Origin of the sequence: Mesorhizobium sp. WSM3868 (assembly GCF_002294785.1) — a bacterium.
Lineage (GTDB): Bacteria > Pseudomonadota > Alphaproteobacteria > Rhizobiales > Rhizobiaceae > Mesorhizobium.
Genome location: NZ_NSGB01000025.1, coordinates 1 through 57,414, shown reverse-complemented (window position 1 = coordinate 57,414; position 57,414 = coordinate 1). Strand labels below are relative to the sequence as shown.

The window sequence follows — 57,414 nt, the reverse complement described above, 5'->3', positions numbered from 1 at the left end:
CGAGCTCCGTCACCTGGCCGGCGACGGTTTCCTCGAGCGAGCGGTTCCAGTCGGAAAGTTGCGCGGCTTGGTCCTCAAGGCGCTTGGCTTGGCTCGCGACAGTGTCGTGAAGCGCCTTCTGGCGCAACATCGAGCGCACCCGCGCCAGCAGCGCCCTGTGCTCGAAGGGCTTTGTCAGATAGTCGTCGCCACCGGCGTCCAGCCCCTCGACCACGTCGCGCGTGTCGGCTTTCGCGGTGACCAGAATGACGGGGATCGATCGCAGCGAGTGATCCTGCTTGAGCATGCGGACCACACTGATGCCGTCGAGCTTCGGCATCATGATGTCGAGCAGGATCAGATCCGGCGTGAGTTCGCGGGCTTTCGCAAGCCCCTCTTCACCATCGGCGGCGGTTACAACTTCATAGCCATTCGCTTCGAGACGCATGCGCAGGATCTCGAGGTTTTCCGGAGTATCGTCGACCGCGAGAATGCGAGGCGGATCGTGCAAGGTGTTGCCTCCCTCAAGAAAGGAAACCGCGAATCTCGGAAAGCAGCTGGCGTGGGCTGAATGGCTTGGCAATGTAACCATCGCACCCAGCAGCAAGGGCTTTCGCCTTGTCGCCCGACAACGCGTAGGAGGTGACGGCGATAATCGGAATGTGCCGGAGCGCCGGGTCGGCCTTGATGCGGCGGGCCGCTTCATACCCGTCGATCACCGGGAGCTGAATGTCCATAAGGATCAGGTCTGGCCTGTGTGCTCCGGCTGCAGCGATGCCGGCGGCGCCGTCCGCCGCCTCGATCAGTTCGTATTCGGTGGTGGCAATGAGATCGCGGATGATTTGGCGGTTGTCCTCGGTGTCTTCGACCATCAGGATTCGTTTGCTCATGCGGCCCTCACGTCCTCATTCATCCGGATCGGGACCTTCAGACGGAATGTCGACCCTGACCCGATCACGGACTCGACGTCTAAGGTTCCGCCATGCATTTCGGCGATGCGCTTCGAGATCGCCAGGCCAAGACCTGTGCCACCCTTCTGCCTGGTGCTGCTGTTGTCGACTTGCTGGAATTCTTCGAAGATAAGAGCCTGGTCTTTGGACGCAATTCCGGGACCGGTGTCTCGGACGGCGATCTCGAAGCGCCCATCGACTGCATCGGCAAGAATATCTACCGCACCCGTTTCGGTGAACTTGACGGCATTGCCTGCGAGATTGAGCAGAATCTGCGTCAAACGGCGTTCGTCCCCACGGCCGATTGGAAGGTTCTCGGCAACAGTCGCTGAAAGCTCAAGACCCTTCGCCCGTGCCAGCGGCTCGACCGCCGTAAGGGTCGATCGGACAATCTGCGCGACGGAGTAGTCCTCGATCGCCAGCGTGAGCTGGCCGGCTTCGATCTTGGACAGGTCGAGCACGTCGTTGATGAGCCCGAGGAGGTGACGGCCGTTTGCCTGCACTCGCGCGACGGTCGCCTTTGCCTTGTCCGGGAGTTCGCCATAGATGCCGTCGACCAGCAGTTCTGTGAAGCCCAGAACCGAATTGAGCGGCGTCCTGAGTTCGTGGCTCATATTCGCCAGGAATTGGGACTTGTGGCGGCTGGCTGCTTCCAGCTCCTCCCCTTTCTCCTCGATCTCGCGGAACAGCTTGGCATTCTGGATCGCGACCACCGATTGGGCTGCGAAGGTCTCCAACAGGTGAACAACTTGCTCATCGAAGGCGCCTGGCTTGTGGCGCCTGACGACCAATGCACCGACGATCTTGTTGGGCCTCAGCAGCGGAACGATCAGGATGCCGCGATATCCGGCGTCGAGGATCGTCTTTCTCACAAGGAAGGATGAGGTTTCCTTGCTGAGGTCGGGAAACTGCACCGGCATGCACCGTCCAGGCGCGTCGCCAATACCCATATCGGCCAGCCCGATCGTCTGCTGCGAGACTGCGGCGATAAGCTCATCGCTCATCCCAAAGTTTGCGCGCGGACGGAATTGCTGCCGCGTGCTGCTGAACACGTAGATGGTGCCAGCATCCGTCGCCGACAACTGGACCGCCTTGGCGACGATCGTCTTCAGCACCGTGTCGAGATCCAGCGTCGAATTGACCGCCTTGCTCACTTCGCCAAGCGCCTCGAGCTCACCGACCGACGCCGCAAGCTCGCGCGTCCGTGCCTGCACCGCCTCGAAGAGCCGCGCATTTTCGATGGCGATCACGGCCTGGTCGGCGAATGTCTCGACGAGCGCGATCTCTTTGGGACTGAACGGTTGCGGTTCAGCCCTCGTCATGACGAATACGCCAACGAGATCACCTTCCCGCAACAGCGGGGCAGCGAGGACGGTGCGGAATCCGCCTGCCTCAGCGATCAAGGCGACGCGGTAGTCCGGATCAGCGGTCACGTCTTCGATTTGCACGATCCGCCGTTCTTCGATTACGCGCCCTACGGCGGAGCCTCGGCCAGCGGCAAGCGCTGGAAGTGGATTGGCGTCGACATAGGCACGGAAGCTGGGCGGGTAGCCAAGCGTCGACACATAGCGGAATACGCCATCAAGCAACTGCACGATGCCACCCTTGTCGGCGCGACAGAGCCTGACAGCCGATTCCACCAACGTATCGAGCACGACCTGGAGATCGAAGGTAGAGCGGCTGATGACCTTCAGAACGTCTGCAGTGGCTGTCTGCTGCTGAAGGGCTTCATCGAGCTGCTGGGTGCGTGTCTCAATCTCCTGATACAGGCGCCCCAGCTGGTCGGAGGTCTGGTTGACGTTAGCGGCGAGCACTCCAAGTTCGTCGCGATTGGCGACGGCAACCCGTTGCGCGAAGTCGCCGGCCGCTATCTGGCTGAGACGCGTCTCGATCTTCTTGACCGGTTCGATCAACGACCAGGAGATGATGTAACCGAGCCCCAACGCCAGCAGGATACTGCCCACGGCAAACGAAACCACGATCAGTCTGGACGTGCCGTACGCACCCTCGGTCGTTTCGATGGCCGCCACCATGTCGGCTTCGGCCATGTTGACCAGCTGGTTCGTCAGCCGCTCGAGGCGATCAGCCGACGGTATGATTTCATCAAGCTGAACCTTGCGCGCCTCCTCGGTACGGCCCGCGCGGACAAGCTCTGCCACGTGCGTCACCCCGGCCGTCAGTTTTTCGTACTCTTGCCTGACCTGGCCAAGCACTTCCACCTCGGCTTTGGCGACGAACTCCATGCGCTCGAGGTCGTAGCCGAACTGATTGAGCTGGCGCAGCGCCGTATCCAGCATCCGGTTATCCTGTAGCAACAGGGCGGTGGAGATACCGTAGAGCTGGGTGGTCGTATCGTGCTGTACTTGGCGGTAGGCCGCGATCCTGCGCTGCAGCTTGATCAGCTCGTTGGTCTGATCGTTGACCCCACTCAGCACCTGCAACCCGACGGCACCGAGCACGATCAGCAGGCCGACGATCGACAGGAACGCGATCAAGAGCTTGGTCTGGACGCGCGCCGGCAGCCGGGCAACCCAGCCAACGAGCCAGTTCGTTATGCTATTTGGTTTCGTCCAAGAGGCCGAGAAGGTCACTCCGGAACTCCTCCAAGTCGAACCGGACGCCAAGATATTGTACTCGCAAGATGCCATTCGGGTCTACGAGCGAGGTCAACAAGGTATGGTCGACATCACCATTCGCCGCCTGCTTCGCGAAGACCCCATATTTCCGTCCAACCTCATGGACAGTCGCCGGATCGCCGGTAAGAAACGACCAGCCCTTCAGATCGGCGCCAAAATTCTGCGCATATTGCTTCAAAACATCGGGCGTATCGCGCTTCGGGTCGACGGTGATCGAAATGAAGGCGATCTTGGGTCCGAACGCACTACCCAACTTTTCCTGCACGCTGGCCATCTGGGCGGTCAGCATGGGACAGACGTCGGTACATTGCGTATAGATGAATGCAATGGCGATCACCCTGCCGCGAAAGTCGTGCAGCGAGACGCTCGCCCGGTCCTGCGATGTCAGCGTAAAGTCTGGAGCCGGTCCGATTGCCGGCAATCGCTCATCGTGCTGCGCATCATGCGCCTGCGCTGGCCCGGCCATCAGCGCCAACAGCAAGATACGGGCTGCCAACCCGCTCACGTCTTGAGCTCACGCTTCAGCTGCTCCAGAAATCGCCAGTCTGTTCCCTCGGCGATGATCTGCTGTGGGCTCGACTTGATCATGCCCGTCTCCTGCATGCGCAACGCGTAGAAGCGCATCGAGGCTTCGGCATCGTAGTCCCGCCATACGTCGTACCGCGTGTCGCTCAGCGTTTGCAGGGCGATTTCGTAGCTGGGGACGAAACCTCGATCGACCATTTGCGCTGCACTCCATGCGGGGTCCGAAATGCATAGGTCGGCGCCCTTGAGGATGGCCCTGAGCACGCGCTTGGTCGCCACCGGGTATCTGTTCACGTAGTCCGCAGCGGCCGAGGTCATGCAGCAGAAGTGCTGCGACCAAGGGCGATCGAGGGTCGTGTTGAGGATCGTGTGGCCGATTTTCTTGGCGCGCAGTTGCTGCGTCTCCGGAGGCGTGAAGAGATATGCATCGAACTTTCCGTCGGCGAAGGCTTCCACCGGCTTGCTTTCCTCGACCCATTCGATGTCGTTGACGGGATCCAGGCCAATATAGGCGGCCATCAGGGCGACCAGCACGCGCGACGGCGCATGGATGTCATGCATGCCTACCCGTTTGCCCTTGAGATCCGGGATGCCTTGGATGCTGTCGTTGGCGATCAGCTCGAGGCACCCGGAATGCAGACCGCCAAGCACCCTGATTGGCACGCCCGCGTCGATCGACGCGACATGGACCGGCGCGTAGTTCATGCTGAAATCCGTGTCGCCGCGTGCAATCCACACCGCCTGATCGACTTTTTCGTCGCCCTGCACGTAGCGGACGTCGGTGAAGCCCTCCGCTTTGAGGAACTCTCCGGCCAGGTACATCCCTGCCCAGCAGTAGGCACCATCGATCCACCGCGGCAAGCGAACGGAGGTCGTTTCAGTCGTTGTGCCGATGAGAGCTGAAGCGCCTGCTGCCGCAGCTCCGGCCATGAAGTGGCGACGGTTCTGGATGATTTGCATGGGGTTCTCCCTCGCGTGGAAAATGGGCAGGCGCTGGCCGCCCAGTCAGGTCCTCAGCTCGTGCTTCAGTTCGTTGAAGAAACGCCAGTCGGTGCCTTGGGCCAACAGCTTCTGGGGGGTGCTCTTCAGCATCCCGACCTCGTGGAGACGCAGGGCGTAGAAACGCAGGGTGTCCTCAGCGCTATACTCACGCCAACCGTAGGGGATCGCCTTCATGACCTGGAGGGCATGGTCATAGCGCTTCGTATAGCCTTGCTGCACCAAGAACTGGGCGGACTGCTCGGGCTCGCTGGTGCAGAAATCCGCCGCTTTCAAGATGGCGCGGAGGGCGCGTTTGGTGGCCACCGGATGCGTACGGACGAAGTCCCGCTCCCCAGCCAGCATGCAGCAGAAGTATTGCGACCAGGGCCGGTCCACGGTGCTGCTGATCACCACATGGCCGATCTGCTGCTCCCGCATCTCCTGCGGTTCGGGGGGAAAGCCTAGATAGGCATCGATCTTCCCCTCACTCAGGAGCCGGATGGACTCGGGTCCCGGATGCGTGACGAAATGTATGTCCTTATGGAGGTCCAGACCCACATACGCCGTCATTGTGGCGAGAAAGACGTATCGGCTGGAATCTAGCGCTGGCACGGCCACGGTCTTCCCCTTGAGATCGCGGATCGACTGGATGCGATCGGTCCCGAACAGCTCAAAGCAGCCGACGTGGAGGCCAGCCAGAATGACGATGGAATCCCCCGCCTCCAGGCGGAGAAGGAGCGGGGCGGCGAAATGCGCACTGAGGTCGGCTTCACCGGAGGCGAGGGCCGGCGCGATGTCTGCCGTCCCCTCTCTTTGGAGGTAGTGCACCTCGGTGAACCCTTCGCTGCGCAACAGTTCTTCGGCTACATATTGGGGGGCCTGACAGATGCTGGGAATCCGGACGAGCCGGATTCGCGTCGTCTCAGGCGGTGGCTCCGCTGCGGCGCGCCTGGGGTGCCAGCCCAGAAGCCCCGCCGTCCCCGCCAGCGTAATCCCACGCAGGAACCTCCGTCGGCTGAACCGTCCGGGATCTACCGTATGCATGGGAACCTCCCTTCCAGATGCTGGCCAGTGCGACACCGAGAACACTGACCCGTGGATGCTGTGTTGTGCACAGTCGGCCGTACCTGCATGGCGGGCTCTGGGCTTGCCGCTTGCTCACATCTTCAGCTCTCGCTCCAGCGGCGGTTCCGCATGGAGTGACCTCGGAAGGACGACGACACCGGCAGCGCCTGCCAGGGCAGCACCGGCTAGGAATCGTCGGCGGGTTTGCGTGATCTGCTGCATCGGAACGCTCCCATTCCGAATTGCGAAGGGCAATTCTGGCCGGAACCGAGCAAAAGAGGTTTCGACAGAGGCAGGTGGTCTTGTGGGCGCGACGAGTGGTGTGGATGCTAGCGCCCAGTCCGGTGCGGGAGTCTTGCGCTCTCAGTCGCCGGCTCATTTATTAGCAACCGACGATATGTCACGATACGCCCAATTTGCGTCGGCTGCGAGCCCAAAACTTGCTCGCGCCTCTTGCCCCAGAACCGCTGCCCATTTTTGGGCGACATGCATTTGTTAGCGACACCGTCAGGCCGCCATTTCCACCGGAAGGCCAGCGGCTTTCCATTCCGGCATGCCGTCCTCGAGGCGGCGCACGGAATGGCCAAGCGAGCGCAGCGCGGCCACCGCCTCGAACGACATCACGCACCAGGGGCCGCGGCAGTAGGCGACGATTTCCCGTCCGGGGTCGGCACCCTGGGACCAGGCCTTGACTTCTCCGAGGGGAACATTGACCGCGCCGGGCACGTGGCCAAGCGCGAACTCGTCCGGCGGGCGCACGTCGATCAGCGTCACCAGCCCGTCGCGCATCAGCGCCTGAAGCTCGCCGCGCGTGACCGGCTGTATGTCGTCACGTGCCTCGAAACAGTCGCGCACAATGCGATCGACCTCAGCAAGCTGCCGCTCGGCAATGCCGCGCACCGCGGCAAAGGCCGACAGCACGCTCGCATCGCGCAGGGAATAGCGCACGTATTTGCCGTCGCGTTCGGCCGAGACGATGCCGGCGCGGCGCAGCGCCTGCAGATGCTGGGAGATGTTGGCGATCGGCTGGCCGAGCTTCGCAGCAAGCGCCTCGACGCTGCGCGAGCCTTGCGCCAAATGCTCGATCAGTTCCAGGCGCAACGGATTGCCGAGCGCCTTGGCGACGATCGCGAACTGTTCGTACAGCGCCAGCTTCGGATTGCGGATTGACATCGACCTTTCTGCGACCCATCGTCATTCAATGTAATTATTGAATGATGGTTTCGACCTGCCGTCAAGCCAAGCGGCTCGCAGTTGCCTTGGGAGAAAAGCGATGATCCTCAGACAGCTCCTGCACACCGACCCGGTCGCCGCCTCCTATTTGTTCGGCTGCGGCGGCAAGGCGTCTGCTGCCGTGGTCGATCCGGTCGGCGAGATCGCGCCCTATATCGAGGCGGCGCGCGCGACAGGCATGCGCATCCTCTATGTCGTCGACACGCATATCCACGCCGACCATATCTCGGCAGGCCGTGCGCTCGCCGAAGCGACGGGCGCCGAATACGTGCTGTTCGAAGGCGCCGAGGCGGGCTTCCCGTTCCGTCCCGTCAAGGATGGCGAGGTGCTGGAGCTCGGCAATGTGACGGCGACCGTCATGCACACGCCCGGCCACACGCCGGAGCATCTGAGCCTTTTAGTCACCGACCGAACGCGATCGACCGAACCCTGGTTCGTACTCACCGGTCACACGCTGATGGTTGGCGATCTCGGTCGCACCGAGCTTGCTTCGAGCGCCGAGGACGGAGCCCGCGCGCTCTATGCCAGCGTGCGCCGGCTGAAGGAATTGCCCGATCACATCGAGGTGCTGCCGGGCGCCTATTCCGGCTCGGTGTGCGGCCGCTCGCTCAGCGGCAAGCCGACATCGACCATCGGCTTTGAGCGGCGCTTCAACAAGGCCTTCCGCATCGAGGACGTTGACCAGTTCATCGCCGCCATGACCGCCGACATCCCTCCCCCGCCGCCGGACGCGGCCCGGACCCGCGCCGCCAACGCCGGATCGCGATCGTGAGCGCAACGGCGCCTGCCGTCGCGCTCGGCCTCAAGGCCAACTGGAAACAGTTCGCGCTGCTGGTGCTGATCAACGCCTTTGTCGGCGGCATGGTCGGCATCGAGCGAACCGTCGTGCCGCTGATCGGCGCGGAGGAATTCCACGTTGCTTCCACGACGCTCGTCACCTCCTTCATCGTGAGCTTCGGCGTGGTTAAGGCCTGCGCCAATCTCGTCTCCGGCCAGCTTGCCGACACATGGGGTCGCAAGCGCGTGCTGATCCTCGGCTGGCTGTTCGGCCTCCCGGTGCCCTTTATGATCATCTGGGCGCCGAGTTGGGGGTGGATCATTGCCGCCAACGCGCTGCTCGGCATCAACCAGGGACTTGCATGGTCGATGACCGTCATCATGAAGGTCGATCTGGTCGGGCCGAAATCGCGCGGGCTCGCCGTCGGCCTCAACGAGTTCGCCGGCTACCTCGCCGTCGGCGTCACCGCATTTTTCACCGGCTATCTGGCCAGCCGCTACGGGCTGCGCCCGGTGCCGATCTATCTCGGCATCGGCTATGCGATCCTGGGTGCCGCGCTGTCGATCCTTCTGGTGCGCGACACGCGCGAGCATGTGCGGCTGGAACTGGCCAACCATCAGAAAGCTGTCTCCCCGCTCGCCTTCCGCGAGATCTTCATGCTGACCTCTTTCCGCGACCGCAATTTGTTCGCGGCCTCGCAGGCGGGCCTGGTCAACAATCTGAACGACGGCATGAGCTGGGGGCTGTTTCCGCTCTTCTTCGTCGCCAACGGGCTCGGCGTCGAGCGCATCGGCATCCTCAAGGCGGTCTATCCCGCCGTCTGGGGCGTCTTACAGGTCGCAACCGGGCCATTGAGCGACCGTTGGGGCCGCAAGGGCCTGATCGTCGCCGGCATGTGGGTGCAGGCTGCCGGACTTCTGCTCACCGCCATGACGCGGGACTTCGGCTGGTGGCTGCTGGCAAGCCTCTTGCTCGGCCTTGGCACGGCGATGGTCTATCCAAGCCTGATCGCGGCGGTATCGGACGCATCGCATCCCTCCTGGCGGGCGCGCTCGCTCAGCGTCTATCGCTTCTGGCGCGATCTCGGCTACGCAATTGGAGCGCTGTCGGCGGGCCTCATCGCCGACTTCTTCGGCTTCGCCGCGGCGATCGCGGCGATCGCGGCGCTGACCTTCCTCTCGGGTGTAATCGTGGCGGTGGCGATGCGAGAGACCAGCCGCTGACCCGGCTCCGAGCTCCAGCCCGACAGCGCCGCGTTTACGATATCCGAAGCTTCATGCTGCTAGAGACGCGCCTATCCGGTACTATGGCGCTGGGTGCCTTTGCGGGGTTTTTCATGAACAATTCGACGCGCATGCCGTGGGTGGACACGGCAAAAGGTCTTTCGATCATCCTGGTGGTGATGATGTATTCCGCCTACAACACCGGCGAATATACCGGCGGCGTCGGCTTCCTGCATTATGTCATCGGCTTCGCGACCCCGTTCCGGATGCCGGAATTCTTCCTGATCTCGGGGCTCTTCCTGTCGCAGGTGATCGACCGGCCTTGGCGGCGCTATATCGACCGGCGCGTCGTCCACTACCTCTATTTCTATGTCCTGTGGGCGGTCATCTCGATCGGGCTGAAGATCGGCATCTTCAGCCGCGATCCCGCCGGCATGCTGCACGACCTCGCCGTGGCTGTCGTCCAGCCCTATGGCGTGCTGTGGTTCATCTACATGCTGGCCGTGTTCGGCTTCGTGGCGCGCATCCTGCGCGAGCTAGGCGTGCCGCACTGGATCGTCATGTCGGCTGCCGCCGCGCTGCAGATGTGGGCACCGCATTCGGACAGCTATGCGCTCACGCAATTCGCCGCCTATTTCGTGTTCTTCTACCTCGGCTTCGTCATGGCGCCGCTGGTGTTCCGGCTGGTCGCGTGGACGCAAGCTCGTCCAGCGATCGCCGTTGCCGGCCTGATCGTGTGGGCCACCGTCAACGGCCTGCTCGTCTATTCGCCGGGCTACGCTGTCGAGCCGGTCGGCATGCAGATGGGCCTGGCGGCATGGCCGCCGCTGCATCTTGCGCTGGCCGTCGCAGGCGCGGTGGCGCTCTGCGTCGCCGGCGGGTTCCTGTCGAAATTCGCCGCGATGGAATGGCTGCGCTGGCTCGGCGAGCATTCGCTGGTCGTCTATGTCGCCTTCACCATCCCGATGTCGATCTTCCGCGGGATCATGCTGGCAAGCGGCCTTCTGACCGATACCGGCATGCTTAGCCTCGCGGTACTGCTCGTCTCGGCCGTCAGCCCGGTCATTCTCTACTTCATCGTCAAGCGCACCGGCTTCGGAACCTTCCTGTTCGAGCGACCGGCCTGGGCGCATGTCGACAGGCCGACTGCCGGCCAGATCTCAAACCAGGGCGTTGCCCGGCCAGCGCGCGAGGCGGCTTGATGCAGAAGCGCGCCTAGCTTCCGATTATCATCGCCTGTAGCTGCTTCCGGTCCTCTTGGGACCATTGGCTCGGGTCTTCACCATGCGCGGACCGGGCATGAAGCTCAACGTGCTTCATCACCTCTTCCGCGTTTTCTGCCGTGAAGCTCCCGGGACAGGCTTCCATTCCCGGATAGTCCTTGCACCGATACGTATACGCCATCGCTGCCTCCCTTTTTAGGAACGCCTAATGGAGCGATGGGGCGCGACCTTTGTCAATGGACTGGTCTTAGACCGAAGACCACCGCCGTGCCAAGCCTGGCTGGAGCCGGCTATTTGCCGACTGTCGTGTCCTTGTCATGGTTGTACCCAGGACGGCGCACGGCCTTGATCTTGCCGCTGCTGCCGCCTCCGCAGAAGAAGCAGCCGCGGCCATCGGATTCCAGTCCCGACACGCCGGAGGGCATCGCCAGCTCCTGCAGCACATCGCCCGTCTGGGGGTCGATGCACAGGAGATCACCCTCCTCCCCTTCCCAGGTGGCATGCCAGAGCTCGCCGTCGACCCAGGTGACGCCGGTGACGACACGCTTCGACTCGATGGTGCGGATCACCTTGCCCGTTTCAGGATCGATCTGATGGATCTTGTGGGCCCTGTATTCGCCGACCCAGAGCGACCCCTCGGCCCAGGTCAGCCCGGAGTCACCGCCGTTGCCGGGGGCGGGAATGGTGGCGACGACCTTGCCTGTCTTCGGGTCGACCTTGTGGATGCGGTCCTCGCCGATCTGGTAGAGATGCTCGCCGTCGAAGGCGGTCCCGGCATCGGAGGCAACGTCGATCGACTGCACGATCGCGCCGCTCTCCGGGTCAAGCGCCTTCAGCTTGTCGCCGGTGGCGAACCAGACCTTCTTGCCGTCATAGGTGACGCCGTTGATGCGCTCGGCGTCCGGAAAGGGGCCGTATTCGCGCAGGATCTCGGCAGCGGCTCGTTTCATTTTCGATCTCCATTCGAACAATGGCCGCAGACTAGTCGCTCGGCAGCGGACCCGGGAGTAACAAGACAGTCGGGAATCCGGTCACCGGCGGCGTCATCCAGCGGCGCGCCCTGCCGCGGCCGACCGCCTGCACCTTGTTGTCGGCCGAAAGCGCTTCCAGCGCCCGCTGCACGGTGCGCGGGCTGGCACCGAGCGCGATCGCCAGCGCCGAGCTCGACCAGGACTCGCCGTCGGCGAGGAAGGCGAGCACTGCGCCATGCTCCTCCTCAACAGGCGGCGCCAGCACCACGACCTCGGCTGCGGTCAACGGCGTTAACGCAAAACCGGCGGCCGTCGCGTTGATTTCCGCCAGCGCGTTCATTTCAGCGCGCAGCCGGCCCATCTCGACCCTGAGCCGCGCACGATGCGATTCATCGGCGTGCCTGGCGCGGAAGGCGCGCTTCAGCAGCACCTCCCGCGACGCATCCGCGGGCCAGGCCTCAGCCAGCGTGCGCGCCAGCGCAAACAGCACCGGCCGCGTCGCCAGCGAGACCACCGTGTCGGCTATGCGCACGACATTGCGGCAGGCATCGACGACGAGGGCGCCTGAGGTGAGCAGCGCCTCGACCTCGTCGAGCTGCAGCGGCGTCTCCAAGCCCTTCGACACGAGCCGCGCGACGGGCGTGTTCAGCACCAGCGATGCGCTTTCGACCTCCGCCTTCAGCGCCGGGATATTGGCTTCGTAGGCTGCGAGCGCGGCCCGGCCGAGCGCGGCGCGCGCGGCCTTCGTCCGCAGGCGCCTGACCGCGATGCCCGCGGCCGCGAGCTCATGCGCGACGCGCGCGACCGGCGGCAACGGCGCCGGGTCGAAGCCGGCAAGCAGCCGCTCGGCTTCGTCGAGCCGGCCGATCAGGATGAGGCGGCGCGCTTCGAGGCTGCCGGCATAGGCGGCGTTGACCCGATCGCCATGCGCTTGAAGTGTCGTGCGGGCGGCTCGCAACGCTTTGTCCGGCCAGCCGAGATCGCGCGAGACCAGCGCGATCTCGGCCTCGGCGACGACGCAGCGGGCGCGCGCAACCGCCTCTTTCGGGCTGAAGGCGCGGGCGGCGCTCTTCAGCAGCGCCTTGGCCTTGGCGAAGTCGCCGAGCTGCGCCATCGCGATGCCGCGCAGCGCCAGCGCCGGGGCGTCGTCGCGCAGCGCGACGCGTTTCAGGGCGCCCAGCGGATCACCGGTCGCGAGCGCGCGGCCGGCGGCATTGATCAGCGAGTCCATGCAACGCCCGCCCCAATGCACCCTTCCGGGTCTGCCGGATCAAATCGCGTCACACTTGTAACTCTCACCATCGCGCCGTCCGGCTCTAAGTTTCCCTCGTCACCCCAACCAAACGCAAGAACGGGACAAGAGCAATGACCCAACACATGAAGACACCATCGGTCGTTTCGCCGGAAGCCTGGGAAGGCGCGTATGAAGAAATGCTGGTGAAGGAAAAGGCGCTCACTCGCGCCCGCGACGCGCTGGCTGCGGAACGCCGCCGCATGCCGTGGATGCCTGTCGAGAAGGACTATGTCTTCGAAGGCCCGAACGGCAAGGCAAGCCTGCTCGACCTCTTCGAAGGCCGCCGGCAGTTGGTCATCTACCGCGCCTTCTTCGAGCCCGGCGTCTATGGCTGGCCGGAGCACGCCTGCCGCGGCTGCTCGCTCGGCGCCGACATGGTCGGCAACCTCGCCCATCTCAACGCCCGCGACACCACGCTTGCCTATGCGTCCCGCGCGCCGCAGGCCGACATTCAGCGGCTGAAGCAGCGGATGGACTGGAAGATGTCCTGGTACACCATCACCGACAGCTGGGACAAGGATTTCGGCGTCGACGAATGGCACGGCCACAACGTGTTCATCCATGACGGCAACCGCATCTTCCGCACCTATTTCGTCAACAACCGCGGCGACGAGGCGTTCGGCACGGTGTGGAGCTATCTCGACGTCACTCCGCTCGGCCGCCAGGAGGTGTGGGAGGATTCGCCCGAGGGCTATCCGCAGACACAGACCTACAAGTGGTGGAACTGGCACGACAACTATGAGGAAGGCGCCGCGCCCGACCAGCGATGGGTCGAGGTGTCGGATGCCGGCGAAGCGGCGTTTCGCAACAAGAACGCCTGAGCGCCGAAGCGACTCTGGCGGCGTCGCCCGCGCCGCCAGAGCCGAACTTTCCTGAAAGCAGTTGGAAGGTAGAGATCATGAGCATCGACAATCCCGCCCCTCGCCCGGCAGGCCTGAGCGGATTCGGCCTGGCCGACTGGTTATGTCTCGCGGCGGCACCGACCTTTGCCGTCATGACGTTGCTCACTGCCGCCGATAGCGGACCGGACGCGATGTGCATGTCCGGGCCCGGAGCCTCCGTGCTCAGCGGCATGGCGCCGATGTATTTCCTGATGGCTGCCTTCCACCTCGCGCCCTGGCTGCGGCTGCTCGCCAGAGGGGCGGCGGATTCGGCGTTTCAACCTGCCGACGAGCTGCCGGACCTAAGCGCGGAGCGGATGGCTGAGAGCAGGGATGCCGGCGTGTAGGGCTTTACCAGCCAGCCCAGCGGCTCCGCTGGCGCTGCCCGGGCGCGGACGTCGGAATCGGAATGCGCCGTCGCAAAAACCGACCGCAAACCGTAAATTCGAAACAACTCCAGGGCAGTTTGAATTCCATCCATGGCGCCGGACAGCCGGATATCCATCACAACCAGATCAGGCCGGTCCGCAGCTGCGCTATCGAGCGCTTCCTCGCCCGAGCCAACGACTACGACCTCGAAACCGGCCGCGGTCAGAGTGCTCTCCATCTCGAGGGAGATGAGAAAATCATCCTCGACGACCAAGATCCGCGTGGGCAATGCGGCGGCCACAGGTTCGGCCGACGCGGCTTTCGTTGGGATTGGCCGACGGCGTCCGTGTGGGGCAGCAAGCTCGGTCATCGAGAGCCATCCAGGAACTGAAGAAGAGCCGGCGAGAGCTTCATGAGAACCGAATGCTGCAGCGCGTCTTCGGTTCCTTGGTAACGACAAGCTTGCCGTGCAGCTGCCGCGCCAAGCCCTGAACCAGCTTCAATCCGGACGAACGGTCGCGGACCGAAGCCAGGTCAAAGCCGGGACCGCTGTCTTCGACGAATACCTGGAAGCCGTCCGCATCGCGCCGAAGCCCGACCCGGATTGTGCCGACTCCGTCGAGAGTTCCATATTTTATGGCGTTGGTCAGAAGCTCGTTCAGGATCAGCGCCAGCGGCATTGCAACGTCATTCGAAAGCTTTGCATCATCAGCCTCGAACTCAACCGCGACTTCCTTCGGGAAGGTCTGCTTTATTGTCCCGCAAACCGCAAGCAAGAAACCCTTCGCGTTGAACTGCGTCGAATCGACCGTCTCGTACAGGACCTGCTGAGCAGCGGCCATGGCCGCGACGCGGTTGCCGGCTTCACGCAAAATTTCTCGCGCTTGCGGGTTCGCTGCCCGTTGACCCGCCAAGCTCAGCAGTGACTGCAGCATCTGCATGTTGTTCTTCACACGATGATTCAGCTCATTGAAGAGCAGCCGCTGCTGTGTTTCGGCCTGTTTGCGTTCGCTGATATCGACCAGCATGTTGATGCCGCCGACGATCTTGCCATCTTCATCGCGCAGCGGCGTCGGATACGGGATGAAGGGAATGCGCACGCCGTCCGGGCGCTCGGCGACGGCTTCAGCGTTGCGTATCGGACGCCCCTCCTTCAGGGCGACCGCCATCGGGCACTGGTCGTGAGGAAGCGGGGTTCCGTCCGGCCAGAACAGTTTCCACGTCACGCACCACTTATCCTTGCCGATCTGCGGAACGCGCCCGGAAAGCTCGACGGCCGCCTCGTTGAAAAAGGTTATCGTGCCGTCGGCATCCGTCGTGTAGATCGCGGCCGGAATTGCCGCCAGCAGGTCGCGCAGCTGACGCTCGCTCGCCCGCAGCTTGGCTTCAGCCATCTTTTGGTCGGTAATGTCGCGCGCAATCTTCGAGGCGCCGATGATGCGGCCCTGGCTGTTGCGGATGGGCGAAATCGTGAGGGAAATATCGACGAGACTGCCGTCCTTGCGGCGACGCACCGTTTCGAAGTGATCGACGTTTTCGCCGCTGCTGATGCGCCTGATGATCTCCGGCTCCTCGCCCAGCCGGTCATCGGGGATGATCATCGTGATGTGCCTGCCGATCGCCTCGTCGGCCGTGAAGCCGAACAGGCGCTCCGCGCTGGCATTCCATGAGGCGATAATGCCGTTGAGGTCCTTGCTGATGATCGCGTCGTGAGAGGATTCGACAATGGCCACGAGCTGATTTGCGGCGCGCTCCGTCGTCTGGCGGGCGGTCTCGAGCCGCACGCGGTCGACCGCGAAGCCGAGTTGTCCGGCCACCGTCAGCGCAAAACGAAGCTCGGACTCCACGAAATCGTGCGGATGATCGTAATAGGTCATGAACTTGCCGAGCAACTGACCGCGCACCGAGATTGGAATGAAAGCCAGCGCTGCAATGCCTTCGTCCCGCACAGCCGCCTTGAGGTCGTCCGGCAACCCGCTTTGCTCGACGTCTGCAATAGCGATTGGTTCGGGATCGCGTGTGTCGCGCGACCAGGGGGAATGGCCTTCTACGGCCGTTCTGTAAGCTTGCGACAGGCCTCGCGAGGCGGCAAATCTGAGCAAGCCGGTGTTGTCGAAGAAGAGTATGGACGCCCGGTCCGCACCCAATGCGCGAATGATGGTGCTGAGGGCTATATCGTGGATCTCGCCGAGGTTCGCCGCGCGCTGAAGGCTGTCCGTGAATTCGTAAAGCGCCGCCTGCTGCTCCAGATGCCGGACCAGCGCGGCCTCCGCCTTCTTGCGCGCGGTGATATCCTGCTGGACGCGCACCGCATACAAGAAGCGGCCTTCGGAGTCCCTTACGCTCGAGGACGTGACCGCGACCCAGACTCTTGCCCCGTCCTTGCGGATGAAGCGCTTCTCGTGCCGGTAGCTGTCGATCTCGCCTCGCACCTGACGCTCGAACTGACGCAGGTCCGCATCGACATTCTCCGCCAGAGTGGCATCGAACACCGACCTACCGACAAGTTCATCGGCCGAATAGCCGAGCAGGTCGGCCAGGTAGCCGTTGACGCGCCCGAGTTCGCCCTTCGCATTGACTTCAGCGATGCCAATCGCCGCATGCTGGTAAGTCGCAGCGAGCCGCTGTTCCTGTTGCCCAATGATCTCATCGCTCAGACGCCGGTCCGTGACATCATGGAAACAGTTGATGGCTCCGACGACCCGACCGTCCTCGTCTTCGATCGGCTCGATGTGGACCATCACCCATATCGCCGTCCCGTCGGGGCGCTCGAGCTTGCCTTCAACCCCCCTGACGGGAATGCCGGTTCGCAGCACCGCGGCCATCGGGGTTTGGGCGCGCGCGATCTCGCGTCCATCGAGATAGAGCCTGTGGGATCCGCAATAAAGTTCGGAATCCGAGCCAAGCAAGGGCGTTCGCCCCCACAAGTCGGCAGCGCGCTTGTTGAACCAAAGCAATCGCCCTTGCGCGTCGCAAGCGTAGATCGCAATGGGCAGCGTCTCGATGAAGTCGGGCGGAATTTGCAGGGCGACGGCGTCCTCCGGGGTACGGATAAACCCCTCGGTTCCTTGAAGGCTTTCGATGCGCATCTCCCATTCCCGCTCGGCAACGAAAAGCCAAACGCATCGGATCGCCGAATGTTCCCGCGTGAGCTCCGACACTTCGGCATCGAGGCGGGTGCGGACATAACAGCGATTTCGCCGTGCCTCTGGAAGAGCTGCATGCGAGTCCGCATCGCCTTGACCTGGCGGATTGCCTTCCGCGCCGGCTCGCACAATAGTCGGGCCGATGTTCCAGGCGATAGCGAGTCACTGGTCGACGCTCATCCTTCTCCTGTCGTTGGCGATGGCGGCGGTCGGCATCGTCCATGCCATCATGACGAAGGAAGACGTGCGCGCCGCCACGGGGTGGGTCGGCGTGATGCTTCTGTCGCCCTTCCTCGGCGCGATCATCTACGCCATCGCCGGCATCAACCGCATCCGCCGCGCGACGATCAGCGCCATGCGGCCCAGCGCCGGTTCGGCGGATGAGGGGCACAATCGCGACGTCGCCGTCGAAGCCTTGATCGAGGCCCAATTCGGCCAGCGCTTCGTCGGATTGAAGACACTGGGCGACAGGGTGGCGCGGCGTCCGCTGACTTCGGGAAACACCATCGCCGTGCTCGAGACCGGCGACGAGGCCTATACGGCGATGTGCCGGGCGATCGACGGCGCGCAAAAGAGCGTGCTTCTCGAAACTTACATCTTCGACAACGACGCCGTCGGACAGATGTTCGTGCAGTCGCTCTCCGCCGCGGTCAAACGCGGCGTCGCCGTGCGCGTGCTGATCGACGCCGTTGGCGTGCGTTATTCGGTACCCAGCATCCTGAAGCAGCTCAGGGAGGCCAACGTCGCCGTCGATCTCTTCAACGGCAACATCGTCATGGGCTTGAGACTTCCTTATGCGAATCTCAGAACCCACAGGAAGGTCCTGGTCATCGACGCGACGGTGGCGTTTACCGGAGGCATGAACATCCGCAAGGGGTTCTCGGCCGAATTCGCCGGTTCCGACAGCTCCAGGGACACGCATTTCGAGGTCACCGGGCCGGTGGTGGTCGACCTGTTCTCAGTCGCCGCCGAGGACTGGCGCTTCGCCAGCAACGAGGCGCTGAAGGGCGACGCCTGGCAGGTCGAGCGAACCACCCCGCCGCCCGGCCAGCCGATGCTGGTCAGAGCCGTGGCGACAGGACCGGATGCCGCGAACGAAACCAACCACAAGCTGCTGATGGGAGCGTTTTCGGTCGCCCGCAAATCGATCCGCATCATGTCGCCCTATTTCCTGCCGGACCGCGAGCTGATCAGCGCGCTGACCACGGCCGGCGCGCGCGGTGTCCAGATCGACATCGTGGTGCCCGCGGTGAACAATCTTTTCCTCGTCGACCGCGCCATGACGGCACAGTTCGACCAGGTGCTGAAGCATTATTGCCGGGTGTGGCGCCACCAAGGCCCCTTCGATCATTCGAAACTTATGGCAATCGACGGCGCATGGGCTTATGTCGGCTCGTCCAATCTCGACGCCCGGTCGCTCAGGCTGAATTTCGAGATCGACATGGAGGTCCTGGATGCCAACTTCGCCCGGGCGATCGAGGCGCGTATCGACGCGGCGATCGCGTCGGCGAAACCGGTGACACTCGAGATGCTGCGGGCCAGAGCCTTCGTCATTCGTGTCCTCGACCGATTGCTGTGGCTGGGATCGCCCTATCTGTAGGCAAGGAAGACGAGCAGCAGGAACCATGGAGAGAAACGGACGCACCCTCCCCGAAACCGTGCTCCTGTCGATCCGCGGCAGAAAGATGCGGAAAGCGAAAGCCACGGCGCCCAAACGGGTCGGCGGCGCCGAGATGGTGGTCGCCTCCTACAACGTCCACAAATGCATCGGCACCGACCGCAAGTTCGACCCCGAGCGGACCGCGCGCGTCATCCGCGAGATCAGCCCCGATGTGATCGCGCTGCAGGAGGCCGACAACCGCTTCGGCGACCGCGCCGGACTGCTCGACCTCAACCGCCTCGAAATCGAAACGGGGCTGGTGCCGGTGCCGGTCACCGGAAACGGCAAGGCACATGGCTGGCGCGGCAACGTGCTTCTGTTCAAGCGGGGCACGGTGCGCGACGTGCACCAGATCAAGCTGCCCGGCCTGGAGCCGCGCGGGGCGCTGGTCGCCGAGATCGACCTCGACGAGAACCGGACGCTGCGCGTGATCGCCGCGCATCTCGGCCTGTTGCGCCGCTCGCGCTCGGAACAGGCCCGCGTCGTGCTCGATATCATGAGCAGCGCCGACGAAAGGCCGACGCTCCTGCTCGGCGACCTCAACGAATGGCGGCTGGGCAACCGCTCCGCGCTCAACACGCTGCACACCACCTTCGGCCCCTCGCTGCCCGCTGTGCCCACCTTTCCGTCCGGCCTGCCGGTGCTGGCGCTCGACCGGATCATGGGCAACCGCAACGGCATGGTGTCGGCGGTGGAAGCGCATGACACGCCGCTGTCGCGCGTGGCGTCCGACCACCTGCCGCTGACCGCCTTCGTGCATCTGTAGATCGAGCGATCGCCCTACCCTTCCCTGAGCCAGACCAGCATCTCGCCGGGGTCGCGGTTGTCCCAGGCGAAGTAAGGAATTGCCTTGAGCGTCGTCTCTTCGGTTTCCGGCGGCTCGGGGCGGTAGAGATGGCCGCCCCAGTTCTTCGCCTCGGCCCGGCTGCCGATCGCCGAAAGCGTGACGATACCGCCGAGCAGGTTCGGCTCTTTGTGCGCCTCCAGCCTGGCCGTGCGCGGCAGCGCAATGCGGTGCAGTCCGCCGCCATTGTCGGTCTCTTCGACGCAGTAGAGCAGCGGGCCGCGCGACAGCGCGACGCGGCCGATGTCCTGCCGCACTTCCGGATTGGCGAAGAGGCGGGCCATCGACATTTCGAGGTCGAGCTCGACGCGGTCGCCCTTTTGCCATTCGCGGCGGATCGCGGCATAGCCGTCGACCGTGACCGCATCGAGATCGAGCATGTTGCCGTTCAGCTTCAGCGCCGCGTTGCGGCACCATGCGGGTATGCGCAGGTAAAGCGTGAATTCAACCGGTGTCTGTGCCTCGATCTCGATCGAGACCGCGCCGTCCCAAGGATAATTGCTGGTCTGGACCAGGCTGACAGGCCGGCCGGCGATCTCGAAGCGTGCGGTGGAGTCGCCATAGAGGTGCACGGCCAGCGCATCGTCGGCGAGGCCGTAGAAATAGCTGCCGATCGAAGCCACCATGCGGCCGATATTGGGCGGGCAGCAGGGGCAGCGGTGCCATTTCCAGCGGTGGTGGCCGCCGCGGCTCTCCAGCGGGTTCTCGTAGAAGAACAGCGAGCCGTCGAGCGACAGGCCCGAGATCGAGCCGTTGTAGAGCGCCCGCTCCATCATGTCGGCATAACGGCGGTTCGGGCCCATGCCCAGCATGCGGCTCGCCCAGAACACCAGGCCGACCGAGGCGCAGGTCTCGGCATAGGCGGTTTCGTTGGGCAGGTCGTAGTCGCTGGTGAAACCCTCATTGTGAGCCGACGGCCCGAGGCCGCCGGTGACATAGAGGCTCTTGGTGGTCAGATCGTCCCACAGCCTGTCGAGCGCCGCGCGCAAGCTGTCGTCGCCATATTCGGTGGCAATGTCGGCCATGCCGGAGAAGAGGTACATCGCCCGCACAGCGTGGCCGACGACCTTGTCCTGCTCGCGCACCGGCTTGTGCGACTGATTGTATTCGTATGTCTTGAAATGATAGGCCTTCGGGTCGGCGCCGCGGGCGCGCGCCTCCTCGTCGAAATAATGCGGCTGCTGGCCGCGCTGGTCGATGAAGTACTTCGCCAGATCCATGTACTTCTTCTCACCCGTCGCCCGCGCGAGCTTCACCAGCGCCAGCTCGATCTCCTCATGGCCGCAATAGCCCTTTTTCTTGCCGGGCTCCGGGCCGAACATCGAGGCGATGTGGTCGGCGTAGCGGCTCATGATGTCGAGCAGCTTGCGCTTGCCCGTCGCCTGAAAGTAGGCGACGGCGCCCTCGATCAGATGGCCGGCGCAGTAGAGCTCGTGGCAGTCGCGCAGGTTGGTCCAGCGGAGACCCGGCTGGATGCGCTGGTACCAGCTCGAGAGATAACCGTCCTCCTGCTGCAGCTTGCCGTACATGTCGATGACGGCATCGATCTTTTTCTCCAGCTCCGGATTGCGGCGCCGGTAAAGCGAATAGGCGGCGGTCTCGATGGTCTTGCCCCAGTCGGAATCCCAGAACATCTGGGTCGTCACCGTCGAGCCGGTGAACTCGGCGCCCTGCGCGTCGGCCTCGTCGGGTGACGGCGAATGGAACGGAATGACGACGCCCGGCGACGGCCGGTCGGGATCGATCTGCTCAAGCATGCGCGCCTCGACGCAGCGGTCGTAGAGGATGCCGGCGGTCTTGGCGGCGACGGCGTCGACCCGGTCACCCCAGAAGCCGCGGACATCGACCTGCGGCACGGGCAGCGGCCGGAAGGCAAGCTTCGGCTTCGCGGTCGCGGCTGCCTGGGCTGCGGTGGCGGATTGTGCTGCGGTCATAACGTCACTCCATTCGAATGCGGGAAATCATTTGACGGCCCCGGCCATCAGGCCGCGGATGTAGAAGCGCTGCAGCGCCAGGAACAGGATCAGGCAGGGCACCATCATCACCGTGACGCCCGCCTGCACCGCGCCCCAATCGATGGCGCCGAAGCGGCCGGACTGAAGCGCGGTCATCATCACCGGCAGGGTGAATTTCGACTGGTCGGTCATCAGCACCAGCGCGGCCAGGAACTCGTTCCAGGCGCCGAGGAAGGCGAAGAGCGCAATGGTGACGACGCCCGGCCAGACCAGCGGCAGCATCACCTTGACCAGCATGGTGACATTGTTGGCGCCATCCATGCGCGCCGCCTCCTCGATCTCGCGCGGCACGGCGTCGAAGGCGTTGCGCATCATGAAGATCGAGAACGGCAGCTGCAGCGTGACATAGACGCAGACCAGGCCGGTCAGCGTGTTGTGCAGACCGAGTTTCGTCAGCACCAGGAAGATCGGCGTCAGGATCGACTGGAACGGGATCATGATCGTCGACAGGATGAGGATGAAGAAGAAGTCCCGGAACGGGAAGCGGAAACGCGAAAAGCCGTAGCCGGCGAGCACGCTGACCAGCACGGAGAGCAACACCGTCATCACCGAGACATAGATGCTGTTCTGCGCCGAGGCCCAAAGCCCGTCGCCGAAGGTGTTCAGCGTCTGATAGTTCTCGACCGAGAAGCCGGTGGTCGGCCAGGGCGGCAGCGGCGGCTGGCGCGCTTCCTGCGCCGGCTTGAAGGTGGAGAGCACCGTCCACACGATCGGCGCCAAAAACAGCACCGAGGCGATGATGCCGGTGGAATGCCTGGCCAGGCTGAAGGCCGCCTTGCGGTGCTGCGACATCGCCTCGGCCATCAGTCGAGCCCCTCGGGCTTGCGCAGCAGCCAGAGCTGGATGAGGCTGAGCGCCACCAGGATGACCAGCAGCACCATGGAGAGTGCCGCGCCGTAGCCGAGCTTGAACGAGACGAAGGACTGGTTGAAGATCCAGTAGACCGCCGTCAGCGTCTGGTTGCGCGGGCCGCCGCGCAGGATGATGTAGAACTGGTCGAAGGCGAGGATCGAGCCCGCGACCGACAGGATCAGCGCCAGCGCCAGCGTGCGGCGCATCAGCGGCAGGGTGATCGCCCTGAAGCGGGCGAACGGTCCGGCGCCATCGATGACGGCGGCCTCCTGCAGGTCCTGCGGGATCGACTGCAGGCCGGTCATCAGGATGATCATGGTAAAGCCGGCCACCTTCCAGACCACCATGGCGATGATCGACCAGAACGCCGGCTGGAAGGTGGCGAGAAGATTGACCTTCCTCTCGGTCAGGCCGAGGTCGTAGGCGGCCGGGCTGAACAGGCCGGAATCGACGTTCAACAGCCACGACCAGAGCAGGCTTGCGGAAGCAAAGCCGACCACCGCCGGCATGAAGAAGGCGGTGCGGTAAAGATTGGTGAGCGGGCGCGGACGTTCGATGAAGATCGCCAGCGGGAAGGCGACGGCGAAGATCGCGATGGTGACGATCAGCGTGTAGTAGAAGGTGAATTTGAGCGCGTTCCAGAACCGGGTGTCGCGCAGGATGGCGACATAGTTATCGAGGCCGATGAAAGCGTGCTCGCCCATCAGCGGCCAGTTGTGCAGCGACATCCACGCCGTCATGCCGAGCGGGATGACGAAGAACACGGTGACGAAGGCGACGGCCGGCAGGACATAGAGCAGGCCCACCCATTGCCGGCGGCTGACGCCGATGCGTCTGGCGCGGGCGGGCGCGGAGGTTGCGGTGAGGGTGGTCATGGCTTGGCTCCCCCTTCTCCCCTTGTGGGGTGAGCAGCCGGTTCACCGAAGGTGAATTCATCGTGCCAGTGGCACGATGAAAGGCCGGCGAACGCCGGGACGCTGCGAAGCAGCGGGGACCCGGCCGGGGGTGGATCGGCCACCGCCCGGCCCTTCGCAGGCTCAGGGCGTTCGAAGCTCGAAAAGCCAAGCAATTGGCTTTTCGTCCGCTGCGCGGACCGCTTCTCACCCCACGGGGGGAGAAGAGGGAGCGAACCTCGCGGCGCCTCAACTTGGCGATGATGATGAGTGAGCTTTCTCAACGCGACAATCCTGCCATTTAGCGCGGCGTCCCCCTCCCCCTTGAGGGGAGGGTCCGGCCGAAGGCCGGGGGTGGGATCCGCTGTGAAGTGCGCCCTACGGGGAGATAGCGTCGGCGTACTTCGCGGGCGACCCCACCCGGACTTGCGGTCCGACCTCCCCTCGAGGGGAGGTTTAGGGCCGCGCTTTACTTGTTCGGCGCCTGGTCGATGATCGACTGCATGGTCTCCTGGGCATTGGCGATGGCGCCGTCGACATCGTCGCCGAAGAAGACCTCGTTGACCATCTGCGTCCACGGCCCGTTGGCGGAGTTGATCAGGTCGTTGAACACCACCGAATAGGGCGTGCGGCCCTTGGCCATCGCCTCGGCCGCCACCTGGTAGCGCGGATCGAGGTCCTTCAGCGCTTCCTTGGCGATGTCGCCGCGCACCGGAAGGCTACCATATTTGGCGAGGATGGTCTGGCCCTCGAGCGAGTAGGCGAAGTCCAAAAACTCCTTCACCACGGCGATCTTCTTGGTACCCTTGGTGACGACGAAATTGTCGCCGCCGGCGAAGGACGACCAGCCGCCATCCTTGCCCGGCAGGAAGGTGATGCCGTAGTCGATATCAGGATATTGCGTGTTGAGCGCGCCGATGGCGAAGGCGCCGGACGGCGAAAGGCCGATCTTGCCGCCGGCAAAGGCGGCGAAGAAGTTGGCGCCGGTGTCGGTCTGCGCGCCCTCGGGCACCAGCCCCTTCTTGACCATCGAACGGTAGAGGTCGATCGCGCCGCGCAGCTGCGGGCTGTCGAGCGTCGCCTTGGAGCCGTCCTCGGAGAGGATGTCGCCGCCCGAGGCCCAGACCAGCGGCGTGAAGGTGAAGATGTTGCAGCCGCCGCAATTGCCGGAGAAGTAGAAGCCCTTGATGTCGCCGCCGAGCGCATTGACCTTCTCGGCGTCGGCCTCGATCTCGGCCCAGGTCTTCGGCCCTTTTTCCGGGTCGAGCCCGGCCTGCTTGAACAGCTTCTTGTTCCAGATCAGCACCGAAGAATCGGCCGAGAACGGCAGGCCGTAGATACGGCCCTTATAGGTGCCGGTCTTCACATGCGCCGGCGAGAGGCTCGAAAAATAGGGCAAGGATTTCGCCCAGTCGGTGATGTCTTCCAGCTGGCCGGCGGCGGCGAAGGACGGCGTGTAGATCAGGTCGAGCGACAGCGCATCGGGCGCGGTGCCGCCGGCGGCGGCGGCGCCATATTTCGGGATGATCTCGGCGTTCGGGATGATGTCGAGCTTGATCTGGTCCTTATGCGCCTTGTTGAAGGCGTCGACGATGCGCGGCATGAAATTCGAGCCGTCGGCGCGCACCCAGATGTTGGCGGTCTCGGCGGACGCCGCCTGCAGGCCGCCGCCGATCACGGCCACGGCCAAGGCCAGCTTGGCAAATATGGTTTTCACGGTATTCCTCCTCATGGTTCTCCTCCCAGTTTGGCCGTTGCGCGACGGCCGTTTCGTTCGATGCCTCAGCCGCCCGGCGGACGGCCGCATGACTGACGCACCACCAGCCGGCACGGCAGTTTCCTGATGCCCGGCGCGGCCGGCTGGCCGCCCACGAGCGAAAGCAGAGCAAGCCCGGCCTCGCGCCCGAGCGTCGAAAGATTCATGTCGACCGAGGTCAGCGGCGGGCGCGTCGCCTCGGCCACGATCTCCCAATTGTCGAAGCCGATGACGCCGACATCGTCGGGCACGCGGATGCCGCGCTCGCGCAGCGCGTCGATGACGCCCCGGGCGATCTGGTCGTTGCCGCAAAAGACGGCATCCGGCCAGCCTTCCCTGCCCCGACCGTTGCCGAACAGATTCGCCACCGCATCGTGGCCCCAGGCTTCCGACCAGGCGCCGAGCAGCGGCTCGCCGATCGGCAGGCCGTGCGCCTCGAGCACCTCCCGGTAGGCCTCAGCCCGCGCATGCACCACCGCGAAGCCCGCCGGCCCGGTGACATGGGCGACGCGGCGGCGCCCGAGCCGCAAAAAATGCTCGACCGCCAGCCGCGCGCCGCCGGCATCGTCGGAAACCAGGCCGACCGCGCCGGGATCCGGCTGGGTGAAGGCATAGACGACGGGGATGCGCAGATTGGACAGATCGATCGGCAGATGGCGGTCGATGCGCTTTCCGGTGGCGATGATGCCGTCGACGCGCTTGTCGAGCATGGCCTCGACATGGAGCTGGCCGAGCCGCGGGTCGTCCTCGACATTGCACAGGAACACCGAGACGCCATTGTCGACCAGCGCATCCGAAACGCCGGCCATCAGCGGCAGCGAGAAGCGGCCATAGGTATCGTTGGTGAGCAGGCCGACGGTGAAGGAGCGCTTGCGCAGCAGGCTCTGCGCCAGATGGTTCGGCCGGAAGCCGAGACGCTGCGCCACCTCACGAATGCGCTCGCGCGTCTCGGCGGTCATGCGCCCCTGCCCGTTCAGCGCCTTCGACGCCGTCGCGACGCTGACGCCGGCCGCAGCCGCCACCTCGCGCAGCGTGACTGGCGGCTTGGCGGAAACTAGCGCTGGCTCGGCGTCGGCGGACATGGTTCGAGGCGCACCCCTAAGTTGGGAAAAGGTTTTCCCTTATCGCCCTGCGCGAAGATGACGGGTGAGGTCAGCAGGCGCGAGGCGATTTGGGAAAAGGTTTTCTCAGCGGGAGATTAGGGGAAGGTGGGGAGGTTGGCAAGGGGAAAGGACTCGACGCGGCTGCTCGCCCAATCGTTGACGTGCGTGGGCTATCATAAGTTCCAGTCTCGATGAACCGGAAGGGCCCGCAAGCAGACTTGTCGGTTTCCCAGAAGTAGCTAGCGTAAACCTGCACGACCGATATGTGGCGCAACTCGGCGGAGAAGCGATTTTGCGGTTTTACCAGTTGGTCGCGATGTATTTTGGTTGGAGATATTCGAGCAGGCCGTGATGCCCTCCCTCGCGGCCGAGCCCGCTTTGCTTCATCCCCCCGAAGGGCGCTGCCGGGTCCGAAACCAGGCCACGATTGACGCCGACCATTCCACTTTCGATGCGTTCGGCGACCCTCAGGGCGCGTCTGAGATCACTACTGTAGACGTAGGATATGAGGCCATACTCCGTGTCGTTCGCCAGCCGGACAGCCTCGTCTTCCGTATCGAAGGGCGTGACCGCTGCGACCGGCCCAAAGATCTCTTCCTTCGCGATGTCGGAATCGGGAGAAACGTCAGCTAGGACTGTCGGAGGATAGAAGAAGCCCTCGCCAGGCCGCGGTTTGCCGCCCGTTTCGATACGCGCCCCACGGGCAACGGCATCCTTCAGCAAGCGATCAACCTTCTCCACGGCCGTCGCGGTAATAAGGGGCCCGAGCTGGGTCGTCGCTTGAAGACCCGGCCCCACTGAAAGCGACGACATTTCCTGGGTAAGCCGGCGGACAAAAGCGTCGTAAATGCCGCGCTGCACATAGAAGCGATTCGCCGCAGTGCAGGCTTCTCCGCCGTTGCGCATCTTGGCGACCATGGCGCCGGCCACGGCATCGTCCAGATCCGCATCATCGAACACGATGAAAGGAGCGTTGCCGCCGAGTTCCATGGAACAGCTGATGACCCGGTTGGCGGCCTCACGCAACAGGATGCGCCCAACGGCCGTCGAACCCGTGAATGACAGTTTGCGCACCCGACTGTCGTGCAGCATCGCGCTCACCACAGGCCCCGCGGCCGTGGTCGTCACGATGTTGACGGCACCTTCGGGCAAACCGGCTTCCATGAGGATCGCACCGATCGCCAACGCGGTCAGTGGAGTCTCAGCCGCCGGCTTCAGTACGCACGTGCAACCCGCCGCGAGCGCCGGGGCGATCTTGCGGGTCGCCATGGCCGCCGGGAAATTCCAGGGTGTGACGAGAACGGCGATGCCAATCGGCTGGTATTGAACCACGATTCGGTTTGCACCGCCCGGCGCGTGGCCGATGTCGCCGAGAGTACGCACCCCCTCCTCGGCGTACCATCGGAAGAACTCCGCGGCATACGTTACCTCTGCGCGAGCGTCTGGGAGGGCCTTGCCGTTCTCCAGAGATATCAGTTGCGCCAGCCATTCGGCACGATCGAGCATGAGCCGATGGCAGCGCATCAGCATGTCCGATCGCCGGCGTGAGGGGGTTTGCCTCCACATAGTCGCAGAAGCCTCCGCAGCATCGATCGCCCGGATTGCGTCGGCGACTGCGCCGTCTGCGACAGACGCGATCGTGAGCCCGTTGGATGGATCGGCGACATCAAACCGATTGCCGCCGGTTGCACTTGTCCATTTGCCGCCCACCAGCAGATCCACAGGAGCGCTTGCAATGATAGCCGCAGCATCCGCGCAAAACGATTCGATATCCCTTGCTGTCTGACTCACACCCATCCTCTCGCGGCTTTAGAAAACATGCGCAACCAGTCTGTCGATTGCTTGAACCAATATGAAATTGGTATTGCAACCGGTGTCAATATAGATCAAATTGGTTGCAGAGAAATCCGCCCGTTTCTTAGTGGAGTGGCCGCATGACCGTCGTTTTGAGGGATTTCATCGAGGCGGCTGGATTGCAGCCAGGCGACCGGCTGCCACCCGAGCGCGATCTCGCGCTCAAGCTAGGTTTACCCCGCACGGCCCTCCGGCGCATGCTGGCCGAGATGGAGCAAGAGGGGCGCCTGCTTCGCCATGTCGGGCGTGGCACTTTCGTCGCCGAGCGAGGGGCAACCGCGAGCGCTCCGTATCGCGCACACGATGCCTCTCGGAAAGAACTGTGGACCTATCCCGCTGAGGTCTTCGAAGCACGATTAATCATCGAGCCGAAGGTGGCGGCGCTCGCGGCGTTGCGGGCGACCCCCTATGAAACTGAAGAGATGCACAAGGTCATCCAGCATGGCAGTACCGCCGCGACGCTGGCGGAGTTCGAGCGTTGGGACGCCGCGTTCCATCAACTGGTAGTGGTGGCGGCCCGCAATGGATTGCTGGCCTCGCTCTACGAAGGTATTCACTCGCTTCGGGCGGGGCGTCTTTGGGGGCGCATGAAAGAGCTGTCTCTGACGAAAGAGCGTATGCAGGAGTATACGGCTCATCATCGCGCGATCTTACAGGCGATCACTGACCGCGATGGTGGGCAGGCCGAACAAAGAATGCATAGCCATATCTTGACCGCGAGAGGCAACATACTCGGATCGGAGACAATGGGGTGAGTAGGCCTCATCGCCAAAATTTTGAGATTGCCGAACCGAGCAGAATGGCGCGTTCGAACGCTAATCGCTTGTCGTTCTATTCAAGGCGGGGCATCTGACACTGTTTTCAAGACGGACGCGGTGCGCGCCATCCAGACAAGATGAGGTTCCTGTACGCGGCGGGCCCGTCGCCAAGGAAGAGCAAGGTTATCGCCTCTTTGCTTCGGGCTGGCGACGGCGCATCGCACGTTTATCCCGCCATTCGTAAAGGGAATAGACAAGCGGGATGAACCATGGCTTGCCGCGGTAAAACGGCACGGCCTTCGGAGCGGGGTCGAAATCGAAGGCGGACTGCGCCTTTTCGGTTTCGCCGAGGATCTTGAAGGCGGCCTTCTTGCCCAGCCAGCGGGCCCAGACCACTCCGGAGCCGCAGAAGCCGGTGGCGTAAACCGTATCGCCCGAGGTGAAAATCCGAGGCACCATGTCGCGATGCATGGCGACCTGGCCAAACCAACTATGCGTCAGGCCGACGCCCCTCAGTTCGGGGAAAATTCGGCCAAGTTCGCTGCGCAAATGGGTGGTCGGCGCCAGCGCGTCACCCGCCGTGGTGCCGTCCCTGCCGCCGAAGAGGATGCGCGATCCGTCCGCCGAAGGGCGATAGTAATAGCTGAGCTGGCGCATATCGCCATACATCATGCGCTTCGGCATCAACCGGTCCATCACGCCTTCTGCCAATGGCTCGGTAGCGATTATGCGGCTGCGCACCGGCACAATACGGCGTCGCAGCCAAGGATCGAAGCCGTCGGTATAGGCATCCGTGCAGATCAGCACCTTCCTGGCGAGAACGTCACCGCGCGACGTTCTTACACGGACCCCGCCGGCCTCGGCGATGGTTCCCGTAACGGCTGTGTTCTCATGGATTACCGCTCCGGTTGCCATTGCCACCCGTATAATACCCGCAAGCAGCTTGGCCGGATGCAAGCCACCGGTATCCATCCGCACGAATCCACCCGTGTAGAAATCCGTCCCGATATAGGTCGGCACGTCCAACCGGCCAACGGGATGAGCCTCGATGCCCAGAAAGCGCCGCAGTAGATCGGCGGAGCGGCTGAGTTCGTCGCATTCATCAGCGTTGATCGCGCCGACGAACAGGCCGGAGAGATGGAAGTCACACTCCACCTTCTCCTCCTTCAGAAAGGCCCACAGGTCTTCCCGTGCGGCCTTTCCCTCCATCAGGATCTCGGTGGCGCGGGCCTCGCCGAATCTTCTGATCAATTCCTTGCGCCCGGGTCGAATGCTCCCGCTCGCCATGCCGCCATTACGACTGGAAGCCGCCTGCCCCAGCGACTGGCGATCGAAAAGCTGAACACTGCGACCGGGACGAGCAAGCTCGATGGCCGCCGAAAGTCCTGCATAGCCTCCCCCAACGATCGCCACGTCGCATTTGGAGGCGACCCGGCGGACTGGGAGGGGAGAGAAGGTGCAATCCTCCCACCAATAGGGCGTGGATTTGAGGGGGCCAGCGGAATCGGCGGTCATGGGAACATACCAGCTTTTGGTCGGATCGGCGGGCAAGCGCAAACCGGTCAATCACGTGAGACCCAGAGTTTGCGCGTGGTTTCGATGGCACGCCATACGCCGGTGAATCCCGGATGCATGACGAAGGCGTCGCCAGCCGCGATGCGGCGCGGCGGGCAGCCATCCTCAGTGAGTTCGGAGACACCCGAAAGGATGTAGCAGAACTCGAAAGTCTCGCCCTTAATCGAACGATAGGCGCCAGGCGTGACCTCCCAGACCCCCGCCTTCACGGCGCCGTCTGCGGTCTGGGCGATATCCCAGCTCAGAAAACGTGGATCGCCCTCCACAAGGCGGTCGGGCAGAGGCTGCCCTTCGCGTGGGCGCGGAAGAACATTCTGGTCGATGAACGTCAACTTGGACATAGGGATGTGGCCTTTCTGCGCGTTGAACGCCGTTCGAACCAAAGTTGCCGCTCCAAAAGCTTCAAGGCAGTCAGTCCGACGACATTGAGGGTGAGGTAGAAGACGGAGGTGATGATGAAGATGTCCATAATGGCGAAGGTTTCGCTCATCAGGCGTTTGGCCCAACCGGTGATTTCGAGCACAGCGATGGTCGAAGCGAGGCTGGATTCTTTGACGATGATGGCAACCTCACTGCTGTAGGATGGCAGCGCTTGTCGCAAAGCCAGCGGGAACTTGATCCGGCGCAAGATAATCCAAGGCGACATGCCGCAGGCTTCCGCCGCCTCGATCAGCCCGCGCGGCAGGGATAAAAACGCGGTTCGAAAGATTTCGGCTGTGTAGGCACCGGTGTTCAACAGGACCGCGAGAATGGCTGCGTGCAGGCCGTCGCCGATCAGCCACCAAATCACCGGGTTGGAGCGAAAGAACCCGACCTGCCCTAATCCGTAGTAGATCACGAATATCTGCACTAGCATGGGCGTGCCGCGAAAGACGGCGCAATAGGCGTCGGCCGCCGTGCAAACCAAGCGATTGCGCGAAGTGCGCGCGAGCGCCACCAGGATGCCGAATGGCAGTCCTAAGCCCACGCCGAACACCGAGATCAGAAGCGTTGTCTTTGCGCCGGTGAGAAGGAACGGAATCGCATAGGCAATAATGGTGAAATCCATTCTAACCTCCGCTGAAGCCGCGATTGATATGGCGCTCAGCCAGGCCGAACAGGGTCTGGCTGACTGCTGTCATGGCGAAGAACAGCGAGGCAGCGATGCAGTAAAAGAGAAGTGGCGAGCGCGTGATGCCCGCCGCGATAGCCGCCATACGCATGAGTTCCTGCATGCCGACGATGGAAACGAGTGAAGTATCCTTGATCGTCATCTGCCAGACATTGTTGATCCCGCCGAGAGCAAGCCTCAACGCGAGCGGCAACGTGATTCTGAAAAAGGCGACCGATCGAGGCAACGCCAAAGATTTCGCGGCTTCAAGAAGACCGTTGGGAACGGCTTCCAAAGCGCCTCGCATCACCTCGATCGAATAGGCGCAGGAAATGGTCGCGATGGCGAGGATGCCGATAATGGACGGGTAGGCACTTTCAGCCGTGTCTCGGTAGCCGAAGGCAACGGCTATCTTCTGCACCCAGTCGACAGAGCCAAAGAACAGGAGATAGATCACAAGAAGACCCGGCACGCCGCGGACGACGATGCTGTAGACATCGATCATCTGGGACAGCACCGGGACCCGCTGCCAGCGCGCTATGGCAAACGGGACGGCTGCGATCAACCCGATCATCATGCCGACCAGCCCGATGCAGATCGTCACGAAGGCGCCGCGCAGCAAAGCGAGTCCCCAGCCCTGCTCCACAACCAGCAACCAGATAGTTTCAAACATGGATGACACCCGTCGGGCCGCCGCGGGCTGCGACGGCCAGTTGTTGCGAGAGGATCACTTCTTGCACGGAATGGTGTAGTCGTCCTTGAACCACTTGAGGGAAGACTCCTTGATCTTACCTCCATCGATCATGTTGCAGAGCGCGGCATCTACCTTAGCCTTGAGTTCGGCATTCCCCTTGCGCATGCCGACACCCATGCCGTGGCCGAGGGTTTGAGGATCGCTCATCGCCGTAATCTTCACATCGATCTTCGTGAAGTTGGCGCCGTCCGGTGTAGCGAGGAAATCCATCCAGGTCGGGGAGTCGCCGAAAGCGGCATCCAGGCGGCCAGCCGCAAGATCAGCGGTCTGCTGAGTGGTGGCATCATAAGTCTTGAGATCGGCGCTGGTCGCCCGCTTGCCGATGAATTTGGCATAGGTCGTGCCTGTCACGACGCCGACACTCTTTCCCGCGAGCGCCTTTTCGATCTCCTCGAGACTCTTGAGCCCGGCAAGAGCGGAATCTTTGGGGACCACGAAATAGAGCGGCGTGGTGGCGTACGGGATGGAGTAGTCGATCTTCTTCTGGCGCTCGGCAGTGATGCCAAGGCCGGAAATGATCACGTCGAAGCGGTCGCTATCCATGGAGGGAACCAGCGAACTGAAAGCCTGCACCACGAATTTGCACTTCATCTTGAGTTCGGCGCAGATACCGTTGGCAACGTCGGCGTCGAAGCCGGTGACGTTTCCGTTGGCGTCGGCCATGCTGAACAGCGGCGCGTCCCCTTCCGTGCCGACGCGTAGGACGCCTTCCTGGGCGCGCGCGGCACCGGCTGCGGCGGCGAGCATGAAACCGGATACGAAAATCGAACGAAACGTTTGAACTGAAAGCATGAGTGTTACCCCTTTTCTTGTTCTGCTGAAGAAAACCGCGATCACGCGGCGGCTGGCATGACGCTGGAGAGAAACCGTTTCACCGCCTCCGAGGCAGGGTTGCGAAACAACTCTTCCGGCGCATCGTCCTGCTCAAGGATACCTTTGCGCAGGAATATCATTCGGCTCGACACGTCGCGCGCAAACCGCATTTCATGGGTGACGAGAAGGATGGTCGCCCCCTCTTCGGCCAGCGTGCGGATCACCTTCAGCACCTCGCCCACGAGTTCCGGATCGAGCGCGGATGTGGGCTCGTCAAAAAGCATGATCTTTGGTCGCATCGCCAGCACCCGTGCGATCGCCACGCGCTGTTGTTGACCGCCTGAAAGCTGACTGGGATAGCGGTCGCGGAATTCGGCCATCCCCACCTTGGAAAGCGCCGAAAGCGCCATATCCTCGGCCTCCCGCCTTCCTTTCCCGAGCACGTAGACGAGCGCCTCTGTCACGTTGCCGATCACGGTCCGGTGCGGCCAGAGATTGAAGTTCTGGAACACCATGCCAGTCCGCTGGCGAAAGAGCCGGATCTTCGCGCGGTTGGTGATTTCGCTCTTGCCCGGTCGATTGGTGGTGATGGAGATTGCGTCGCCCATCACCTCGATCCTCCCTGAGGTCGGCGTCTCCAGAAAATTTATGCAGCGCAACAACGTGCTCTTTCCCGAGCCAGACGCGCCGATAAGGGATATGACCTCCCCTTCCGCCATCTGGAAAGTGACGTCGTTAAGGATCCTGACCGCGCCGAAATTCTTACTGAGTTCATGGACCTTTAGAACCGGGGCCATGTCATGGCGTCTTCGGTTCCATTCAGATCGCACCTTCTCAACATGGGGCTGGCCCCGGCTGTCCATCGTCTGCGCGAGTTCGTTAAGTGTTAGGCGACTGTGACCATCGCTCCCACTTTCGTCGGTGACGGCGCCGTCTATGGCGCTCCTCCTCGAAACGGTTCGATATCCCTTGCTGTCAGTCACGTTCATCGGCTCGCTGCCTCTAGCAACTATTTGAAACCAATCTCGGGATTCTTAGGACCAATATGACATTGGTATCGCAACCGGTGTCAAGATAGATCAAATTGGTTGCGAGAAAAATCTGCAGGAACAGCTTACATTTGGCGCGTCGGATCCAATTCGCGGAATAAAGACCATCGCAGATAAGCCGCCCCTCGCCCGGCCTCAGGCGAACATAGACTCGCCTATCGCTTCCTAAACAGAATGGCCGGGCCCGCTCCGCCGGGCCGCCCACGCGTCGCCGTCGGCGCCAAGCTCGCGCCAGCGGCAACAAGGGACGGCGGCGGCCAGGTGACGGGTCTTAAGGCGGCCGAGGACACTCAGATCCGGTTCGAGCACGTCGAGCATGGCGACGCGGTCTCACGCGCCGCGAGCGCCTCATCCCAACGCCACTGTCGCGGAACGATTAGCCGCTGCTCGATGTTGATGCGACATCGGATGGCGAATCCATGGAACGGCGCGACAAGGAACAGGAGAACCTTTCCCGGCTCGAACGGGCCGCGCAGCGGACTGCCGATCCGAAGACGATCCAGCAGCAGGCGAAAAAGCCCGAGGAAAAGTTCCGCTTCAGCTTCCGCAAAGAAGACCTCTGGTGGACGGCTGGTTTCGCGGCCGTAGCCTTGCTGCTCTTTGCCGCCCAACTTGTCATCAACTGGCGCGTGGAATGGTTTGAGGCGCCTTTGCGCGTCCGCGTGCTGAACTATGTCTGGGGCGGCCTTCTCATTTTCGTCATGCTGACGATAGCGAATATCGTCGAAGTCTTTCTCATCGGCCGAATTCCCAATCGTGTCTCGCGTTTCAACCTGAAACGAATTTTTCGATTGATCGTCGTGGTCGCCGTCGTCTTCGTGGCCATCTCGGTTCTGTTCGTGAACTGGTACGCCGCCGTCGTTTCGCTCGGGCTGATCTCGCTGACACTCGGCTTCGCGCTGCAGATGCCGATCTCCAGTTTCATCGCCTGGATCTATATTCTGGCCCGGGCGCCCTATCGCGTCGGCGACCGGATCCGCATCGGCGATGCCCATGGCGACGTCATCGACGTCAGCTATCTCGACACGACGTTATGGGAATTCGGCGGCGAGCATCTTTGGACCGATCATCCGAGCGGACGCGTCATCAAGTTCCCGAACTCCACCGTGTTCGACACGCCGGTCTTCAACTATTCCTGGCCGCTGTTTCCCTATGTCTGGAACGAAATCAAGTTCCAGCTCGCCTACGAGAGCGACCTGGAATTCGTGGCGAAAACCATGCGAGAGGTCGTGGACGAGCAGATCGGCGACATCATGAGCCAGAAGGTGAAGGTCTATAAGGACATCCTGTCGAAAACGCCGGTGGACGAGCTGCAAGTGAAGGAGCATCCGGTGGTTCATTTTCGCGTCAGTGAAAATACCTGGCTCGAAGCCATCGTGCGCTACCTCGTGCCGCCGAAGGAAGCGGGGCGCACCAAGACACGCTTGATCAAGGAAATGCTGGCGCGCATGAATGCAGAACCCGATCGCGTGCTGTTTCCAAAGAGCAATTTGCGGTGAACTTCCCGGCAGGGTAGAGCGAGGTCGTTCGCATCCTTCTACGGCTTGTCAGTTCATCGGCCATACGATCGCCAGCATCGGCACGGCAACAAGGACGACAAGGAACGACAGCGGCAGCCCCAGACGCGGATAGTCGCTGAAACGATAGCCTCCCGGCCCCATGACAAGGGTGTTGCATTGGTGCCCGATCGGCGTGAGGAAGTCGCAGCCGGCGCCAATGGCGACAGCCATCAGAAATGCTTCCGGCCTGTAGCCCAGATCGGCGGCGAATTCCGAGGCGACGGGCGCCATGACTAACACGGTGGCGGCATTGTTGAGGAACGGCGTCACGGCCATGGCGGCGACGAGGATCAGCATCAGGGCGCCCGGCGCCGGAAGAATAGTCCCGAACCTGGCAAGCTCCGCGGCGACCAGTGCGGTCGCCCCCGTGGTGCGCAGCGAATCGCTCACCGGGATGAGAACGGCGAGCATCACGAGGATTGGGCCATCCAGCGATTGGTAGACGTCGCGGAGCGGGATGACCTTGAACAGCACTATCCCGACCGCGGCCGCAAAGAAAGCGACGGGAACCGGGAGCAGACCAACGGCAGTCGTGAGCATGGCAAGGGCGAGGATTGCCACGGGCACGATACCCTTGCGAACGCTGCCAAGAAGGATGGGCCTTTCCGCCAGCGGCAGGCAGCCTAGTCCGCGCAGTGTCTCGGGCATTGTGGTTGCATTGCCCTGCAACACGACGACGTCGCCGAGCCTTAGCTCGACCTTGGCGAGCCTGCGGTCGAGCCGCTGGCCGCGACGGCTGACAGCCAGGAGGTTGACGTTGAAGCGATCGTAGAGGGCAAGTCGCTGGGCCGTCCAGCCGATCAAGGGCGAGCTTTCGCCAATGACGGCCTCGATAGCGACCATCTCGCTGGTGGTGACCTCTTCATTCACCCGATCGCCCGTGACGCTGAGCTTGCCTTGCGAGACAAGGCGATCGAGCGCCGCCGGGTCGCCTTCGAGCAACAGGATGTCGTTCACCTTCAGGACGGCATCGGGCAGCGGCGTCATCCGCATCGTGCGATTGCGCAGGATCGACGTCACGACGGCATCGCCGCCGGCAAGCTTCATGACGTCGGCGACGGTTTTCCCAAGCACGGTGGAATCGCCGACAACTCGCGCCTCTGTGAGATAGTCCTTGATGTCGAGGGCTTCATTCAGCGCCCCGCCGAGCTTTTCTCGCACCGGCAACAGCCAATAAAAAGACAGCAGGAAAATCATCCCGGCGGCGGCGACGGCAGCCCCAACGGGCGCGAAGTCGAACATTGTGAACGCCGTTCCGGTCAGCTGCTCTCGCACCCGGGAGACAACGATGTTCGGGGAAGTGCCCACCTGCGTCATGAGACCGCCGAGCAACGATCCGAACGCCATGGGCATCAGAAATATCGATGGCGAGGTGCCGGACCGGCGCGCGAACTGAAAGGCGATCGGGATCATGATCGCCAGCGCGCCGATATTCTTAACAAAGGCAGACAGGCACGTCACCACGATCACCAGCAGCGCCAGTTGCGAGCGAACTCCCGACAATTTGGGAGCAAAGCGCGCGATGGCGAGTTCCATGATGCCCGATCGCGCTATGCCCGCGCTCACCAGCAGAGCGCTGCCGACAATGATCACGATATCGTCGCTGAACCCGCTGAAGGCTTTGTCAAAGGGCACAATCCCAACGGCGAGGGCGAGCAACAGTGCCGCGGCAGCGACGAGATCATAGCGATAGCGACCCCATACGAACGCTGCCATCATCACGAAGGTGACGGCGAACGACAGGATTTGCGGCATGGTCATGTCTTCGGCTGCTCCGCAAGCGGCTGATCAGAACGCCCAGACTGCTCCTTTGTTGCTTTGGTCCGACGGTCGTGGGCTGTTGGCGGAGCTGAAGGCCATCGCGCATGAGCGCGGCCCCCTCGCCCGGCCCTGCCCTCGCGCGCGGATGGAACCTGGCCTATCGCTTGCTGAAGAAGCCGGACAGAATGTTCGGGCCGGCTTCGCCGGGCCGCAGCCTGATCCCGTCCTCGAAGCAGTTCAGCGTCACGCAGTCGAAGCCGCTGTGCGCGAGCAACGCGACCAGCGAGTCGCGGTCGAAGTGGTGCAAATGCTCGTTGGGGAGACGCATACGCCAGGTTCGGAACCAGGCGTCGCCGTCGGCGCCGAGCTCGCGCCAGCGGCAGTACGGGACGGCGACGGCCAGGTGCCGGGTCTGCAGGCAGTCGAGGAAACCCAGATCCGGGATGTGTTCGAGCACGTCGAACATGGCGACCAGATCCCACGAACTGGCCAGCGCCTCGTCCCAACCGACAAAGCGGACCCCCGCGGGCAGCGGGAACTCGGCGATATCGTAGCCGGCGCAATCGGCGACCCCGGTTATCTTCGCGGCTTCGATGAACGTGCCGGTGCCGTATCCAATTTCCAGCACCGAGCGGGGAATCGCGCCGGTCAATCCCAGCACCCAGCCAAGCCGCTGATATCCGAGCTTGATGGTGCGGTCGCTCAGGTCCTCGTAATAGGAAATATATTGCTTGTCGTATTTGATCGGCGTGAAGTCGATTTGGTGGATCACGCCAAATCGGTCCACCTCGTAATTGTCCAACATCAGCGTGCTGCCCTCCGGATTCCCTTTCCTTATACGGCGGCGCTAAACGCAGCGTAACCGGCGGGGCCGGCGACGCAACCAAGCAAGGGCGGCAGATGAGCAACAAGCAGCCTACCCGCCATTCCTCTTCGCCTCGCTTTCTGTTTCAATATCTCCTCATTCGCTCGGGAGAATCTCCATCTCAACCGATCCCTTCGCCCCTCTTCGCGAACGTTTCCTCACCCGCTGCGCCAGTCAGCTCGCGCAGTTGCAGGCGGCGCGCGAGGCGACTCCTGTTCCCGGCTCCGACGTGACCAAGCTTGCCCATTCGCTCGCCGGAGCGGCCGGCACTTTCGGCTTTGCGGAGATCAGCGTGCGGGCCTCAGCGCTGGAAACGCTGCTCATCGAGCAGGCGGAAGGCGGCGATGTCCGCGCGGCGCTCGATGCCTTAATCGCGGAGATCGAACGGACCCTGGCCTGACGCCGCCAGTCCGGCTCACTTCTTGGCGGCGCCGAGGCCGGTCCTGGTCATCTCGCCCCAGCCCTGGTTGCCGCGCAAGAACTGCCAGCAGCCCTTCACGCGCCAGAAATTGTTGAGCTGGCGGTAGCCGAAATTCTCGATCACGGCGGCCGCCGTCAGCACGGCGAGATCCCTGGCGCGCGGAAAGCGCTGCAGCTCGGCCTCCTCCAGGATGAGCGAGCAGACGCTGACGCAGACGCCATAGGTGAAGATCAGCGAGGTGAAGGCCAGGAGATATTCGGCCGACAGGATGCCGAGCAGCCAGAAGGCGGGGATCAGGATATAGCCCAGCACCTCCGCCACCGGCCCCATCACGTCGACGATGAAGATGTGGCCGAAGCCGAGGAAGCCGACGCGGCCATAGCGCGGGTTCAAGAACATGGCGCGGTAGCGGAAGAAGCATTCGAGCGCGCCGCGCTGCCATCGCGTGCGCTGGCGGGCAAGCACGTTCAGCGTTTCCGGCGCCTCGGTCCAGCACACCGGCTCGGGAATGAACTGAACGCGGTATTTGCGCTTCTTGTCGCGCATGTGGCGGTGCAGCTTGATCACAAGGTCGAGGTCCTCGCCCATCGAGCCCTTGGTGAAGCCGCCCACCGCCACCACTTCGGCGCGGCGGAACATGCCGAAGGCGCCGGAGACCAGCATCAGCGTGTTGACGCTGCTCCAGGCAAGGCGGGCCATCAGGAAGGCGCGCAGATATTCGACCACCTGGAAGAGCGGCAGCAGGCGGCGCGGCAGATGCACCTCGCGCACCCTGCCGGCCTCGATCTTCGAGCCGTTGGCGATGCGGATCGTGCCGCCCACCGCGATGGTGCGCTCGGGATCGTCGATGAAGGGCTGGGCGGCGCGCATCAGCGCATCGGGCTCGAGGATGGAATCGCCGTCGATCACACAAAAGAGCGGCGCGCGGCAGACATTGATGCCGGCATTCTGCGCGTCCGCCTTGCCGCCATTCTCCTTGTCGATCACGAACAGCCGCTCGGTCATCGGCGAGGAATAGAGGCCGCGGATCGGCTTGTGCGCCAGCGCCTCCTCGTAGGGACGGTGGAACTTCACCAGCTTGAAGCCCTCGATCAGGCGCTGCAAGGTCTGGTCCTTCGAGCCGTCATTGACGACGATGACCTCGAAATTCGGATATTCGAGCGCCAGCATCGAATGGACGCTCTCCACCACATTCACTTCCTCGTTATAGGCCGGCACCAGAAGCGCGATCGGCGGCGCGACCTCGCCGTAGCGCTGCCAGAGCAGCGCCGAGCGCGCCACCGGCGGGCGCTTGGACAGCGCATAGCCGGCGAGGACGAGCTGCAGCAGATAGATTGTCGTCTGCGCCAGCCCCGCCGCGATGATGAACCAGGACAGGATGGTGGCGGCAAGGACGATCTCGTCGCTCCACTCGGCAATCATGCGGCCGGCCCCTCGGCAAGAATGAGCGAGGCGGTGCGCTGGCTGCGCGAGACCTCGCTGTCGGCGATTTGGCGCAGCAGCCGCTCGCCCGGCTGGCCAAAGGAGCGCAGCGCGTTGGCGGCGGCATAGCGCACGTTCCAGACCTCGTCGTCCAGCAGCCTGGACAGCGGCGCGGCAAGTTCGGGAAGGCCGAGGCGTCCCGCGGACTCGGCGGCGGCGGCGCGCACGCCCCAGTCGTCGTTTGCCATCGCGCTCGTCAGGATCGCCGGCGCATCGGCGTGTCCGGTGAGGCCAAGCGCGCGCAGCGCCGCGGCGACAACCTCAGGCGAGGCATCGCCGGTCAAGCCGGCGAAGAAGGCGGCAAAGCCGAAGCCGCCGGCGCGGGCGAGCGCGTCGATCGCGGCCGCCCTAATGAAGGGCACGGCGTCGACGCGCGATGCATGGATCGCAAGCTCGTTGAAGCGCGTGCGCGGAAAGCGCCTGAACAGTTCGATCAGGCGTCGCGAGCGCTGTCCCGCCACGCCGATCTTGTCCAGCGCGACGCCGAGCAGGGGCAGGCTGCCGAGATCGCAGAGCGCGATGGCGGCGGCGATCCTGACTTCGCGCGAGCGGTCCTGGTCCAGCGCCGAAAGCAGGCTTGCCGTCGCATTCTGCGACCCCAGCGCCGCCAGCATCTCGGCCGCGTGGATGCGTTCGGCCACATTGCCCCGTTCCAGCTGCCTGCCGACGAGGGCCGGCAGGCCGCATTCGTTGAAGGCGACAAGGACATCGTCACGCTCCTCGCCGCGCAGCAGCGAAACGAACTCGAAGCCGGCCTCGATCGCCACGCCCGGCGGCACCGAAAGAATGGCCGTTTTCAGCGTCTGGCGGTCGCGGTCTTCGGTGAAGGTGATCAGCGCCGTCAGAAGCTGCCGCCGCTGTCCGGCTCTGGCGGCGTCCCGGCGCTCCCGCAGCAAACGGCGCGCGATCAAAAACAGCATGATCACCAGGGAGAGCGCGCTGAGCAGTATGGAGAGATTCCAGACGTACCACATGGTCAGAACCGCGCGGTCAGCCCGAGCCCGAATATGCTTCGGTCGAATGTCGGGCGTTGTTCATGCGCGATGCTGGCGCGCAGCGTCAGCGGATCGCTGACGTCGAAGGAGATGCCGCCAAAGACGGTGCGCGTCGGCACCAGCGTGCCGTCGGAGATTTCGGGGGCGTCGGCATAGCCGCCGAAGAGATTGACATGCGGCGTCACCGCGAGGTCGGCGCGAAGCACATAGCCGTCCGCGCGCGTGCCGATATCGTCCTTGGCATGCACCCAGCGGGCGGAAAGCCCCAGGCGGCCGTCAAGGAGATAGCCCTGCAGCCAGGGCTGGATGCTGGTGACGTCGGCGTCGGCGAAATTGTCGTAGCGGGCGTCGATGTTGAGCGACAGTGGGCCGAAGACCTTCGCCGGCGCCACGACCTGCCACGAAGCGCCGGCCCCGATCGAATAGCGCGCCAGAAAGTCGGCATCCGGCGTCGCAGCGGCCAGCGCATAGGCGGAGAAGGCCGGCGAGAAGGCCTGGTCGACGCGGCCCTCGATCTGGACGTCGGTGTTGCCGAAGCGGGTGGCGAGCCGCGTGCGGCCGGAGATCGTCGTTTGGGGCGATAGCCGATAGGAAAGGCCGGCCGAACTGTCGGTCCAGTCGCCAAGCCCGTCGGTGAGATCGCTCACCTCGCTGCCGAGGTCGAGCCGCCATTTGCGCGGCGGCGGCACGGCCAGCCTTTGCTCGATATCGGCGGAACCCGGCTCGATGGCGAGCGCCTGGCCGTAAGCCTGCCGCGCGGCCTCGTCGTCGCCCTCGGCGCGGCGCACGTCGCCGAGCCCGACCAGCGCCTCGGCATTGCGCGGATCGAGCGCCAGCGCGCGCTGCAAGGATTGCCCGGCCCGCTTGTAGTCGGCCTCGAGCAAGGCGATTCTGGCATCAAGGCTGAGAGCCTCGACATTGTCCGGCGCCGAGGCCAGCACATCGTGGACCAGGGCGCGGGCGCGCGGCGCGTCGCCCTGCCAGATCGCCACGCGGACCTTGCCCAGCCGCGCGTCGAGAAGGCCGGGCCTGATCGCAAGCGCCCGGTCGAAGAACCGCCCGGCCTCGTCGAAGCGCTGGCTGGAGCCGACAACGAGGCCGAGCGCGACCAGGGTGTCGGTGTTCCTGGGCGACAGCTTGAGCGCGCGGCGATAGGCGGTCTCGGCCTCGGGCAGCTTTCCCGCCGCCCGCAACCGCCTGCCCTGCTCCAACTGGATGGCGACGGGATCGGGCCGCCGGTGGGGCGGCTTCTTCGCCGGCGCCGCGGCAGCCGGAACCGGCTTCGCCTGGCCGGCCTGCTTGGCCTTGCGGATGTTCTCTAGAAGCGCTGCCGCGTCGGCATTGCCGGGCTCTGCCTCAGCGACCTTCTCGGCGAGCGGCAGCGCCGCATCCAGATTGCCGGAGCGGAATTCGACCTGGGCCATGCCGAAGCTCGCATCGCGATAGGCCGGGGCAAGGGAAAGCGCCCTGGAAAAGGCGTCGCGCGCCGCCGGCAGATCGTTGCGGCCGAGCTCGGCGAAGCCAAGCTGCACAAGAGCGTCGGCATTGTCAGCTTTCAACGCCAGCGCGCGCCGGAAAAGATCGGCGGCCTCGTCGAAATGCTGCGCCTGCCTGGCCTTGACGCCGGATGCGTAGAGCTCGTCGACAGTCTGCGCCAGCGCCGCGCCGGGAGCGGCGGCGATCGCCAGGATCAGGCATGCGGCAAAGGCTGAGCGCCGGCCGCGCCGCATCAGCGCTTCCCGCCCTTGCGGGCGATGAGACGCGCCAGCCGGGCCAGTAGCTCCTCGGGAATGAACGGCTTCACCAGATAATCGTCGGCGCCCTTCTCAAGCGCCGAAACGATGTCCTTCTCGGCCTTGCGCGCGGTCAGCATCACCACCGGAGTCTTCGACAGCACCGGGTCGCCCTTGATGCGCGCCAGCACCTCGATGCCGTCGGCCTTGGGCATCATCGCGTCGAGCACGATGATGTCGGGGCCGTCCTGCTCCGCCTTCGCCAGCGCCTCGGCGCCGTCCACCGCTTTGATGACCTCGTATCCCTTCGCCCTCAGCCTGAATTCCATCAGCTCGAGCAACAAGGGATCATCGTCGCAGATCAGAACTCTTGCCTTCGCTCCATCCACCACCAGTCCTGCTCCGGTTCCGTCGCCCCCCGGAGTGATGACGCCGCGCGATCTTAGATAAAGCCGATTCGCGGCGGCCGCATTTCGACACAATCACTAGATGAATATTGGGCCATGGTATAGGAGCGGCAAACGCAAAACCGACTTTGCCGACAGGCATCTTTTGCGCGGCTTTCTCGCCGGCTAAACCGGGCCGGAACGCCCCGAAAGCAGCCTTCTCACCTCGCCCGCAAGCGCCAGCGGGTCGAACGGCTTGGCGATCACTCCCACGGCTCCCATGGCGAGATAACGCTCCACCTCATGCGTCTGGGTGCGCGCCGTGATGAACGCCACCGGAATCGCGGCCGTCAGCGGCGAATCGGCCAGGCGCCTCAGTGTTTCCGGCCCGTCCATGTCCGGCATCATCACGTCGAGCAGGATGAGGTCAGGGCGCCAATCGGCGGCATCGGTCAGCGCTGCGATGCCCGAGGCGCTGGACCGCACCTCGAATTCCGGCTCGAGTTCCAGCGACATCTGGGCGATTTCGCGGATGTCGTCCTCGTCATCCACATAGAGGATCCTTGCCGGCATAATCATCACTCCTTGGCACTGGAGGCGGGTCTGGCGCTATCGAGCGATGAGACCAACATGCTCCTGACCAGCCTGGCGACATCGATCTCCGACGCCTTGGTCTTGGTCATCATCGCCTGCACCCGGTCACCGAGGTTCTGATCCAACTCGGCCGCCGAGAACACGATGACTTGGGTTTCCAGCGGCAGATCGATGAGCAGATCCAGTCCCGATCCGTCGGGAAGCAGTATGTCGAGGATGACCAGGTCGAAGCGATGCTTTGCGACCGCCTTCCGGGCCTCCTGCAGCGTTTTGGCGGAAGCGATCAAGACGCCTGGACCCAAGCCAGCTGACATCACGGCAAGGACGCCCTCGTCGTCCTCGACGTGGAGGATCCTCGGCCTCCGCTCGACCTTGCTGGCGAGGATCTTGGCGAGAGCGGCGTGAAGGCGCGCCGAATCCACCGGCTTCTCCAGCCAGTCGACGATGCCGATGGCGGTTCCGTTCAGCGAGCGCCTGGCTTCGTCGGCGATGGCGGAGATGACGATGACCGAAATCTCGGAATTCACCGGTGAGACCCTGATGTCGTGGAAGAGCTTGATGCCGGATTCTCCGGCCAGCTTGATGTCGAGCGTCAGCGCCACATAGTCGCGGGAGTTCAGGAGCGCTTTTGCGGTACCGATATCGGGGGCGACATCGCTGGAGAAGCCGTCGGCGTCGAGAAGCGCCGCGATCACCGCAGCGATGTCGGACTCGTCCTCGCAAATGAGGACGCGCAGGCGTCCATCGCGCTTTCGCGACCGGCGCTCGACCAAAACCGGCTTCTCGGCCTGTCTCTGCGCTTCGGCAAGATCGACGTGAAACGAGGTCCCCTTGCCTTCCTCGCTTTCGAAGGAAACGGCGCCGCCGAGCTTCTCGACGATGGTCTTGACGATGCTCAGGCCCAGGCCGGTGCCCCCCTTCTTGCGGGTGCTGGAGGCATCGGCCTGCTCGAACTTGCCGAATATGCGGCTGCGGAACACTTCCGGGATGCCGGCGCCTTCATCGATAATGGAGATGCGCAGCATGTCGCGCTCGCGACGCTGGAGCTTCACCATGACAGTGCCGCCGGGATCGGAGAACTTGATCGCGTTCGACAGCAGGTTCGCCATCACCTGGTGCAGGCGATCGGGGTCGATATTGGCTTCGGCGCGCGGGGCATCGTCGACCAGGACGATGCGGATCCCGCTCTCGGCCATGTAATTGGAACTGGCGGCGATGGCCTGCTCCAGGACCGCACGCACGGGCATCTGCTTGATCTTGAAGGTGATGACGCCCGACTCGATCTTCTCCATGTCGAGGATGTCGTTGATGAGAAGAACCAGCCTTTCGCTGTTGTTGTGGGCGATGTTGACGAGGTTGGCGGCCTTGGGCGGCAGCTCGCCCGCGACGCCGGCTGCGATCAGGCCAAGCGAGCCACGGATGGATGTCAGCGGCGTTCGCAATTCGTGGCTGACCGTCGAAATGAAGTCGTTCTTGAGCTGGGCGTTTCGCTTCTGCTCGGTGATGTCGCGATTGTAGGTGATGACGCCGACGATCTTGCCGGCCTCGTCGCGGAACGGCGCCTTCAGCGTGTAGAGCCAGCCCTGCCTGCCGTCAGGCAGGAGCGCGGGCTGATCGATGCGCAACGTCTGCCCGGCCTCCAGCGCGCCCATTTCATCCTGTCTGAAGCGCTCGGCCACGTCCTTGGGATAGAAATCGAAATCCGTCTTGCCGATGAGGTCCTCGACGGAGGCGGCGCGCACCAGTTCGGCGGTGGCTGGATTGGCCGCGATGAAGCGCCCCTGAGTATCCTTCACGTTGAGACTATCCGGCAGCTCGTGAACCATGGCACGGAAAATCATGTTGGACATGGCGAGATCGCGCCGCCGCTGCTGCCGGTCGAGCAGCACGGCAATGATGAAGGTGCTCAGGAAGCGGAACAGGAGAGACGGCAACGTGCTCTGCTGCACAAAGCCGGTCACGACCTGCGAGGGAATGACCAGAAGCGTGATGAGCCCGGCCAGCGCGACCGACAGGCCGAGGCCGAGTATGTCGAACATGGTGCGCGAACGGACCGCGACGATGTGGTGCCAGGCCAGGCCGACGACGGCGGTGATCAGGATGCTCATGACGCCGACTTCGGCGCCCTGACCGCCCAGATGAAGACGATAGGCGATGGAGCCGGCAGCGGCGATGAACATCGCCGGCCATCCGCCGAAGAACGCGGCCGCTCCGATAAACGCGGCGCGCAGGTCGACGATGAAGCCGGAGACGGACAGGGCCGTCGCCATGGAAATGACCGCGCCCGCGCACATGACCACGCCCAAAAGCAGCGACTGTGCCCGCCGCGAGAGACGCCCGGTGAAATCCGCCACAAGGTCCCAGGCGACGATAAGGATGGAGACCAGGGCAAGATTGGCCAGGAGTGAGTGCCAGATCTCGGTCATGACTTTTCCGGCTCCGTTTTTTCCGACAAATAGCGGCAAAACCTATCCGAGGTCTAAAGAGCGGGCGGAGTAGGCTGATTCGGAGTGACACGCCGAATACGAGACAGGCACCAAGATCCCGTCGGACCGACGCGATCATACCGGAACATGTCGAGGGGCTCGGCGGCGGGTGGCTCTAAGCTAGACTACGGAAGCTCGACGGTGGCCGCAACACCCAGCCCTCGATCTCGCGGGTGACGAAGGCAGCGGCCTGGTGGTGGATGAAATGCCCGGCACCAGGCAGCGCCAGCAGCGATGTGACGTTGTCGACCTCGCGATATGTTCCGTCATATGCGCCGGCCGGAATGTAGGGATCGTCGGAGCCGAACATCACCAGAGTCGGCGCCCTGACTGGCGGCAGAGGGCCGATATCCGGCATCTTGCCCAAAGGTATATTGGCTCTGTAGTAGCTAAGCATCGCATCAGGGTGGGAGCGCTCAAGCGACTCGACGAGCAACTGCCGTTCGGCTGCGTCGGCGACCCAGCCGCCTAGCTCCTCCGGCGTCGGTATGGCGCCGCTGATCCCCTGGAAACGACGGATGTAGTTGATGGTGCCGGCGTTGGCCGGATCGTGGATGGCGCGCAAATAGTGGCGGGGGTGCGGCGCCGACAGTAGCACCAGATGGCGCACGAGCTGCGGCACGCGCATCGCCAGCCACCAGGCGATCATGCCACCCCAGTCATGGCCAATGACCGAAACCTGGGAAAGGCCCTCCGCCGCCAGCACGGCCAGGACATCCTCTACAAGGCATGGCATGAGTGCGTAGCTGGCACGTCCCTGCGGGGCATCGCTTCGCCCAAAGCCGCGCAGATCCGGCGCCAGTACCCTATACCTGCCTTCGAGTGCCTCGATCTGGCGACGCCAGCCGAGGCCATGGTCGGGAAAGCCGTGCAAAAACAGAATCGGCGGGCCGGAGCCCGCCGCAATGTAGTGCAATTTGACGTTGCCGTTGGCCGCGAACCTGGACTCGAAACCGGCTTCCAAATTCACTTGCAGCGAGCCGCCGCCGTCACATCTTGACTTCGAGGCGCAGGAACGGACCGTCGAACGTCTGGTCCTTCTGGTCCGCGTTCACGATCAGATTGTGCCACTGCTCGATCTTGTAGCCTGCCGTAAAGGTAGTGTTCGCGATGGGCGTCCAACTCAAGCCGACCGAAGCCTCGACATTGGAGACGGTCTCACTCGAGTGCTGGCTAGACAGTGTATCGGAAAATTGCACGTCGGGGTTCGTAAATGTCACATTTTGCCGAATGCGGTCGGCGCGGCGCCCCCACATGACGGACCCTGCAACCGAACCCGTCAAGCCCCACGCCTCACCGACCGGATAGTAAGCCTCCGCACCGATGCGCGGACCAATGCCCCAGTATTCCGAGGTGCCGATTTTGTCAGTGGAGAGGCCCTTGTCGGTGGGATCGGTGGGTGTTGCCGAGAAGGAGGAATGGAACTCCGTCTGGTCGGCGTGCAGCAGTCGCAGGCCACCGAAGAAACGAATGTCGGCCGTTTGCACCTTCACATGCTTGCCGAGATCGAAGTCGACCGTCTGGAAATCGAATCCGTGACTGAGAGACGCGCTGAGCACACCACCGGGGACCGCTTCGCTGCCGCCCTCCGACCAGTCCCTGCCGGTATGAAAGGCGCCGGCTAGGCGCCAATCCATGTCCGGCGAAATCTGCTTGGTCAACGCTATGGAGCCGTTGAAGCCGGCCTTGCTGGGCGGAAGACCGAGCTTGTCGGCATCATGGATGTCATTTGAAAAGTACGAGCCTTCAAAGGCGAGCTTGATGCGCGAATCGACGACCGTCTGGTCTGTCGCCTGCGCGTCATTCGCATGGGCCGCCACCACGCCGACAGAAGTCATTGACGCAGCCGAGGCCGCAACAGTCGCCAAAAATTTACCGGATGCCTGCGCCCGCACGCTTTCCCCCAAAGAATCCAAACCCAAAACCCGCGGCAAGCTAACTCATGGGAAGCATCCGCGAAAGCCACTGATATGTCTTCGTCAGGCGCTGTGACAGCTTTGCCACAGCAACCATCCCATGGACGCGGACCTGAGGCCTTGGATCCCGCTACACGTGTGAGCTGTCGGACCTGGGTCCAACCAGCCTATCGACTCGAAGCAAATGTGCTAAACGTCTTGGACGGGTATGTCAGCCGCCGAAACCGGCCATATCCGGTTGCGGATGGCGGGGGGCCAGATGAATCAATCGCAGATCGAGGACGTCCTCAACAGTCTCGTCTACGCGCTCTACGCCCAAAGCGGTCGACAGGGAGCGGGCGAGAATCGCATCGGAAACCTCCAGGTGTTCGACCATCCTGATGCGGTCGACCACATCGTCAAGTCGCCGGCGCTGTTCCGCAAGAACTTCTCGATGATCTCGGCCCTGGGCTATAGCCGTTTCAACACCAACGATGAAAATTGGGCGATTCGGCGCGAGATCACCCAGGATGCCTATCTGGCGGCTGCGAGGCCGGCCCAGCAAAACGCGGTATCCGAAATCTACACGGCCCGCCTCTTGCAAAGCGATGCGACGCCGGACGGGATCCAGAAGGCACTGTTTTCGGCCTCTCTCACCATCTTCTATCGCGCCTTCGGCCTGGTCGCGGACATCGAGCAGACGCTCATGCTGATCGACCGGGTCCGCGAAGTGCTGCGCCGGCTACAATATTTTTCCTGGGTAGCGCCTACGATTTCCGAGCGTGACGGGGCCGTGTACGACGCCCGCCAGGTGGTCGCCGATTTTGCCGCCCAGCTCGCCGCCGAGCCATACGCTGCGGCGGAGATGGCGCGCTTCGCTGAGAAGGCCAAGGCTGTCCGGGGTTTCTCGCCCGTCGAAGAGTTCGTCATGAATGTCTTTGCCGGCGTAGAGACCACCGTCGCCACGGTGCTGTGGGTGATCGATCGGTTGGGCGATAACGAGAAGGTGCAGCAGCGCATTCAGGACGAGATCGATACGGGCAAGCCGGACACGCCTTATACCGACTGCATCGTCAACGAGACGATGCGCTACTTGCCTCCGATCCCCTTCCTGGTCCGGGAGGTGGGGGCGGAGACGTCACTGGACGGCAGGCAGCTGCGGGCCGGACAGCTCATCCTGCTCTCCGTGGTGGGCGTGCACCAGCATCCCGCTTTCTGGGTCGATCCGAAATCCTTCGATGCCAGCCGCAAGGAATTCATCGAGGATACGTATGACCGTCGCGCCTTCATCCCTTTTCTCACCGGGCCACGCATGTGCGGCGGCGCACGCCTCGGTCGGCTGGAGGTCAGGGAGGCGGTGCGAGCGATGGTGCGCCAGTTCACCTTCAGCCGGGCGGACGATGTGATCCGCTTCGACTATGGACTGGCGTTGCGGCCGGCGGCCGGCTCCTCGGTCGCCGTTGCCCGGCGATGAACCAGGCCTCCCGGACCCGTGCGCTCGTCGAGGGCGAGCGGCTCTCTTTCCCACATGTCGGTGGCCGCCGCTACGTGCGCGGGCTGGACGTCGTGGCTCTGATCGAACGCCGCTACCCGGATTTCACCCGGCTCGACCTGAAGTTCCTGCGGCCGATCACCCACCATGCGGCCATCAGCTTCCGACGCGATCACGGCACGGCCGTGGCGGTCTCGCTTGCGCCGACCGAGGGCGCGCCGCTCGACCTCTACATCGTCAACCTCGACAAGGCTGAGGGGCCGTCCGGCAAGGAGCCTCGGCTCGCCCCTCACATCGCCTTGCCCGGGAGTGGCGACTACCATCGCTACCTCGTGCTTGGCCGGCGCAGCCACGCTGAAATCCTTGCAGTGGTGTTCAACCGGTATCAGGCCGCCACAGGCCGGCGCTTCGTGCTAAGGGCGCTGCATCTCGAACCGCCGCGTGCCGCAAGCATCGAACTGGTCAGCCTCAGCGAACCAACGACCGAACGCGGACTGGGCGTGTGCTCGATCACTCGCCAAGGCCGGCGCTGGTGCAGGATCGAGATGATCGAGGCGCAAGCGTCGGGGTGACGTCAACAACTTCGACGCCCGTCATGCGGCGGTGAGGAAACCGAGAATGAGCAGCGCCTGGTCGAGAGTCATCAGCGAGGGCGGGTGGCCTGCATCGACATTGTCGGCCACCCACAGATCCGGGCGAACAAGCCGGGTGCGCTCGATGGCCTGCCTGTCGATGAAATTGCTGTCGCGGCCGTACATCAGGAGGAACCGCGCCTGCACCTTGGCGACAATCTGAAACAGATCGTAGTCGCGCCCGGCCATGGAGCCGAAGCTCCCGGTCGTCGCGGGGTCATAGGCCAGGCGGAAACCATCGGGGCCGGAAATGACCTTGTTGGCGACATAGCGCGAAAACACGGCTTCCTCGACCGGCCCCATGAAGGAGCGAGTCGAGCGCACATACGCCTCGGCCTCGGCGCGAGTGGCGAACTTCGCTTCGCTGTCGCGGATGATCTCGGCGCGTATACGGTCGACATTGGCTCCGCCAAGCATGGGAACGTCGTTGAGCACCACCTTGGTCGCCCGCGAGCGGGTCATGTAGAGAAACAGCAAAAGGATCGTGCCGCCCCAGGAGGAGCCGATGAAGTGGTTTTCCTTACCGGCAAATTGGCCGAGCGCGCGTAGGCAATTGTAGTAGACATTGATGTCGTAACCCGAACCCAGGTAGGCGCTGCGGCCTCGCCCGAGCAAGTCAGGGCAGATCACCAGATAACCGTTGCGACAAAGGAGGGCTGCCAGGTAGTTGAAATCGGCTCCATTGCCGGTGAACCCGTGCAGACAAAAAACGGTGCCGCGCGGCTGGGCTGCCGGCTGCCAGATGCGCACGAACATCGACGCATAGCGGTCGCCAAGGCGGATGAGGATTTCCTGGGTCAGCGCCTCAATGGACACTACCTTGTCCATCACGCGTCCCGCTTGCGGACGGCGCGCTTCATGGAGCCGCGCGCATCGATGAAGTCGCGCTTCCAGTAGACGGATTTGTCGAGATTGAGCAGCTTCGCCTCTTTGATCAAGGGCAGGATGTGCGAGGATGAGCGCGTCACCATTATCGTAGCGGCAACGGAGTTGCCACTGGGATCGGAATTGAGCGGACCGTTGTTCGCGACCCACGCCTCAGCAATTTCGCTGCTGGTCACGATCCATCCCAAATAGGCAACGATGGCATCGTCGATCGAGCCGATCAGATGCGTCTGCTGCTCGAGCTGGTAACGAAGCGACTTCACCATCTGGCCGAATTCATAGCCGTCGAATGGCGGATAGTGAGCGATGAAGTTGCAGACAAGCCCGAGCGAGACCGGATTGAAAGGAACGCGGGTGAAGAGGAGATTGCTCATGCGGACTCAGGGGTTGGAAACGGGCGCGAGATTATGCTGAGCAGCCAAGGTAGGGCTAGTGGGGAAATGGGAATCGACCGCCGGCACCGCCGCAATGCTTGGACTGCAGCCGTCCAATGCTTGCGCTACCCCTTGACGGGCAGTTCCCTCACTTCTGCCGGAAGGCCGTATGGAGCGACGTGGTCAGCGGCCCCAGAATGTAGTCCAGCGCGGTGCGTTCCTCGGTGACGATCATGACCTGCGCCGGCATGCCGGGATAGAGCTGGATCTGCGGCGCGGCGGCGAGTTCCTGCTGATTCACCGCCACGTCGGCAACGTAATAGGGAAAGCCGGTCTTGGCATCGGTGACGCGGTCCGCCGAGACGCGGGTGACACGGCCGTGGATGACTGGCGTCGTGCGCTGCTTGTACGAGGTGAAGCGGACCTCGGCCGTCATGTCGGCGCGCAGGCTGGATATGTCCTCGACCTTGACCTGCGCTTGAACGATCAGCGAATTCCTGGTCGGCACGATATCCAAAATGGTCTGGCCGGGCGCGACGATCGCGCCGGTCGAAAAGACTGTCAAGTCCATCACCTGGCCGTCATAGGGCGCGCGCACTTCGGCGCGGTCCACCGTGGCCTGTGCGGCAAACATCTTCGGCACCAGATCAGCAAGGTTCGACTGGGTGTCGATCAGCATGGCCGAAAGTTTTGCGCGACGCTCGTGGGTGAGCTGCGCGATCTGGCTTTCGAGTTCGGCCTTGCTCTGGCGATTTCCGGCGATCTCGCCGAGCGCCTGGTCGATCAGGCCCTGCAGATCGGAGGCCGAGCGGTCGAGCTCCAGGATACGCGGCTTCGTCGTCAGTCCCGCCTTCAGCAGCTTGTTGAGGCTTGCCTTTTCGTCGATCGTCGACTTGAGCTGCGCGCGAAAGGATTCGACGCGCGCCTGCTTGCCATCGATCTGCTCGTCGAGCTCGGCGATCCGCTTCTGCAGGATCTGCCTGGCGCCGGCCATCGAGGCGCGCTGGCTCTCGAGGTCGGCAATCTGGTTGGCCATGGCGTCCTGCAGATAGGCCTGGTGCTCGGCTGTGATATCCTGCGGAAAGGCAACCGCCTCATGGCCGTCGAGCTCGGCGCGGATGCGAGCATCGGTGGCGCGCAGCAGCGCATATTGCTGGGAATAGAGGTTGAATTCCGACCGGGCGCGGGTGTCGTCGAGCAGCACCAGCACATCGCCGGCCTTGACGATGTCCCCGTCCTTGACCCGGATTTCCTTCACCGTGCCGCCGTCGAAATGCTGGACGCTCTTGCGGTTGCCCTCGACCTTCACCACCGCATCGGCAAGCACCGCGCCATTGAGCGGCGCGACCGCGGCCCAGCCGCCGAACACGCCGAAGAAGGCGGCGATGATGAGCAGGCCGATCCACACCGGTGCCCGGATCGAGTCCGCATTGGCGCCCGCATCTTCGGTGCCGGGGAGGCTGCGATAGGAAGCGGCGATATCGGTCATTGGGCCGCCACCGTGATCGGTGCCGCGCGCTGGTTGAGCAGCGCCACGATCTCGTTTCTCATGCCGAAGGCTTCGACCGCGCCATCCCGCAAGAGCAGGATCTTGTCGACATTGGCCAAAGTCGAGGGCCGGTGCGAGACGATGATCACCGTGCTGCCGCGACGCTTCAGCTCCAGCGCGCATTCGGCCAGGGCGCGATCGCCGTCGGCATCGAGATTGGAGCTCGGCTCGTCGAGCACGATGAGGTTCGGCATGCCGAAGACGGCGCGGGCAAGCGCAATGCGCTGCCGGTAGCCGCCGGACAGCACCGCCCCGCCCTCGCCGATCTGCGTCTCGTAGCCTTGCGGCAGCCGGATGATCATCTCATGCACGCCGGCGAGCCGTGCCGCCTCGATCACCTCGCGGTCGACATCGGTCTTGAAGCGGCCGATATTGGCGGCCACCGTGTCTGAAAACAGCTCGATGTCCTGCGGCAGGTAGCCGATATGGTCGCCGAGCGCCTCCCTTCCCCACTGCGTCATGTCGGCGCCATCGAGCCTGACCGTGCCGCGGCTCGGCTGCATGATGCCGGCGAGGTGACGCGCCAGCGTCGACTTGCCGGCGCCGGAAGGGCCGACGATGCCGAGCGCCTCGCCTGCCTCGAGCCGGAACGACACATCACGCAGCAGCACCTTCTGCAGGCTGGGAATGGCGAAGCTCAACTGCTCGACGGCGACCTTGCCGGTGGGCTTCGGCAGGTTGAACGAGCGTTCGCCCTGCGCGCCGCCGTCCAGCAGCCTCTCGACCCTGCCAAGGGCGGCCCGCGCCAGGATCAGGCTGCGCCAGAGGCCAACGATCTGCTCGACCGGCTGCAGCCCCCTGCCCAGCAGCAGGCTGGCCGCAAACATCGAGCCGCCGGTGATCTGCCGCTCGATCACCAGATAGGCGCCGAGGCCGAGGATCAGCGACTGCATGGTGAGGCGCAGGAAGCGGATCAGCCCGGACATGACCGCAGCCCGGTCGCTCGCCCGCCCCTGCTGGCCGAGCGCCAGGCCGCGATCGCGCCCCCAGCGCCGGACGAGGCCGTCGATCATGCCCATGGCGCGGATGACTTCCGCGTTCCTGAGGCTCATTTCGGTGAAATTGTAGTTGGCCGTGGCAAGGTCGTTGGCCTGCTTCAGCGGCGCCCGCACGATATATTCGTTGAGCACCGCCATGGTGATGAGAAGCAGCGAGGAGCCCAACGCGAAGAAGCCGAGCCAGGGATGCAGGAGGAAGATGATGCCGATATAGATCGGCGACCAGGGCAGGTCGAACAGGGCATGGATACCGCTGCCGGTGATCACCTGCCGGAAGGTGTCGAAATCGCGGATCGGCTGGCTTGGCGAGGCACCCTGCGACGGGGTCTCGACGGAAGCCGCCAGGATCCTGGCCGAAAGCAGCCGGTCGAGCCGCGCGCTGGCGCGCGTCAGGATCGCGGCGCGCACGAGGTCCAGACCGGCGAGCGCCAGGAACGCCGCAAGCAGCACCAGCGTCAGCATCACCAGCGTCGTCTCGCTGCCGCTGGTGACCACCCGGTCGTAGATCTGCAGCATGTAGAGCGGCGATGCGAGGTAAAGCAGGTTGATCGCCAGGCTGAACACCGCCGCAAACAGGAAATAGCGGCGGCAGGCGCCAAGCGCTTCCCTGACAATCCTGGGTTTGTTGTCGAGACTCAAAATACCCAGCGGCAGAACCGCCCCCTGTCCAAACTGCATGCCCGGAACGATACTACTCCGGATCCCTCACCCGGCCACGCGATCCGCTCGTAAACCTGTCGTAAACCTTAATTCGTAAGCTGAATCCTGGGGTAGCGGGATACCAGGTGAGCCGCGCGGGCGCGGCTCACCTCTTTGTTTAGAGCACGAAGTCGCTGGCCGTCAGTCCGAGGTTGACGCCGGTCAGCCTGATCTGAAAATCAGCCGTTGCGTTGCCGTCGACATCGACACGCACAATCGTGTTGCCGCCGCTTTCGGACCAGGTGATGCTGTTGGCGACGGTGTTCGCGTTCTGACCGCCGAACAGGAAGGCCTGATCGCCGCCGCTGCCGGTATTGGCATCGATCGATGACAGGTCGATCTTATCGACGCCATGGACGAAGTCGGTGATGGTGTCGTTTGCGGCGGTTGCGGGCGAATCCGCAACGGCTGAGCCATAGTAGAATGTGTCTGCTCCCAGACCACCCGTAAGCGTGTCAGTGCCGGCCCCGCCGACAAGCTTGTCAATGCCATCGCCACCGTTGAGCGTGTCATTGCCGCTTTGGCCGAACAGCGTGTCGTTGCCCGCCATGCCGAGAATGATGTCTGCGCCGCCGTTGCCGTAGAGGACGTCATCGCCACCGTTGGCTCCGTTAAGGGCGTCGCTTGAATTGCCGTTGCTGCCAGTGATGACCTGGAACGTCTCACTATACTGGTACGGTGGTCCTGCGGGGTCGCCCACCTGGGTTGCCTGCACGGTGATGGAATAGGCCTTGCTCGGCGAAAGATCTCCGGAATTCAGCGTGCTGCCGGTGATCGAGAACAGCCCCGGGTCTGATTGCGAAGTGATGCTGTAGACGAAGCTGCCGGGGTCCGGATCGGTGGCGCTTAGTGTTCCGGTGAACTGGAACGAGCTGAAGTTCACATCCCCGGTGGTGGTGCTTGGTGTAAGCTGGATGTCAGTCGGAGCAAAGCGCGGTGCGCCGTCGTCAGCGCCATTAATGGTAATCGAGACCAGTTTCGCCGTGCCGTCCTCGGAGAAGACAGTAAAGCTGTCGCTCAAGGACTGGCTGCCGGTCAAGGCATTGACCGTCGGATTCGAGTTGTCGAGCGTGTAGGTCCAGACTCCCGCGGCGGTCACGGTGTAGCTGCCGTAGCCGAGCGCGCTGGCCGTCGCTGAATTGACGGCCTGGAAGGCGTCCGTACTGTTGTCGACATCAGCCGACAGAAGGTCCCCGGTGGCGGTCGGCGTGCCTCCGCCATTGGAGGTGCCCGCTTCGATGACGGTCCCCGCCGAGGTGCCGCTGATCACCGCGGCGTCGTTGGCGCCGTGGATGGTGATGTCTATCACCTGCTGCGTGCCGTCGACGGTCGAGACCGTCACCAGTTCATGCAGCGTGGTGTTCGCGCCGCTGCTGTTGAGCGCCTGAACGGTCGCATTGTTGTCGTCGAGCGTGTAGCTCCAGGCGCCGTTGGCATCGATCGAGAAAGTGCCATAGCTTTTGGCGACAGCGGCCTGCATGTTGAAGGACGCGGGATTGTCGACGTCGGTCGCATTGAGGTCGCCCGAAGCGAAAGCATCGCCAGGTGTGCCGTTGGCGACGCCGCTCTTCTCCGTGACTGAGACATCCTGGGCGCCGTTGACGGTGATCACCGCCGCGTCGTTGGCGCCGTTGATCGAGATGACGATGTTCTGCTGGGTGCCGTCTGAGGTCTGCACGGTGATGGTGTCGGTCAGCGCCGGATCGCCGGCGTTGAGCGCCTGCACCGCGGCATCGTTCTCGTTGAGCGCGTAGCTCCACTCGCCGGCGGCATTGATGGTCAGCGTGCCGTGCACGCCGTTGCTTACCACCGAGAAGTCGGTGCCGCTGTCGACGTCGCTGGCGTCGAGGTCGCCGGTCGCCGGCGAGGTGCCGGCCGTGCCATTGGCAACGCCGGAGGCCTCGGTGACCGAGCCGCTCGCATCGCCGGTGATCACCGCCGCGTCGTTGGTGCCGGTGATGGTCACCGTCACCGTTCCCGTCGCCGTGCCGTCCTGGCTCGTCACCGTGAAGCTGTCGGTCACCACCTGACCCGCGGTCAGTTCGTTGTGCGCGTCGTTGCCGGTGTAGGTCCAGGCGCCGTCGGCGTCGATGGAGAAGTCGCCATAGGTGCCGGCCGCGTTGGTCTGCGCCACCACATGCGCTTCGCCGGTGTCGGGGTCGGTGATCGTCAGCTGGCCGCTGGCGTTCAGCGCCGCTGCCGTGTCGCCCTCGGTCACGGACTTCGAGTCCGAGCTCACCGTCGCCGCGTCGTTGGTGCCGGTGATGGTCACCGTCACCGTGCCCGTCGCCGTGCCGTCCTGGCTCGTCACCGTGAAGGTGTCGCTCACCACCTGGCC

General features: G+C 63.5%; 51 protein-coding genes (1 of these 51 only partly in view). 12 read left to right on the top strand and 39 right to left on the bottom strand.

Translation table 11 applies throughout. The features are described from left to right. The 7 genes from CK221_RS27595 to CK221_RS27560 form a co-directional block, all read right to left on the bottom strand. On the bottom strand, positions 1-586 hold the 5' portion of the coding sequence (locus CK221_RS27595) for a response regulator (RefSeq protein WP_245418691.1). It extends 659 nt beyond the left edge of the window; only the first 586 of its 1,245 coding nucleotides appear in the window; the start codon lies at positions 584-586; its stop codon lies beyond the left edge, outside the window. Then, positions 504-869, bottom strand: a complete 366-nt coding sequence (locus tag CK221_RS27590) for a response regulator (RefSeq protein WP_067000427.1) — start codon at positions 867-869, stop codon at positions 504-506. The genes CK221_RS27595 and CK221_RS27590 overlap by 83 nt, the downstream gene beginning before the upstream one ends. Beyond that, the gene (locus CK221_RS27585) at positions 866-3,520 is read right to left on the bottom strand and encodes a GAF domain-containing protein (protein ID WP_179295216.1); all 2,655 of its coding nucleotides are present in this window, start codon (positions 3,518-3,520) and stop codon (positions 866-868) included. The genes CK221_RS27590 and CK221_RS27585 overlap by 4 nt, the downstream gene beginning before the upstream one ends. Beyond that, positions 3,486-4,070 (bottom strand): SCO family protein, encoded by a 585-nt coding sequence (locus CK221_RS27580; protein ID WP_095780013.1) that lies wholly within the window; start codon positions 4,068-4,070, stop codon positions 3,486-3,488. Before CK221_RS27580 ends, CK221_RS27585 begins: the two co-directional genes overlap by 35 nt. After that, positions 4,067-5,050 carry an ABC transporter substrate-binding protein gene (locus CK221_RS27575; RefSeq protein ID WP_095780012.1) on the bottom strand — a complete coding sequence of 328 codons (984 nt, stop codon included), beginning with the start codon at positions 5,048-5,050 and terminating at the stop codon, positions 4,067-4,069. Before CK221_RS27575 ends, CK221_RS27580 begins: the two co-directional genes overlap by 4 nt. Positions 5,051-5,095: 45 nt before the next feature. Further along, positions 5,096-6,115, bottom strand: a complete 1,020-nt coding sequence (locus CK221_RS27570; RefSeq protein WP_095780011.1) for an ABC transporter substrate-binding protein — start codon at positions 6,113-6,115, stop codon at positions 5,096-5,098. Between the two features lie 528 nt (positions 6,116-6,643). Beyond that, on the bottom strand, positions 6,644-7,309 hold the full coding sequence (locus CK221_RS27560) for a metalloregulator ArsR/SmtB family transcription factor (protein ID WP_095780009.1): 666 nt from the start codon (positions 7,307-7,309) through the stop codon (positions 6,644-6,646). Positions 7,310-7,409: 100 nt separating this feature from the next. On the opposite strand from CK221_RS27560, the gene CK221_RS27555 reads away from it, so the two are divergent. The 3 genes from CK221_RS27555 (at position 7,410) to CK221_RS27545 (ending at position 10,572) form a co-directional block, all read left to right on the top strand. Further along, the gene (locus tag CK221_RS27555) at positions 7,410-8,141 is read left to right on the top strand and encodes an MBL fold metallo-hydrolase (protein WP_095780008.1); all 732 of its coding nucleotides are present in this window, start codon (positions 7,410-7,412) and stop codon (positions 8,139-8,141) included. Continuing rightward, positions 8,129-9,370, top strand: a complete 1,242-nt coding sequence (locus tag CK221_RS27550) for an MFS transporter (protein ID WP_095780007.1) — start codon at positions 8,129-8,131, stop codon at positions 9,368-9,370. Before CK221_RS27555 ends, CK221_RS27550 begins: the two co-directional genes overlap by 13 nt. A 113-nt stretch (positions 9,371-9,483) precedes the next feature. Beyond that, positions 9,484-10,572 (top strand): acyltransferase family protein, encoded by a 1,089-nt coding sequence (locus CK221_RS27545; RefSeq protein ID WP_095780024.1) that lies wholly within the window; start codon positions 9,484-9,486, stop codon positions 10,570-10,572. A 13-nt stretch (positions 10,573-10,585) separates the two neighbouring features. On the opposite strand, the gene CK221_RS27540 is transcribed toward CK221_RS27545, so the two are convergent. The 3 genes from CK221_RS27540 to CK221_RS27530 form a co-directional block, all read right to left on the bottom strand. Then, positions 10,586-10,774: a DUF1059 domain-containing protein gene (locus tag CK221_RS27540; protein WP_067000403.1), complete on the bottom strand. Its 189-nt coding sequence runs from the start codon at positions 10,772-10,774 to the stop codon at positions 10,586-10,588. Between the two features lie 109 nt (positions 10,775-10,883). After that, a complete protein-coding gene (locus tag CK221_RS27535; RefSeq protein ID WP_095780006.1) occupies positions 10,884-11,543 on the bottom strand; it encodes a PQQ-binding-like beta-propeller repeat protein in 660 nt (219 codons plus the stop codon). 31 nt (positions 11,544-11,574) lie between these two features. Further along, positions 11,575-12,795 carry a helix-turn-helix domain-containing protein gene (locus CK221_RS27530; protein ID WP_095780005.1) on the bottom strand — a complete coding sequence of 407 codons (1,221 nt, stop codon included), beginning with the start codon at positions 12,793-12,795 and terminating at the stop codon, positions 11,575-11,577. 134 nt (positions 12,796-12,929) lie between these two features. Here CK221_RS27530 and CK221_RS27525 point away from each other — a divergent pair, with 134 nt between their 5' ends. Together CK221_RS27525 and CK221_RS27520 are read left to right on the top strand one after the other, a co-directional pair. Beyond that, the gene (locus tag CK221_RS27525) at positions 12,930-13,679 is read left to right on the top strand and encodes a DUF899 family protein (RefSeq protein WP_095780004.1); all 750 of its coding nucleotides are present in this window, start codon (positions 12,930-12,932) and stop codon (positions 13,677-13,679) included. A 77-nt stretch (positions 13,680-13,756) separates the two neighbouring features. After that, positions 13,757-14,086, top strand: a complete 330-nt coding sequence (locus CK221_RS27520; RefSeq protein ID WP_067000392.1) for a hypothetical protein — start codon at positions 13,757-13,759, stop codon at positions 14,084-14,086. On the opposite strand, the gene CK221_RS27515 is transcribed toward CK221_RS27520, so the two are convergent. Then, positions 14,017-14,478, bottom strand: a complete 462-nt coding sequence (locus tag CK221_RS27515) for a response regulator (protein ID WP_082954105.1) — start codon at positions 14,476-14,478, stop codon at positions 14,017-14,019. The genes CK221_RS27520 and CK221_RS27515 overlap by 70 nt on opposite strands. Before the next feature lie 40 nt (positions 14,479-14,518). Further along, entirely contained in the window at positions 14,519-17,197 is a 2,679-nt protein-coding gene (locus tag CK221_RS27510) for a PAS domain S-box protein (RefSeq protein WP_095780023.1), read from the bottom strand. A gap of 199 nt (positions 17,198-17,396) precedes the next feature. Here CK221_RS27510 and CK221_RS27505 point away from each other — a divergent pair, with 199 nt between their 5' ends. Continuing rightward, positions 17,397-18,854: a phospholipase D-like domain-containing protein gene (locus CK221_RS27505; protein WP_095780003.1), complete on the top strand. Its 1,458-nt coding sequence runs from the start codon at positions 17,397-17,399 to the stop codon at positions 18,852-18,854. A gap of 25 nt (positions 18,855-18,879) precedes the next feature. Next, positions 18,880-19,680 carry an endonuclease/exonuclease/phosphatase family protein gene (locus CK221_RS27500; protein ID WP_067000387.1) on the top strand — a complete coding sequence of 267 codons (801 nt, stop codon included), beginning with the start codon at positions 18,880-18,882 and terminating at the stop codon, positions 19,678-19,680. A 14-nt stretch (positions 19,681-19,694) separates the two neighbouring features. Here the strand turns inward: CK221_RS27500 and CK221_RS27495 are convergent, their stop codons facing one another. The 6 genes from CK221_RS27495 to CK221_RS27470 all read right to left on the bottom strand — a co-directional run bounded on the left by CK221_RS27495 (position 19,695) and on the right by CK221_RS27470 (position 28,174). After that, a complete protein-coding gene (locus tag CK221_RS27495) occupies positions 19,695-21,692 on the bottom strand; it encodes a glycoside hydrolase family 127 protein (protein WP_095780002.1) in 1,998 nt (665 codons plus the stop codon). 27 nt (positions 21,693-21,719) lie between these two features. Next, positions 21,720-22,577 (bottom strand): carbohydrate ABC transporter permease, encoded by an 858-nt coding sequence (locus CK221_RS27490; RefSeq protein WP_067000383.1) that lies wholly within the window; start codon positions 22,575-22,577, stop codon positions 21,720-21,722. Further along, positions 22,577-23,500 carry a sugar ABC transporter permease gene (locus CK221_RS27485; protein ID WP_095780001.1) on the bottom strand — a complete coding sequence of 308 codons (924 nt, stop codon included), beginning with the start codon at positions 23,498-23,500 and terminating at the stop codon, positions 22,577-22,579. The genes CK221_RS27490 and CK221_RS27485 overlap by 1 nt, the downstream gene beginning before the upstream one ends. Positions 23,501-23,987: 487 nt before the next feature. Next, the gene (locus CK221_RS27480; RefSeq protein ID WP_095780000.1) at positions 23,988-25,235 is read right to left on the bottom strand and encodes a sugar ABC transporter substrate-binding protein; all 1,248 of its coding nucleotides are present in this window, start codon (positions 25,233-25,235) and stop codon (positions 23,988-23,990) included. A gap of 65 nt (positions 25,236-25,300) precedes the next feature. Continuing rightward, positions 25,301-26,356: a LacI family DNA-binding transcriptional regulator gene (locus CK221_RS27475; RefSeq protein WP_095779999.1), complete on the bottom strand. Its 1,056-nt coding sequence runs from the start codon at positions 26,354-26,356 to the stop codon at positions 25,301-25,303. 321 nt (positions 26,357-26,677) lie between these two features. Beyond that, positions 26,678-28,174: an NAD-dependent succinate-semialdehyde dehydrogenase gene (locus tag CK221_RS27470; protein WP_095779998.1), complete on the bottom strand. Its 1,497-nt coding sequence runs from the start codon at positions 28,172-28,174 to the stop codon at positions 26,678-26,680. Positions 28,175-28,311: 137 nt separating this feature from the next. Between CK221_RS27470 and CK221_RS27465 the strand changes: the two genes are divergently transcribed. Next, on the top strand, positions 28,312-28,986 hold the full coding sequence (locus tag CK221_RS27465) for an FCD domain-containing protein (protein WP_095779997.1): 675 nt from the start codon (positions 28,312-28,314) through the stop codon (positions 28,984-28,986). A gap of 186 nt (positions 28,987-29,172) precedes the next feature. Here the strand turns inward: CK221_RS27465 and CK221_RS27460 are convergent, their stop codons facing one another. The 6 genes from CK221_RS27460 to CK221_RS27435 are packed head-to-tail and all read right to left on the bottom strand — an operon-like array spanning position 29,173 to position 34,018. Next, a complete protein-coding gene (locus CK221_RS27460; RefSeq protein WP_095780022.1) occupies positions 29,173-30,504 on the bottom strand; it encodes an FAD-binding oxidoreductase in 1,332 nt (443 codons plus the stop codon). 47 nt (positions 30,505-30,551) lie between these two features. After that, the gene (locus CK221_RS27455; protein ID WP_067329699.1) at positions 30,552-30,905 is read right to left on the bottom strand and encodes a cupin domain-containing protein; all 354 of its coding nucleotides are present in this window, start codon (positions 30,903-30,905) and stop codon (positions 30,552-30,554) included. After that, positions 30,893-31,612, bottom strand: coding sequence for an ABC transporter permease subunit (locus tag CK221_RS27450; RefSeq protein WP_067329696.1), 720 nt, complete (start codon positions 31,610-31,612; stop codon positions 30,893-30,895). Before CK221_RS27450 ends, CK221_RS27455 begins: the two co-directional genes overlap by 13 nt. A 1-nt stretch (position 31,613) precedes the next feature. Continuing rightward, on the bottom strand, positions 31,614-32,327 hold the full coding sequence (locus tag CK221_RS27445) for an ABC transporter permease subunit (RefSeq protein WP_095779996.1): 714 nt from the start codon (positions 32,325-32,327) through the stop codon (positions 31,614-31,616). A 54-nt stretch (positions 32,328-32,381) separates the two neighbouring features. Next, complete coding sequence (locus tag CK221_RS27440) at positions 32,382-33,200, bottom strand: transporter substrate-binding domain-containing protein (protein WP_095779995.1); 819 nt, start codon at positions 33,198-33,200, stop codon at positions 32,382-32,384. A 41-nt stretch (positions 33,201-33,241) separates the two neighbouring features. Then, positions 33,242-34,018, bottom strand: coding sequence for an amino acid ABC transporter ATP-binding protein (locus CK221_RS27435; protein WP_067330146.1), 777 nt, complete (start codon positions 34,016-34,018; stop codon positions 33,242-33,244). 671 nt (positions 34,019-34,689) lie between these two features. Here CK221_RS27435 and CK221_RS27425 point away from each other — a divergent pair. Continuing rightward, positions 34,690-35,769: a mechanosensitive ion channel family protein gene (locus CK221_RS27425; RefSeq protein ID WP_095779994.1), complete on the top strand. Its 1,080-nt coding sequence runs from the start codon at positions 34,690-34,692 to the stop codon at positions 35,767-35,769. Between the two features lie 48 nt (positions 35,770-35,817). Here the strand turns inward: CK221_RS27425 and CK221_RS27420 are convergent, their stop codons facing one another. Both CK221_RS27420 and CK221_RS27415 read right to left on the bottom strand, forming a co-directional pair. After that, on the bottom strand, positions 35,818-37,590 hold the full coding sequence (locus tag CK221_RS27420; protein ID WP_095779993.1) for an SLC13 family permease: 1,773 nt from the start codon (positions 37,588-37,590) through the stop codon (positions 35,818-35,820). Positions 37,591-37,747: 157 nt separating this feature from the next. Further along, entirely contained in the window at positions 37,748-38,395 is a 648-nt protein-coding gene (locus CK221_RS27415) for a class I SAM-dependent methyltransferase (RefSeq protein WP_095779992.1), read from the bottom strand. A gap of 148 nt (positions 38,396-38,543) precedes the next feature. Between CK221_RS27415 and CK221_RS27410 the strand changes: the two genes are divergently transcribed. Then, positions 38,544-38,855, top strand: coding sequence for an Hpt domain-containing protein (locus CK221_RS27410; protein WP_179295217.1), 312 nt, complete (start codon positions 38,544-38,546; stop codon positions 38,853-38,855). Positions 38,856-38,870: 15 nt separating this feature from the next. On the opposite strand, the gene CK221_RS27405 is transcribed toward CK221_RS27410, so the two are convergent. From CK221_RS27405 to CK221_RS27370, 8 genes are all read right to left on the bottom strand, one after another. Then, positions 38,871-40,298 (bottom strand): glycosyltransferase family 2 protein, encoded by a 1,428-nt coding sequence (locus tag CK221_RS27405; RefSeq protein WP_179295215.1) that lies wholly within the window; start codon positions 40,296-40,298, stop codon positions 38,871-38,873. Continuing rightward, complete coding sequence (locus CK221_RS27400) at positions 40,295-41,332, bottom strand: HEAT repeat domain-containing protein (RefSeq protein ID WP_095779990.1); 1,038 nt, start codon at positions 41,330-41,332, stop codon at positions 40,295-40,297. Before CK221_RS27400 ends, CK221_RS27405 begins: the two co-directional genes overlap by 4 nt. 2 nt (positions 41,333-41,334) lie before the next feature. Continuing rightward, positions 41,335-43,083 (bottom strand): YaiO family outer membrane beta-barrel protein, encoded by a 1,749-nt coding sequence (locus tag CK221_RS27395; protein ID WP_095779989.1) that lies wholly within the window; start codon positions 43,081-43,083, stop codon positions 41,335-41,337. Beyond that, positions 43,083-43,475: a response regulator gene (locus tag CK221_RS27390; RefSeq protein WP_067000929.1), complete on the bottom strand. Its 393-nt coding sequence runs from the start codon at positions 43,473-43,475 to the stop codon at positions 43,083-43,085. Before CK221_RS27390 ends, CK221_RS27395 begins: the two co-directional genes overlap by 1 nt. Positions 43,476-43,658: 183 nt before the next feature. Next, on the bottom strand, positions 43,659-44,045 hold the full coding sequence (locus CK221_RS27385) for a response regulator (RefSeq protein ID WP_082980640.1): 387 nt from the start codon (positions 44,043-44,045) through the stop codon (positions 43,659-43,661). 5 nt (positions 44,046-44,050) lie between these two features. After that, positions 44,051-46,492, bottom strand: a complete 2,442-nt coding sequence (locus CK221_RS27380; protein ID WP_095779988.1) for an ATP-binding protein — start codon at positions 46,490-46,492, stop codon at positions 44,051-44,053. 175 nt (positions 46,493-46,667) lie between these two features. Next, on the bottom strand, positions 46,668-47,522 hold the full coding sequence (locus tag CK221_RS27375; RefSeq protein ID WP_210200044.1) for an alpha/beta hydrolase: 855 nt from the start codon (positions 47,520-47,522) through the stop codon (positions 46,668-46,670). Between the two features lie 19 nt (positions 47,523-47,541). Next, positions 47,542-48,390 carry an Lpg1974 family pore-forming outer membrane protein gene (locus tag CK221_RS27370; protein ID WP_095779986.1) on the bottom strand — a complete coding sequence of 283 codons (849 nt, stop codon included), beginning with the start codon at positions 48,388-48,390 and terminating at the stop codon, positions 47,542-47,544. Between the two features lie 337 nt (positions 48,391-48,727). Here CK221_RS27370 and CK221_RS27365 point away from each other — a divergent pair, with 337 nt between their 5' ends. Next, entirely contained in the window at positions 48,728-49,921 is a 1,194-nt protein-coding gene (locus tag CK221_RS27365; RefSeq protein ID WP_176477984.1) for a cytochrome P450, read from the top strand. Further along, positions 49,918-50,511 carry a hypothetical protein gene (locus CK221_RS27360; RefSeq protein ID WP_095779984.1) on the top strand — a complete coding sequence of 198 codons (594 nt, stop codon included), beginning with the start codon at positions 49,918-49,920 and terminating at the stop codon, positions 50,509-50,511. Before CK221_RS27365 ends, CK221_RS27360 begins: the two co-directional genes overlap by 4 nt. A 21-nt stretch (positions 50,512-50,532) precedes the next feature. On the opposite strand, the gene CK221_RS27355 is transcribed toward CK221_RS27360, so the two are convergent. The 5 genes from CK221_RS27355 to CK221_RS27335 form a co-directional block, all read right to left on the bottom strand. Next, positions 50,533-51,399 (bottom strand): alpha/beta hydrolase, encoded by an 867-nt coding sequence (locus tag CK221_RS27355; protein WP_095779983.1) that lies wholly within the window; start codon positions 51,397-51,399, stop codon positions 50,533-50,535. Next, the gene (locus tag CK221_RS27350) at positions 51,399-51,830 is read right to left on the bottom strand and encodes a hypothetical protein (protein WP_095779982.1); all 432 of its coding nucleotides are present in this window, start codon (positions 51,828-51,830) and stop codon (positions 51,399-51,401) included. The genes CK221_RS27355 and CK221_RS27350 overlap by 1 nt, the downstream gene beginning before the upstream one ends. A gap of 148 nt (positions 51,831-51,978) precedes the next feature. Then, the gene (locus CK221_RS27345) at positions 51,979-53,319 is read right to left on the bottom strand and encodes an HlyD family type I secretion periplasmic adaptor subunit (protein ID WP_095779981.1); all 1,341 of its coding nucleotides are present in this window, start codon (positions 53,317-53,319) and stop codon (positions 51,979-51,981) included. Next, positions 53,316-55,055: a type I secretion system permease/ATPase gene (locus CK221_RS27340; RefSeq protein ID WP_095779980.1), complete on the bottom strand. Its 1,740-nt coding sequence runs from the start codon at positions 55,053-55,055 to the stop codon at positions 53,316-53,318. The genes CK221_RS27345 and CK221_RS27340 overlap by 4 nt, the downstream gene beginning before the upstream one ends. 139 nt (positions 55,056-55,194) lie before the next feature. Further along, the coding region (locus tag CK221_RS27335) for a VCBS domain-containing protein (protein ID WP_179295213.1) at positions 55,195-57,414 on the bottom strand (2,220 nt) is incomplete at its 5' end.

Excerpts from the sequence above, each read along its gene's own strand:
- CK221_RS27590 (WP_067000427.1), bottom strand. The coding sequence starts at position 869 with ATGAGCAAACGAATCCTGATGGTCGAAGACACCGAGGACAACCGCCAA.
- CK221_RS27575 (WP_095780012.1), bottom strand. The coding sequence starts at position 5,050 with ATGCAAATCATCCAGAACCGTCGCCACTTCATGGCCGGAGCTGCGGCA.
- CK221_RS27570 (WP_095780011.1), bottom strand. The coding sequence starts at position 6,115 with ATGCATACGGTAGATCCCGGACGGTTCAGCCGACGGAGGTTCCTGCGT.
- CK221_RS27560 (WP_095780009.1), bottom strand. The coding sequence starts at position 7,309 with ATGTCAATCCGCAATCCGAAGCTGGCGCTGTACGAACAGTTCGCGATC.
- CK221_RS27555 (WP_095780008.1), top strand. The coding sequence starts at position 7,410 with ATGATCCTCAGACAGCTCCTGCACACCGACCCGGTCGCCGCCTCCTAT.
- CK221_RS27545 (WP_095780024.1), top strand. The coding sequence starts at position 9,484 with ATGAACAATTCGACGCGCATGCCGTGGGTGGACACGGCAAAAGGTCTT.
- CK221_RS27540 (WP_067000403.1), bottom strand. The coding sequence starts at position 10,774 with ATGGCGTATACGTATCGGTGCAAGGACTATCCGGGAATGGAAGCCTGT.
- CK221_RS27535 (WP_095780006.1), bottom strand. The coding sequence starts at position 11,543 with ATGAAACGAGCCGCTGCCGAGATCCTGCGCGAATACGGCCCCTTTCCG.
- CK221_RS27530 (WP_095780005.1), bottom strand. The coding sequence starts at position 12,795 with ATGGACTCGCTGATCAATGCCGCCGGCCGCGCGCTCGCGACCGGTGAT.
- CK221_RS27525 (WP_095780004.1), top strand. The coding sequence starts at position 12,930 with ATGACCCAACACATGAAGACACCATCGGTCGTTTCGCCGGAAGCCTGG.
- CK221_RS27520 (WP_067000392.1), top strand. The coding sequence starts at position 13,757 with ATGAGCATCGACAATCCCGCCCCTCGCCCGGCAGGCCTGAGCGGATTC.
- CK221_RS27515 (WP_082954105.1), bottom strand. The coding sequence starts at position 14,478 with ATGACCGAGCTTGCTGCCCCACACGGACGCCGTCGGCCAATCCCAACG.
- CK221_RS27510 (WP_095780023.1), bottom strand. The coding sequence starts at position 17,197 with ATGCGCATCGAAAGCCTTCAAGGAACCGAGGGGTTTATCCGTACCCCG.
- CK221_RS27505 (WP_095780003.1), top strand. The coding sequence starts at position 17,397 with ATGTTCCAGGCGATAGCGAGTCACTGGTCGACGCTCATCCTTCTCCTG.
- CK221_RS27500 (WP_067000387.1), top strand. The coding sequence starts at position 18,880 with ATGGAGAGAAACGGACGCACCCTCCCCGAAACCGTGCTCCTGTCGATC.
- CK221_RS27495 (WP_095780002.1), bottom strand. The coding sequence starts at position 21,692 with ATGACCGCAGCACAATCCGCCACCGCAGCCCAGGCAGCCGCGACCGCG.
- CK221_RS27490 (WP_067000383.1), bottom strand. The coding sequence starts at position 22,577 with ATGGCCGAGGCGATGTCGCAGCACCGCAAGGCGGCCTTCAGCCTGGCC.
- CK221_RS27485 (WP_095780001.1), bottom strand. The coding sequence starts at position 23,500 with ATGACCACCCTCACCGCAACCTCCGCGCCCGCCCGCGCCAGACGCATC.
- CK221_RS27475 (WP_095779999.1), bottom strand. The coding sequence starts at position 26,356 with ATGTCCGCCGACGCCGAGCCAGCGCTAGTTTCCGCCAAGCCGCCAGTC.
- CK221_RS27470 (WP_095779998.1), bottom strand. The coding sequence starts at position 28,174 with ATGGGTGTGAGTCAGACAGCAAGGGATATCGAATCGTTTTGCGCGGAT.
- CK221_RS27465 (WP_095779997.1), top strand. The coding sequence starts at position 28,312 with ATGACCGTCGTTTTGAGGGATTTCATCGAGGCGGCTGGATTGCAGCCA.
- CK221_RS27460 (WP_095780022.1), bottom strand. The coding sequence starts at position 30,504 with ATGACCGCCGATTCCGCTGGCCCCCTCAAATCCACGCCCTATTGGTGG.
- CK221_RS27455 (WP_067329699.1), bottom strand. The coding sequence starts at position 30,905 with ATGTCCAAGTTGACGTTCATCGACCAGAATGTTCTTCCGCGCCCACGC.
- CK221_RS27450 (WP_067329696.1), bottom strand. The coding sequence starts at position 31,612 with ATGGATTTCACCATTATTGCCTATGCGATTCCGTTCCTTCTCACCGGC.
- CK221_RS27445 (WP_095779996.1), bottom strand. The coding sequence starts at position 32,327 with ATGTTTGAAACTATCTGGTTGCTGGTTGTGGAGCAGGGCTGGGGACTC.
- CK221_RS27440 (WP_095779995.1), bottom strand. The coding sequence starts at position 33,200 with ATGCTTTCAGTTCAAACGTTTCGTTCGATTTTCGTATCCGGTTTCATG.
- CK221_RS27435 (WP_067330146.1), bottom strand. The coding sequence starts at position 34,018 with ATGGCCCCGGTTCTAAAGGTCCATGAACTCAGTAAGAATTTCGGCGCG.
- CK221_RS27425 (WP_095779994.1), top strand. The coding sequence starts at position 34,690 with ATGGAACGGCGCGACAAGGAACAGGAGAACCTTTCCCGGCTCGAACGG.
- CK221_RS27420 (WP_095779993.1), bottom strand. The coding sequence starts at position 37,590 with ATGACCATGCCGCAAATCCTGTCGTTCGCCGTCACCTTCGTGATGATG.
- CK221_RS27415 (WP_095779992.1), bottom strand. The coding sequence starts at position 38,395 with ATGTTGGACAATTACGAGGTGGACCGATTTGGCGTGATCCACCAAATC.
- CK221_RS27405 (WP_179295215.1), bottom strand. The coding sequence starts at position 40,298 with ATGATTGCCGAGTGGAGCGACGAGATCGTCCTTGCCGCCACCATCCTG.
- CK221_RS27400 (WP_095779990.1), bottom strand. The coding sequence starts at position 41,332 with ATGTGGTACGTCTGGAATCTCTCCATACTGCTCAGCGCGCTCTCCCTG.
- CK221_RS27395 (WP_095779989.1), bottom strand. The coding sequence starts at position 43,083 with ATGCGGCGCGGCCGGCGCTCAGCCTTTGCCGCATGCCTGATCCTGGCG.
- CK221_RS27385 (WP_082980640.1), bottom strand. The coding sequence starts at position 44,045 with ATGCCGGCAAGGATCCTCTATGTGGATGACGAGGACGACATCCGCGAA.
- CK221_RS27380 (WP_095779988.1), bottom strand. The coding sequence starts at position 46,492 with ATGACCGAGATCTGGCACTCACTCCTGGCCAATCTTGCCCTGGTCTCC.
- CK221_RS27370 (WP_095779986.1), bottom strand. The coding sequence starts at position 48,390 with ATGACTTCTGTCGGCGTGGTGGCGGCCCATGCGAATGACGCGCAGGCG.
- CK221_RS27365 (WP_176477984.1), top strand. The coding sequence starts at position 48,728 with ATGAATCAATCGCAGATCGAGGACGTCCTCAACAGTCTCGTCTACGCG.
- CK221_RS27360 (WP_095779984.1), top strand. The coding sequence starts at position 49,918 with ATGAACCAGGCCTCCCGGACCCGTGCGCTCGTCGAGGGCGAGCGGCTC.
- CK221_RS27355 (WP_095779983.1), bottom strand. The coding sequence starts at position 51,399 with ATGGACAAGGTAGTGTCCATTGAGGCGCTGACCCAGGAAATCCTCATC.
- CK221_RS27350 (WP_095779982.1), bottom strand. The coding sequence starts at position 51,830 with ATGAGCAATCTCCTCTTCACCCGCGTTCCTTTCAATCCGGTCTCGCTC.
- CK221_RS27345 (WP_095779981.1), bottom strand. The coding sequence starts at position 53,319 with ATGACCGATATCGCCGCTTCCTATCGCAGCCTCCCCGGCACCGAAGAT.
- CK221_RS27340 (WP_095779980.1), bottom strand. The coding sequence starts at position 55,055 with ATGCAGTTTGGACAGGGGGCGGTTCTGCCGCTGGGTATTTTGAGTCTC.